The sequence below is a fragment of the Pseudarthrobacter ribosi genome, assembly GCF_055412865.1.
The window spans coordinates 1-44,840 of the sequence record NZ_JBVAYZ010000031.1 but is presented as its reverse complement, the minus strand read 5'-3'; the positions used below and the strand labels follow the sequence as shown (position 1 = coordinate 44,840).

The 44,840-nt window shown below is 69.0% G+C and carries 32 protein-coding genes, 2 tRNA genes and 1 pseudogene; 9 read left to right on the top strand and 26 right to left on the bottom strand.

The window, feature by feature from the left end:
• Window positions 1–75 precede the first annotated feature (75 nt).
• The 8 genes from ACZYZ5_RS19940 to ACZYZ5_RS19905 form a co-directional block, all read right to left on the bottom strand.
• Window positions 76–1,494 carry a GntT/GntP/DsdX family permease gene (locus ACZYZ5_RS19940; protein WP_463904057.1) on the bottom strand — a complete coding sequence of 473 codons (1,419 nt, stop codon included), beginning with the start codon at window positions 1,492–1,494 and terminating at the stop codon, window positions 76–78.
• A gap of 42 nt (window positions 1,495–1,536) precedes the next feature.
• Window positions 1,537–2,061 carry a gluconokinase gene (locus ACZYZ5_RS19935; RefSeq protein WP_463904056.1) on the bottom strand — a complete coding sequence of 175 codons (525 nt, stop codon included), beginning with the start codon at window positions 2,059–2,061 and terminating at the stop codon, window positions 1,537–1,539.
• 74 nt (window positions 2,062–2,135) lie between these two features.
• A complete protein-coding gene (locus tag ACZYZ5_RS19930) occupies window positions 2,136–2,915 on the bottom strand; it encodes a PIG-L deacetylase family protein (protein WP_463904055.1) in 780 nt (259 codons plus the stop codon).
• 4 nt (window positions 2,916–2,919) lie between these two features.
• Complete coding sequence (locus ACZYZ5_RS19925; protein WP_463904054.1) at window positions 2,920–3,873, bottom strand: electron transfer flavoprotein subunit alpha/FixB family protein; 954 nt, start codon at window positions 3,871–3,873, stop codon at window positions 2,920–2,922.
• A 14-nt stretch (window positions 3,874–3,887) separates the two neighbouring features.
• The gene (locus ACZYZ5_RS19920; protein ID WP_463904060.1) at window positions 3,888–4,688 is read right to left on the bottom strand and encodes an electron transfer flavoprotein subunit beta/FixA family protein; all 801 of its coding nucleotides are present in this window, start codon (window positions 4,686–4,688) and stop codon (window positions 3,888–3,890) included.
• 163 nt (window positions 4,689–4,851) lie between these two features.
• Complete coding sequence (locus ACZYZ5_RS19915; RefSeq protein WP_463904052.1) at window positions 4,852–5,715, bottom strand: hypothetical protein; 864 nt, start codon at window positions 5,713–5,715, stop codon at window positions 4,852–4,854.
• Window positions 5,715–6,785, bottom strand: a complete 1,071-nt coding sequence (locus tag ACZYZ5_RS19910) for a hypothetical protein (RefSeq protein ID WP_463904051.1) — start codon at window positions 6,783–6,785, stop codon at window positions 5,715–5,717. The genes ACZYZ5_RS19915 and ACZYZ5_RS19910 overlap by 1 nt, the downstream gene beginning before the upstream one ends.
• Before the next feature lie 86 nt (window positions 6,786–6,871).
• On the bottom strand, window positions 6,872–8,431 hold the full coding sequence (locus tag ACZYZ5_RS19905) for a S1C family serine protease (protein WP_463904050.1): 1,560 nt from the start codon (window positions 8,429–8,431) through the stop codon (window positions 6,872–6,874).
• Window positions 8,432–8,726: 295 nt separating this feature from the next.
• On the opposite strand from ACZYZ5_RS19905, the gene ACZYZ5_RS19900 reads away from it, so the two are divergent.
• The 3 genes from ACZYZ5_RS19900 (at window position 8,727) to ACZYZ5_RS19890 (ending at window position 13,338) form a co-directional block, all read left to right on the top strand.
• Window positions 8,727–10,772 (top strand): TPM domain-containing protein, encoded by a 2,046-nt coding sequence (locus ACZYZ5_RS19900; RefSeq protein ID WP_463904049.1) that lies wholly within the window; start codon window positions 8,727–8,729, stop codon window positions 10,770–10,772.
• 149 nt (window positions 10,773–10,921) lie between these two features.
• Entirely contained in the window at window positions 10,922–11,707 is a 786-nt protein-coding gene (locus ACZYZ5_RS19895; RefSeq protein ID WP_307460029.1) for a PspA/IM30 family protein, read from the top strand.
• Between the two features lie 191 nt (window positions 11,708–11,898).
• Window positions 11,899–13,338: a cryptochrome/photolyase family protein gene (locus tag ACZYZ5_RS19890; RefSeq protein ID WP_463904047.1), complete on the top strand. Its 1,440-nt coding sequence runs from the start codon at window positions 11,899–11,901 to the stop codon at window positions 13,336–13,338.
• 202 nt (window positions 13,339–13,540) lie between these two features.
• Here ACZYZ5_RS19890 and ACZYZ5_RS19885 read toward each other — a convergent pair.
• From ACZYZ5_RS19885 to ACZYZ5_RS19870, 4 genes are all read right to left on the bottom strand, one after another.
• A tRNA-Met gene (locus tag ACZYZ5_RS19885) sits at window positions 13,541–13,614 on the bottom strand.
• 156 nt (window positions 13,615–13,770) lie between these two features.
• Window positions 13,771–13,844: transfer RNA gene (locus ACZYZ5_RS19880), tRNA-Met, on the bottom strand.
• 195 nt (window positions 13,845–14,039) lie between these two features.
• Window positions 14,040–17,060, bottom strand: coding sequence for a UPF0182 family membrane protein (locus tag ACZYZ5_RS19875; protein ID WP_463904046.1), 3,021 nt, complete (start codon window positions 17,058–17,060; stop codon window positions 14,040–14,042).
• A gap of 173 nt (window positions 17,061–17,233) precedes the next feature.
• The gene (locus tag ACZYZ5_RS19870) at window positions 17,234–18,382 is read right to left on the bottom strand and encodes a YlbL family protein (RefSeq protein ID WP_463904045.1); all 1,149 of its coding nucleotides are present in this window, start codon (window positions 18,380–18,382) and stop codon (window positions 17,234–17,236) included.
• Window positions 18,383–18,618: 236 nt separating this feature from the next.
• Here ACZYZ5_RS19870 and ACZYZ5_RS19865 point away from each other — a divergent pair, with 236 nt between their 5' ends.
• Window positions 18,619–20,073 carry a zinc-dependent metalloprotease gene (locus ACZYZ5_RS19865; RefSeq protein WP_463904043.1) on the top strand — a complete coding sequence of 485 codons (1,455 nt, stop codon included), beginning with the start codon at window positions 18,619–18,621 and terminating at the stop codon, window positions 20,071–20,073.
• Here the strand turns inward: ACZYZ5_RS19865 and ACZYZ5_RS19860 are convergent.
• The 3 genes from ACZYZ5_RS19860 to nudC form a co-directional block, all read right to left on the bottom strand.
• Window positions 20,070–20,684, bottom strand: coding sequence for a M48 metallopeptidase family protein (locus ACZYZ5_RS19860; RefSeq protein ID WP_463904042.1), 615 nt, complete (start codon window positions 20,682–20,684; stop codon window positions 20,070–20,072). The two genes, ACZYZ5_RS19865 and ACZYZ5_RS19860, sit on opposite strands and share 4 nt — an antisense overlap.
• Window positions 20,684–22,879, bottom strand: coding sequence for an ATP-dependent DNA helicase UvrD2 (locus tag ACZYZ5_RS19855; protein ID WP_463904041.1), 2,196 nt, complete (start codon window positions 22,877–22,879; stop codon window positions 20,684–20,686). Before ACZYZ5_RS19855 ends, ACZYZ5_RS19860 begins: the two co-directional genes overlap by 1 nt.
• Before the next feature lie 93 nt (window positions 22,880–22,972).
• Complete coding sequence (nudC, locus tag ACZYZ5_RS19850) at window positions 22,973–24,040, bottom strand: NAD(+) diphosphatase (RefSeq protein ID WP_463904039.1); 1,068 nt, start codon at window positions 24,038–24,040, stop codon at window positions 22,973–22,975.
• A gap of 189 nt (window positions 24,041–24,229) precedes the next feature.
• Between nudC and ACZYZ5_RS19845 the strand changes: the two genes are divergently transcribed.
• Window positions 24,230–25,681, top strand: a complete 1,452-nt coding sequence (locus ACZYZ5_RS19845; RefSeq protein WP_463904038.1) for a macrolide 2'-phosphotransferase — start codon at window positions 24,230–24,232, stop codon at window positions 25,679–25,681.
• Here the strand turns inward: ACZYZ5_RS19845 and ACZYZ5_RS19840 are convergent.
• The 3 genes from ACZYZ5_RS19840 to ACZYZ5_RS19830 form a co-directional block, all read right to left on the bottom strand.
• The gene (locus ACZYZ5_RS19840; protein WP_463904037.1) at window positions 25,678–29,289 is read right to left on the bottom strand and encodes an ATP-dependent helicase; all 3,612 of its coding nucleotides are present in this window, start codon (window positions 29,287–29,289) and stop codon (window positions 25,678–25,680) included. The genes ACZYZ5_RS19845 and ACZYZ5_RS19840 overlap by 4 nt on opposite strands.
• Window positions 29,286–32,534 carry an ATP-dependent helicase gene (locus ACZYZ5_RS19835; RefSeq protein WP_463904059.1) on the bottom strand — a complete coding sequence of 1,083 codons (3,249 nt, stop codon included), beginning with the start codon at window positions 32,532–32,534 and terminating at the stop codon, window positions 29,286–29,288. The genes ACZYZ5_RS19840 and ACZYZ5_RS19835 overlap by 4 nt, the downstream gene beginning before the upstream one ends.
• A 134-nt stretch (window positions 32,535–32,668) precedes the next feature.
• On the bottom strand, window positions 32,669–33,085 hold the full coding sequence (locus tag ACZYZ5_RS19830; RefSeq protein WP_463904035.1) for an MGMT family protein: 417 nt from the start codon (window positions 33,083–33,085) through the stop codon (window positions 32,669–32,671).
• A 151-nt stretch (window positions 33,086–33,236) separates the two neighbouring features.
• Here ACZYZ5_RS19830 and ACZYZ5_RS19825 point away from each other — a divergent pair, with 151 nt between their 5' ends.
• The 4 genes from ACZYZ5_RS19825 (at window position 33,237) to ACZYZ5_RS19810 (ending at window position 36,760) form a co-directional block, all read left to right on the top strand.
• Window positions 33,237–33,947 carry a 3'-5' exonuclease gene (locus ACZYZ5_RS19825; RefSeq protein WP_463904034.1) on the top strand — a complete coding sequence of 237 codons (711 nt, stop codon included), beginning with the start codon at window positions 33,237–33,239 and terminating at the stop codon, window positions 33,945–33,947.
• A gap of 375 nt (window positions 33,948–34,322) precedes the next feature.
• The gene (locus tag ACZYZ5_RS19820) at window positions 34,323–35,258 is read left to right on the top strand and encodes a substrate-binding periplasmic protein (RefSeq protein WP_463904058.1); all 936 of its coding nucleotides are present in this window, start codon (window positions 34,323–34,325) and stop codon (window positions 35,256–35,258) included.
• 3 nt (window positions 35,259–35,261) lie between these two features.
• The gene (locus tag ACZYZ5_RS19815) at window positions 35,262–36,026 is read left to right on the top strand and encodes an amino acid ABC transporter permease (RefSeq protein ID WP_463904033.1); all 765 of its coding nucleotides are present in this window, start codon (window positions 35,262–35,264) and stop codon (window positions 36,024–36,026) included.
• Window positions 36,023–36,760 (top strand): amino acid ABC transporter ATP-binding protein, encoded by a 738-nt coding sequence (locus ACZYZ5_RS19810; RefSeq protein WP_463904031.1) that lies wholly within the window; start codon window positions 36,023–36,025, stop codon window positions 36,758–36,760. The genes ACZYZ5_RS19815 and ACZYZ5_RS19810 overlap by 4 nt, the downstream gene beginning before the upstream one ends.
• 105 nt (window positions 36,761–36,865) lie before the next feature.
• Here ACZYZ5_RS19810 and hemL read toward each other — a convergent pair whose 3' ends face one another.
• The 8 genes and pseudogenes from hemL to ACZYZ5_RS19770 all read right to left on the bottom strand — a co-directional run.
• Complete coding sequence (hemL, locus tag ACZYZ5_RS19805; protein WP_463904030.1) at window positions 36,866–38,197, bottom strand: glutamate-1-semialdehyde 2,1-aminomutase; 1,332 nt, start codon at window positions 38,195–38,197, stop codon at window positions 36,866–36,868.
• An 18-nt stretch (window positions 38,198–38,215) separates the two neighbouring features.
• Complete coding sequence (locus tag ACZYZ5_RS19800) at window positions 38,216–39,319, bottom strand: LLM class flavin-dependent oxidoreductase (protein WP_463904029.1); 1,104 nt, start codon at window positions 39,317–39,319, stop codon at window positions 38,216–38,218.
• Window positions 39,319–40,299, bottom strand: coding sequence for a porphobilinogen synthase (gene hemB / locus ACZYZ5_RS19795; RefSeq protein ID WP_463904027.1), 981 nt, complete (start codon window positions 40,297–40,299; stop codon window positions 39,319–39,321). Before hemB ends, ACZYZ5_RS19800 begins: the two co-directional genes overlap by 1 nt.
• Complete coding sequence (locus tag ACZYZ5_RS19790; RefSeq protein WP_463904026.1) at window positions 40,296–41,228, bottom strand: uroporphyrinogen-III synthase; 933 nt, start codon at window positions 41,226–41,228, stop codon at window positions 40,296–40,298. The genes hemB and ACZYZ5_RS19790 overlap by 4 nt, the downstream gene beginning before the upstream one ends.
• A gap of 20 nt (window positions 41,229–41,248) precedes the next feature.
• Entirely contained in the window at window positions 41,249–42,247 is a 999-nt protein-coding gene (hemC, locus tag ACZYZ5_RS19785; protein ID WP_463904024.1) for a hydroxymethylbilane synthase, read from the bottom strand.
• Window positions 42,244–43,524 (bottom strand): ferrochelatase, encoded by a 1,281-nt coding sequence (locus ACZYZ5_RS19780; protein WP_463904023.1) that lies wholly within the window; start codon window positions 43,522–43,524, stop codon window positions 42,244–42,246. The genes hemC and ACZYZ5_RS19780 overlap by 4 nt, the downstream gene beginning before the upstream one ends.
• Window positions 43,521–44,234 carry a hydrogen peroxide-dependent heme synthase gene (hemQ, locus tag ACZYZ5_RS19775; RefSeq protein ID WP_463904022.1) on the bottom strand — a complete coding sequence of 238 codons (714 nt, stop codon included), beginning with the start codon at window positions 44,232–44,234 and terminating at the stop codon, window positions 43,521–43,523. The genes ACZYZ5_RS19780 and hemQ overlap by 4 nt, the downstream gene beginning before the upstream one ends.
• Before the next feature lie 140 nt (window positions 44,235–44,374).
• Window positions 44,375–44,840, bottom strand: a pseudogene (locus ACZYZ5_RS19770) (hypothetical protein); the annotation flags it as partial.

Genomic DNA, 44,840 nt, shown 5'->3' with positions numbered 1-44,840 from the left:
CGCAGGTCGTGAACCTTCAAGAGGTTCACGACCTGCGCGGCTTGTGTTTATACTGCCGCTGCCGGCGTCGTCCTGCTAAATGACGAGCGAGAGCAGCATGATGAGGCCGAAGCTGACCACCGAGATCAGCGTCTCCATCACGGTCCAGGTTTTGAATGTCTGGCCGACGGTAAGGCCGAACAGTTCCTTGACCAGCCAGAACCCGGCGTCGTTCACATGTGAAAGGAACAGCGAACCGGCGCCAATGGCCAGGGCCAGCAGCGCGGCGTGTGTCGGCGTGAGCGAACTGGCCAGCGGCGCCACGATCCCGGCCGCCGTTACGGTCGCCACGGTGGCGGATCCCGTCGCCAGGCGCAGCGCGACGGCCACGATGAAGCCCAGCACGAGAACGGACATGTTCGTGCCCTCGGCCCATTTCTTGACTGAATCGCCGACGCCGGCGCCGATCAGGGTCTGCTTGAAGCCGCCGCCGGCCCCCACGATCAACATGATCCCGGCAATGGGACCCAGGCTGGCGCCGATCTTGGATGTGATCTTGTTTCCCGTGAACCCTACGGCGTAGCCGAAGGTGAAGATCGCGAGCAGCACGGCCAGGGTCATCGCGACGAGCGGCTGGCCGACGAAATCGAAGAAGGCCCGGATCCACGGGGCGGTCGCAGCGTCGGGCCAGATGATGTCCACGACGGCTTTGAGGAGCATCAGTACTACGGGGAAAATGATGGTCAGAAGCGTGACGAGGAACGTCGGCGGGCACTTGACGCCCTCCATGTCCGCACCGTGCTCGGTGTCGATGCCGCCCGCGACAGCAGGGGCGCCGACGGGCACCCACTTGGCGGCCAGCCGGGAAAACAGCGGCCCGCAGATGATGACGGTGGGCACGGCGACGAGTAGTCCCAGCGCCAGCGTGGTGCCAAGCTCGGCTTTGACGGCGCTGATCGCGATCAGGGGTCCGGGGTGCGGTGGCACGAGGCCGTGCAGCACGGAGAGTCCGGCCAAAGCGGGAATGGCGATGCGCATGAGCGGCATCTTGGAACGCTGGGTCACCAGGACGATGACCGGCAGGAGCAGCACCAGCCCGATCTCGAAGAACATCGGCAGGCCGATGATGACCGCAACGAGCGTGATGGACCAGACGAGCTTGTTGCCGGTGGCCTTGGCCAGCAGCGTGTCGACTACGCGGTTGGCGCCGCCGGAGTCCGCCAGCAGCTTGCCGAGCATGGCTCCGAGGGCGATCAGCAGCCCGACTTCCTTGAGGACGCCACCCACACCGTCCTCGAAGTTCCTGATGACCAGGGCCGGATCGACGCCGGAGGCTAGGCCGACGAAGGCCGAGCCAATAATGAGCGCAAGGAACGGGTGGAGCTTGAACTTGGTGATCAGCACGACGATGAGCGCGATGCCGAGGGCTGCGACCGCCATCAGGCGGGTGTCGAGGCCGGTCCAGGCTTCAACGGCAGCCGGAAGCTGCGTGACTAGATGGGAATTCAAAAACATGATCCTAGCTGGTATGACAGGGGAGAAAACGGGCAGGGCGGGCTACGGCCCGGCGACGGCGAGCCGTAGCCGGTCGATGATTTCCTGCGCCTCGTCAGACGGCGCCGAACTGACGTTCAGCGTGATGGCGTTTTCGTCCTCGGTGGGGGCCTCGAGCGCCTCGAACTGGGACTCGAGCAGGGCCGGTGGCATGAAATGCCCGTGCCGGGACGCCAGCCGGTCCGAGATCCGGTCCTGGCTGCCGTCGAGGAATACGAACACCACCCCTTCGCTGCGAAGGACGTCCCGGTAGCGCTTCTTCAGCGCCGAGCACGTGACGACGCCGGGGGTGCCGGACGCGGTGTGCTGCCGGATCCAATCCGCGATGCATTCCAGCCAGGGCCAGCGGTCCTCGTCGGTCAGCGGCCGGCCTGCCTGCATTTTCGCCACGTTGGATGCGGGGTGCAGATCATCGCCTTCGGCGAAATCCCAGCCCAGCCTGCCGGCCAGAAGCCCTGCCACGGTTGACTTTCCCGATCCCGAGACGCCCATGATGACGAGTACGGGGTGCTGCGCAGTCTTCGCCATTAAAGTCTGCCTTCCCTAATTAAATATGATTTAAACAGAGGCCAGCTTATGGGAGGGGACAACGGGGGGCAACATTAGAAGCCTGCGATCGTGCCCTGGCCGTTAACTGTTACGACATGGAAGGCCTCCGCGCTGCGGCCGGCCGGGAGACTGCCCCGTTCCGCGGTCCGGAGCATCAGCCCGCGGACGGTGCGGTCCATCGCCTCGATGTCCGGGTGCTGGCTGCCGTGGATATGGATCGCGGCGAGCTTGGCCTCGACATGTTCGGTGACGTCGACGATGTGGTTATCGCGTTCCTCGGGACCGGCGTAAAGCCACAGCCACGGCAGTTTGTACGCCTCCAGCCCCGCCTCGGCCAGCTCGGGATACGCGAACGGGTTTTCCAATGCCGGATACACGGCCCGGGTCACCGCCTCCCCCACCGCCAGATGGTCGGGGTGGCTCTTCTGGATCCGGGTCCAGTTCCGTTCCGGGTGCATCGAGAGCACGACGCCGGGGCGCAGCTGACGGATCAGCCGCACCACCTCCCGGATCACGGCGTGCGAGGGCTCGAGGTAGCCGTCGCGCTCATGCAGGTAGTGGATGTCGGTCACTCCGACCAGGGCGGCGGCACGGCGCTGTTCCTCGTTCCGCAGCCGGACTATCTCATCCCGTTGCGCCGGATCAAACCCGCCGGCGTCCCCGTCGGTCATGATGCAGTAGCTGACCTGCACCCCCGCGGCGGTCCAGGCCGCGATTGTGCCCGCGGCGCCGAAGTCGATATCGTCCGGGTGCGCGGCGAAACAAAGCACCCGCTCGATCCGGTGGTGGTCCGGATCGAACGGGCTGCGCGCCTGCGCGGCGAAGGTGGTCAAGGAATCAGCCCTTGCGCTTCTTGATTTCCGCGGTTGCCTGCGGCAGGACCTGGAAGAGGTCCCCGACGATGCCGAAGTCGGCGATCTCGAAGACGGGCGACTCGGCATCCTTGTTCACGGCCACAATCACCTTGGCGGTCTGCATGCCGGCCTTCTGCTGGATGGCGCCGGAGATTCCCGCCGAGATGTACAGCTGGGGGGACACGGTCTTGCCGGTCTGGCCGATCTGCGCGTCGTGGCCGATCCAGCCGGCGTCCGTCGCGGCGCGGGAGGCGCCGATGGCGGCACCGAGGGCATCGGCCAGGTCTTCCACCGGGCCGAAGTTCCCGTCGACGCCGCGGCCGCCGGCCACCACGATGCGCGCCTCTGTGAGGTCCGGGCGGCCGCTGGCGGCCTTCTCGTTGCGGGCGGTGATCCGGGCCGAAGCCGCTGTGGCGGTCTCCGGCACCTCCACGGTGACGGTTCCCGGCGCGGTGCCGGTGACGGCGGGTTCGGGGGTGATGCTGTTGGCTTTGACGGTCAGGACCGCGACCGGCGTCGTCGCCTTCGCCGTGGTGGTGTAGGAACCGGCCAGCACGGACTTGTGCGCGGTTCCGCCGGGGTCCACGGCGACGACGTCGGTGATGACGCCGGCACCGAGCTTGATGCCCAGTCTCGCCGCGATTTCCCTGGCCTCCGCCGAATTCTCGGTCAGCACAACGGTGGCATCGGCGGTCAGGACCGCGGCGGCCAGGTAGGAGGCCTTGGGGCCGACGAGGTAGTCGTCGAGGTCCGCCGCGGAGGGCCGGTACAGCGCCTGGACCCCGTAGGCTCCCAGGGTTGCCGCGACGTCGTCGTGCAGCTCGCCGTTGAAGGCGACCGTCGGCTCGCCCAGGGACCGGGCAATGGTGAGCAGCTCCAGGCTGGCCTTCTTCAGGGCCTGGCCGGGGTTGTCGATGAATACAAGCACTTTTGCCATGTCTGGGAATCCCCTTAGAGCAGCTTCTGGGCGGCCAGGAACTCAACCAGCTTGATGCCGGCGTCGCCCTCGTCCGTGATGATGGTGCCGGCGGTGCGCGCCGGCCGTACCTCGGCGGATTCGACGGAGGTCCAGGACCCGGACCGCCCGACCTGCGCGGGGTCGACGCCGATGTCCGCAAGGCTCAACGTGGTGATGGTCTTTTTCTTCGCCGCCATGATGCCCTTGAAGTTCGGGTAGCGGGGGTCATTGATCTGGTCCGTGACCGAGACGAGGGCGGGCAGGGTGGCCTCGACCGTGTCCGCGTGCGAGTCGCCGTCGCGGCGGGCGGTGAGCCTGCCGCCGTCGAGCTCCAGCGAGGACACGAAGGTGACCTGCGGAAGGTCGAGTCGCTCCGCGAGCTGCGCCGGGACTAGGGACGTTTCGCCGTCGGTGGAGGCCATGCCGGTGATGACGAGGTCTGCGGGGGTGTCCGCGCCGAGGTGGCGGATGGCGGCGGCCAGTGCCAGCGAGGTGGCGGCGGCGTCGGACCCGGCGAGCGCGCCGTCGCTGAGGTGGACGCCTTCGGTGGCGCCAATCTGCAGGGACTTCTTCACCGCGTTGACCGCACCGGCGGGACCCATGCTCAGGGCAATGACCTTGTTGCCGGCCGCTTCCCCGCCGCGGGCCTCGATCAGCTGGAGTGCGGCCTCGAGGGCGTACTCATCCAGTTCGGACAGGATGCTCTCGGAGCGGTCCGTCGTGTTGCCCGCACCGGTGAGGTGCCGGTCGAACTGGGCGTCGGGGACGTGCTTGACCAGCACGATGATCTTCAATGTCTCTTCCACTGTGTTTGCAGCAGCCTTCCATGCGGGTGGACAGCCAGCCGGGTGGGGTCGTGGCCACGGAGCGCCCGGGGTGCCGGGTGATCCTAGCTAACCATATCGGGGAGCACCGGCACGGCTTGGGTTAAGGCCTGTGTCAGGACCGCGGACGCAGTCAGGACTGGATCTTCGACCGCGGGTTGTGGAACCGGATCGCCGCCGCAATTTCGCTGGCCTCCCCTTCAACTTCATCTCCCGTCTCCAGGTCCTCCACCACAACTCGCGGTTTGAGCTCCGTCACGGTGAACCCAAGGCGGACGCCATAGCCGCGCCGAAGCCTCACCTTCGACATGGCCCCAAGATCGCCGAGGTTTTCGGTCCAGGCCGCGATTGCACGTTGGGCGTATTGTTGCTGCTCCCCAGGCGGACCCGGCTGGGTCTCGGATTCGTCATCCGGCCCCTCCAAGTCGACCGCGTAGCTGATCCGGGGATCCTCGGAGGTCCCGCCGATCTCAACGGAAATCCCGGAGAGGGGCCATAACTCGAGTTCCGAGGCCAGCATCCTTCCCCACCATCCGGCCAGGACCCCGGCAACGTGCACGGCACTTTCATGCGCTACACGGGTGACTGTGTAGCCGCCGTACGAGCCATCGACCATCAGCGATTGATCGGCCAGGAGCGCCAGCAGGGAGTCGTGGCCCCGGACAAGGGAATCCACGACGGGTTGATCGCGGGTGAAGCCGGAGACCAGGATCGAGGAAAAGGCGGCACTCGATTCCTCCGATTCGGCGATGCGGAGGTCAAGTTCCTCGTGGTCACCCAGGGTCCGGATCACTGGGCTCGTGCAGGTCACCAGCGCCGGGAACCCTCGGCGGCTGCCCAGCACCAGGACCGTATACGTCGTGGGCTGCGGCTCCTTGTTGATCTCCACAGTGACCTGAGCGTCGAACGGCAGAGCCATCGTCAGCTCGGCAACCTGTGCATGGGCGGCTGCGGTCGCAGCGCGGCTGGCGCCGGAGAAAACGTCAAACAAACCCATCAGAGCAGCGCCGCCAGCGGTCCGGTCAGCAGCACCCGCGCCACGACCAGCAGGGCCGCGCCGGCCAGTATCCACAGCAGGGCCGGGGTGATGCGGCGCCGGCGCAGCGTGCGCCCCGCGGGGGTGACTACCGGGGTCGCGTTCCTGCCAAACAGGTCCGCCGGTTGATGGTCGGCCAGGCCGACCATGGCCGCACCCACGCCGAAGACGATCCGTGAAATCTGTTGCCAGGTTTCCTCGCGGGTGAGGTCGAGTTCCTTGCGGATAAAGAAGACGATCTGGTCATCAGCCGTCTCCACGTCGAAAGCCGGAGCGTCGAGCCGGAGCTTTCCGAGCACGTCCGAAGGAAAGATCCGGCGCGCCTGCTGTTCGTATCCCTCCGGCGCGTACAACTTGAACTCATTTGCGTGTTCGCCGTCCAGCGGCACTAACTGGGACGCCGCCAGGCTGGTCGGCACGCTGGAGACAAACCAATGATTGTTTTCCCTCGCGTCGCAAACGATTCGCGGCAGCACGCGGTCGGCGGTGAGTGCAATGTATGTCCATGACGAGGTGGAGGGCCGCTCGTTCGGACTGAGACGCTCCGCCCCGGTCTGGTAGGAGTAGTGGGCAATCTCAAACGGGAACGGGTGGGCCGGACCGCTTCTGAACCGCATCCCCGAGCGCGCGTGGTGGCCCTGTTCAAAGATCGCACCTTTTAGCTTCGGCGGTGTCGCTTCTTCTTGATAGAACAGCCCGTTCTGTTGCACGAACCGACTCACCCGGATGGCCGCGATCTGGGGGTCCTCCCCTCGGGCCTCGAGCAGGAAACCGATGGCTGCCGCAACAACCCCGCCCAGAAAGATACCCGACCCGATGTTGAGCGCCGACGCGTCCAGGTTAAAGGATTCCACAGCAGCCTCGGCAATGCCCATCGAACAGAGCAGCCACACCGCGAGGCAGGCGGCGACAAGCGGAACAAGGACTCCCTGGGGGACGAAACCGAGCTTGCCCCAGGGTCCTGGCCGGGAGCCAGCCTCTTCCGGCGAAATCGGCTGTTGGAAAACGGATGTATCTAAACCGGATGACATTCCGCGAGCCTATCTCCATTCGATGGAGAATGGGCGGGGTGTTCCGGCGGGGTGTGCCTCCATCCCCGCCGGAACCGGCTGCGCTATTACTCGGCGGCCGCGCCGAGGGTCACATCCAGCTGCTGTTCCTTGCCGTCACGGACGACGGTGACCTTGACCGAGGCCCCGGCGGGCTGCTCGCGCACGGCGGCGGTCAACTGGTTCGGGTCGCTGATCGCGAGGTTCTGGAACTTCGTCACGACATCGCCGACCTTGACGCCGGCCTTGTCCGCGGCGGAGCCGGGCTCCACCGTGGCGACCTCGGCCCCGACGGAGAAGCCGGAGGCCGAGGAACTCGCGGTCTTCTGCTTCACACTCACGCCGAACTGGCCGTGGGTGGCCTTGCCCGTGCTGATGATCTCCTGGGCGACGCGCTTGGCGTGGTTGATCGGGATGCTGAAGCCAACGCCGATGTTGCCGCTGCTGGCGGAGTCGCCGCCGGCGGAGGCGATCGCGACGTTCACGCCGATGATCTCACCCTTGGTGTTGACCAGGGCACCGCCGGAGTTCCCCGGGTTGATGGCGGCATCTGTCTGGATGACGTTGATCGAGATGCTCCCCTGGCTGGTGGTGCTCTGGCCCTGCCCGCCGTCCGGCGGGGCGAACTGGAAGCCCTGGTCGCCGCCTTGCGAGTCGTCGGCGCCTTCCTCGGGCGCGGCCGAGGAGGCAACGCTGATGGTGCGGTTCAGGGTCGACACGATGCCGTCGGTCACGGTTCCCGTGAGGCCAAGGGGCGATCCGATCGCCACGGCGGTATCGCCGACGTTCAGCTTGCCGGAGTCGCCCAGGACTGCCGGGACCAGCCCGGAGCCGTTCTTGATCTTTACCACGGCGAGGTCGGAGAGCGGATCCGTCCCGACGATTTCGGCGCTGTAGACCCTGCCGTCACTCATCCGGACTTCGATCGCGGCGTTGGCCGCCGTGCCGTCGAGGGTGACGACGTGCGTGTTCGTGAGGACATGGCCTTCGCCGTCCAGGATGATGCCGGAGCCCGTGCCGCCCTCGCTGCCGCTCGAGGCCTTGATAGTCACGACACTGGGCGTGGCCTTCATGGCAGCCGCGGTGATGGCGTTGACGTCTTCGCGGTTGTTCACGATGACAGGGCCGGCCTGGCTGCTGCCCCCGGACCCGGTGGACATGATGGCCGGGTCCTCCAGCCACTGCGTGGCGCCTGCGACCACGCCGCCGCCGACCAGGCCCGCAGCGAGGATGCTGGCCACGAGGGTGGGGACGCCGAAGGCAGCCTTGCGCTTCGGGGCGTGAGCCGGATTGGACGTATACGGCGACCCGGGCTGGTTACCCCCGTAGCCGCCCTGCTGATGCTGGCCGTAGGGACCCTGGGCGTACTGCGGGTAGCCGTGCTGGTCACGCGCCGGCTGGGGCTGGCCGAAGGCGGACTCGCCGGCCGGGGGGCGGCCGTAGGACGGCTGGTGCTGCGGGTAGACCGGCTGCGGGGGGTTGTCCGCGGCCCGGTCCAGCCGGAGCGTCGGATTCTCGTGTGCTGAGTCCGGCGCGGGTGCAGCCTGTGGGTGCCCCGATTCGCCCTCGTTCGGCGTGGCCGGCTCCCGGTTCTCTGGTGACGCGCCCTGCGCTGGGTTCTCAGTCATAAGACTTCCTTTCATCCTCGTCTCTATTAACTATGGACGATCTCACTGATACTAGGGCGCGCGTTTACTGGGAGATTCCTGAACACCGTAAGCGCCGCGTCCGGCGTTGCCCTGAGGCGTTCAGCGCTTTTCGCTGGTGGCATATTCCCGCCGGTGGACGGCCCAATGGGTGCACCATAGAATCAAATGGAATCGCCACAGCGACCTGCGGCTTTACATCTGCGTGGGGGCGCTGCTGCATTCTGTGACGACCGGTTCGGCCCGAACTGGTCGCAGAAGTGCTGAAGGGTTGCACATGCGGTCTACCTATACACGTCTCCTCGCCGTTCTTGGCGTCGTCGGACTGCTGGCGCTTCCAGCCGCTCCGGCCCTCGCCGAAGCTCCGGTGACGCTCGACCCCGTCACGAAAGTCGTTGACTCCGCCGGAGTCCTGGGCGACCGGAGGGGCGAAGTCGAACAGGCCATCAAGCAGCTCGGCGCGGACCACGCGATGACGTACCACGTCGTCTATGTGGACAAGTTCGAGAACCCCACCGACCGGTATGCCTGGGCCAAGGAGGTCGCGGACACGGCAAGCCTCGGCGCCAACGCCATGCTGCTGACGGTTGCCACGGACACGCGCCAGTACCTGTTGAGCAAGCCCTCCAACAGCAAGATCACGGACGCGCAGCGTGAGACCATCGTGACCAGCGCGGTTGACCCGAACCTGCGCGACGGCAACTACGCCCAGGCCGCCATCGACAGCGCCGCAGCCATCGGCGATGCCGCCGGCGGAGGCAAGGGCACCGTCCCGTCCGAGGGTGGCGGCGCCGGCAGCGGCGTGCTCGTGGGCGTGGGCGTCGTTGCCGCAGGTGGAGCGGGCGCCTACCTGTATCTCCGCAACCGCCGGAAGAAAGCCGCCGCGGGAGCGCAGGCAGACTACGGCACGCAGGGCGCCGAGCTGGATCCGCTGGCCGGACTCACCGTCGAGGAACTGCGCCGCAAGAGCGGCTCGCTGCTGATCGAGGCGGACGACTCGATCAAATCCAGCGAACAGGAGCTTGGCTTCGCGCAGGCCCAATACGGCGACGCCGCCGTCGGGAACTTCACGAAGGCCCTGCAGGACGCCAAGGGCCACATGTCGGAGTCCTTCAAACTGCAGCAGCAGCTCGATGACCACATCCCCGACACCGAAGAGCAGCAGCGGACCTGGCTCGGCGAGATCATCCGCCGTTCCGAGGCCGCACTGGCCTCCCTGCAGGAGCAGAAGGCCGACTTCGATTCACTGCGGGAGCTGGAAAAGAATGCCCCGCAGGCCCTGGCCGCGGTCAGCGCCGGCGCGAGTGAGGCGGAAGCCAAAATCGCCAGCGCCGAGCGGTCCCTCGCCGAGCTGCGCGCCAAGTACGCCGAGAGCGCCCTGGTCCAGGTTGGAGACAATATCAAGCAGGCCAAGGACCGGCTCGCCTTCGTGCAGAACGCCTCCGTCACGGCCCAGGAGAAGCTCAGTGCCGGCGAGGGCAGCCTGGCCGCCGTCGCCGTCCGCGCGGCGGAGGAAAGCCTGCACCAGACGAACGTGCTGATCGGCGCCATCACGAAGGTCGCCGGCAGCCTGGACGAGGCCCGCAGCGGCCTGGAGTCCGCCGTCGTGGACACCTCCCAGGACCTGGCCCAGGCCAGGGCCCTGATCCAGTCCGGGGCGCACCCCGAACTCGCCGGACCGGTCGCCGCGGTGGAAGCCGCCCTGGCGCAGGTCAAGGCCGAAATCCAGGGCGGTAAGATCGACCCGATCGCCACCCTGGAGCGGGTCGAGACGGCGCACCAGTCGCTGGACGGGGCCCTCTCCGGCATCCGCGACCAGCAGGAGCAGACCCGCCGTGCGCAGGCCTCGCTGCAGCAGAGCATCATGTCCGCGCAGGCCCAGATCAGCGCGACCTCGGACTACATCACCGCCCGCCGCGGCGGCGTGGGCACCGAGGCCCGGACCCGCCTGGCGGAAGCCCAGCGGAACCTCGACTACGCACTGTCCATCTCGCGCACCGACCCCGTCACCGCCCTGCAGTACGCCCAGCAGGCGCACTCGCTGGCGGCGCAGGCGGCGCAGCAGGCCCAGTCCGACGTCGACCACTTCGGCGGCTACGCCAACCAGGGCTACGGCCGCGGCGGAATGTTCGGCGGCGGCGGCGGAGGCGGCGGCCTGGGCGGCGCCATCCTCGGCGGCATCCTGATCAACTCCATCCTGCACGGCGGCGGCGGCGGAGGCGGGGGCTGGGGCGGCGGCGGCGATTCCGGCGGGGGCTGGGGCGGCGGCGGTGACTCCGGCGGAGGCTGGGGCGGCGACTTCGGCGGCGGCGGCGACTTCTAGGCAGGTGCCCGGGGCCCAAACGCGGCCAACACGCCGGGCGCACACAGACTAGCGCCGGCGGGGACGTTCCCGCCGGCGGATAGAAGCGGTACATTTCACTGTTCACCGAAATTCAGTGGGAACCACTGAGCAGGACGAAAGGTAACACCATGAAGCAGTCCATTTTCGGCCGCATGGCGCAGCTGGCGAAGGCCAACATCAACTCCCTGCTGGACCAGGCCGAGGACCCGCAGAAGATGCTGGACCAGATGGTCCGGGACTACACCAACAACATCGCCGAGGCGGAGTCGGCCGTGGCCCAGACCATCGGCAACCTGCGTATGCTCCAGGACGATTACAACGAGGACATCAAGAACGCCCAGGACTGGGGCAAGAAGGCCCTCGCCGCGTCCCGCAAGGCGGACGAGTACCGGGCCAAGGGCGACACTGTTGACGCCGAGAAGTTCGACAACCTCGCCAAGGTGGCCCTGCAGCGCCAGATGTCCGCGGAAAACGAGGCGAAGTCCGCCGAGCCGAGCATCGCCTCCCAGACCGAGGTCGTGGACAAGCTCAAGCACGGACTGGGGCAGATGAAGGGCAAGCTCAACGAGCTCACCAGCAAGCGCAACGAGCTGGTGGCCCGCTCCAAGACCGCCGCGGCCCAGACCCAGGTGCACGATGCCATGAAGAGCATCGACTTCATGGATCCCACCTCCGAGGTGGGCCGCTTCGAAGAGAAGATCCGCCGCGAGGAAGCCAAGGTGCGGGGGCAGCAGGAACTCGCAGCCTCCAGCCTGGACGCACAGTTCAACTCGTTGGAGGACCTCGGCGAGCAGACCGAGATTGAGGCACGGCTCGCCGCGCTGAAATCCGGTGGCTCCCCCGCCGCCATTGGCGCCGGTGAAAACCGCGCAGCCGGTTCCACCGTCGACGAGGCGGACTTCGACAAGCTGTAGGCACACCCCGGCGCGTACCGCCGGAAAAATTCAACACCGGAGCGGCCGAGGCCGGGCCCAGCAACCGTCCACCACGGTCGCCGGGCCCGGCCTCCGCTTTGAGTCGGACGGTACGCGGTAGTGCGGCTGTGGTGCGGCTGTGGAGCGGCCGTGGTGCGGCCGCGGCGGGGCTCCGCGTGTACCGTTGACCCATGTCTTCGGGAACCCTGTCTTCGACCCTTGTCTGGCTCCGCGACGACCTCCGGCTGGACGACAACCCCGCCCTGAGCGAAGCAGCTTCGCTGGGACTGCCACTGACCGTGGTCTATGTCCTGGACGAGTCCTCCCCCGGCGTCCGGCCCCTCGGCGGTGCCACGAAATGGTGGCTGCACCATTCGCTGGCCGAACTCGCTACCGGGCTCGAGGCCACGGGATCACGCCTGCTGCTGCGGCGCGGTGCGGCTGCGGACATCATCCGGGACCTCGCCCGGGAGACCGGCGCCTCGACGCTGCTCTGGAACCGACGCTATGGCGGCCCCGAACGCGAGTTGGATGCCGGGGTCAAGGCCTGGGCCGCGGAACAGGGCCTGACGGCTGCCAGCTTCCAGGCAAACCTGATGTTCGAGCCATGGACGGTGCGGACCGGGGCGGGCGGACCGTACAAGGTCTTCACGCCCTTCTGGCGGGCCTGCCTCGACGGTCAGGAGCCCCGGCTCCCCCTCGACGCCCCGGGGCGCCTCCCTGCCCCGGCTGTGGACGCCGGGGGCAAGCTTCCCGCGGGCGACCCGCTCGACAGCTGGGGGTTGCTTCCCCGCCGGCCGGACTGGAGCGCCGGCCTGGCCAGCACCTGGGAGCCCGGGGAAGCCGGGGCCCACCAGCGGCTGGAGGACTTCCTCGACGGTCCGGCAGAGGAGTACGGCACCGGCCGGGACATCCCCGGGGTCGAGGGAACCAGCCGGCTCTCCGCGCACCTGCGGTTCGGCGAGATCAGCCCCTTCCGCATCTGGCATGCGCTGCGGGAACACTTTGGGCCCGCGGCGCCGGCCGACGTCGGGATCTTCCGCTCCGAACTCGGCTGGCGGGAGTTCTGCTGGCAGTTGCTCTACGAGAACCCGCAGCTGGCCACCCGGAACTACCGGCCCGAGTTTGACCGCTTCGCCTGGCAGACACCCTCCGACGCCGAACTCGAAGCCTGGCAGCAGGGCCGCACCGGCTACCCCCTGGTCGACGCCGGGATGCGCCAGCTGTGGCAGACCGGCTGGATGCACAACCGCGTCAGGATGGCCGCCGCGAGTTTCCTGGTCAAGAACCTGCTGGCTGACTGGAGGCTCGGCGAGGCGTGGTTCTGGGACACCCTCGTGGACGCCGACGCCGCAAGCAACCCCGCGAACTGGCAGTGGGTGGCCGGATCCGGCGCTGACGCCTCGCCGTACTTCCGGATCTTCAACCCGGTCACCCAGAGCAAGAAGTTCGACGCCGGCGCCCGCTACCTGCGCGAGTTCCTCCCGGAGCTGTCCGGCCTGGACGATAAAACGATCCACGAACCGTGGAAGGCCGATGGTTTGGCGGCGGGCTACCCGGAACCGATCGTCGGCCTGCCGGAGTCCCGTGCCCGGGCGCTGGAGACGTACCAGCGGCTCAAGGACGGCTAGCGCGGGCCCAGGGGACTGCCTGCCCGGCAGCAGGGATGCTCCGGACCGGGCAACCGGGGAATAGGGAACTGGGCCGCAGGGACCCTCCGCACCAGGCAGCAGGGGCAACAAGAAAGGCCCGGATCAACAGATCCGGGCCTNGCAGCAGGGGCAACAAGAAAGGCCCGGATCAACAGATCCGGGCCTTTCTCTTCTTCTTCAGTTGCGGGGACAGGATTTGAACCTGTGACCTCTGGGTTATGAGCCCAGCGAGCTACCGAACTGCTCCACCCCGCGTCGCAAGATCAACACTACCGTACTTTTGGGGCCGCCCGGACCACTATCAGGACGGCCGCCCGGACCGCTGCCCTGGCTGTGTTCCAGGACACCCGCTGCCGGCTTAAAGCAAAAGGTCCGGAACACTGTTTCCAGTGTTCCGGACCTTTTCTTCAGTTGCGGGGACAGGATTTGAACCTGTGACCTCTGGGTTATGAGCCCAGCGAGCTACCGAACTGCTCCACCCCGCGTCGCAAGATCAACTCTACCTGCCGGTGAACTTGGGGCCAAATCGAGGCGGCGTGATGTGCGTCTCGCAGCCCCGGGGGACGGGGCACGGGGCCGTCCGCGCAAGGGAAACGGAAAGGCCGGGTCCCCGCTCCGGTGGGAGCGGGGACCCGGCCTTCAACCGTGCCTCGGCCGGCCTTGCCTGGGCGGGCTCGGCGTCAGCTGCTCGGCGTCGGGGCCGGGGTGGCCGCCGGGGTGGTGGCATCCGGCTCCGGGCTGGACGCCGGTGCAGGAGCCGGAGTTTCCGCCGCGATCTTGGCTTCGGCGTCGATGGCCCGCTGCAGGGCCGCGGTCAGCTTCTTCTGCTCCTCGCCATAGGCTGCGAAGTCGCCCCTGGCAAGGGCCTCCTGGCCGGCCTTGATCGCGGCATTCGCCGCGTCCAGGGCCGCCTTCAGCTCTGCCTTGGCGTCCGTGCCGCCCGGAGCGGACGGTGTTTCGCCCGGCGTCGTGGGCGTGGCGGGTGTCTGCCCGTTGTTGGCCTTGTCGCCGGCACTGGCTCCCGAGGCACCGCCGAACAACTGGTTCAGTGCCTCGTCCAGGGTCGGCGCGAAGCCGATCTTGTCACCGAACGCCACGAGGACGCGCTGCAGCGTGGGGTAGGAGGTTTCGCCCGTAGACCGCAGGTAGACGGGCTGGACGTATGCCATGCCGCCACCAACCGGCAGCGTCAGCAGGTTGCCGTTGAGCACCGCCGATGCACCCTGGCGCAGCAGGTTCAGCGCCTGCGAGACGGTGGGGTCGGAGTTGAACTTGTTCTGCGCCTGGCCCGGGCCGGGGATGTTGGCCTCCGGCGGGATCTGCAGGAGCCTGAGCTGACCGTAGGTCTCGGCCTTCACACCCTTCTCCTTGCCGGCGTCGGAGTCGGCGGCCAGGAAGCCGTACAGCACGTTGCGGGCGTTTCCGTTGACCACCTGCGGGATGAACGAGGACGTGAGCTGGAAGGCCGGGCTGTCCTGGTCAGGCATTTTCAGGGACATGTAGTACGGCGGCTGCTTGACGTCGTCCTGCACGGTCGGATCGTTCGGGACGCTCCAGGCATCGTTGTTGGTGTAGAAGTTATCCGGCTGGGTGACGTGGTAACGGCCCAGGAGTTCCCGCTGGACCTTGAACAGGTCTTCCGGGTAGCGGACGTGGCTCATGAGGTCCCCGGACATTTCCGAGAACGGCTTCAGCGAGGACGGGAAGATGTTCTGCCAGGCCTTGAGCACCGGATCCTGGTCGTCCCAGGCGTAGAGCGTGACCTTGCCGTCATAAGCGTCCACAGTGGCCTTGACCGAGTTGCGGATGTAGTTGACGGAGGTATTGGGCAGGGACGCTGTCCGCCCCGCAGTGGTCTGCGAGTCGGCGGTGGCTTCGGAGAGTTGCTCCTGCTGGGAGTACGGGTAGTACGGGCTCGTCGTGTAGCCGTCCACGATCCACTTCACCCGTCCGTCGACGACGGCCGGGTAGGCGTTGCCGTCCACCGTGAGGTACGGGGCAACCTTTTCGACACGTTCCCGGGGGTTGCGGTCGTAAAGGATCTGGGAGTCGGCATTCACACCGTCAGAGAGCAGCAGGTCCGAGGACTGGAATTTGATCGCGTAGAGGACCTTGTTGAAGAAGCTGCCCACGTTCGGGCCGCCGTCGCCGGTGAAGGTGTACTGCGTTTCTCCGTCGCCTTCCTTGGCGGCCGGCCGGTCCTGCTCGCGGTTCGGTGCGCCGTCGGGGGCGCCGACGATCGAATAGTCAGCAGAGTTCTCGCCGAAGTAGATCCGCGGCTGGTAGGTCGAGTCATCGCCGAGCACTCCGGTGGACGGGATTCCGGCCTGCAGGAACTCCGGCTTGCCGTCGACGGTGAACTTGTTGCCCTTGGCGGCGACGACGCCGTAACCGTGGGTGTAGACAACGTGGCGGTTCAGCCAGGACTGCTGGTTGGCACTCAGCCCGTCCGGGTTGAGTTCGCGGACGGCGATGACGGTGTCCTGGATCTTCCCGTCAATCTCGTACCGGTCCACGTTCAGGGCGCTAGGGAACTGGTAGTAGGGCCGGTACTGCTCGAGCTGGGAGAACGCGTCCGAGATCAGGTTGGGGTCCAGCAGCCGGATATTGGCCGTGGTCTGCGCGTCGGGGGCCAGGGCGCCGGTCGTGGCGTCGGTGGTGGCGTTGTACCGGGTCTCCTGGATCTTGTCGAGGCCGTATGCCGAGCGGGTCATGTTGATGTTGCGTTCGATGTACTGCTTCTCGAGCGTCTGCTCAGAGGGCCGGACCTGGAACTGCTGGATCACCCAGGGGTAAACGCCGCCGGCCAGGATCGAGGTGATGACGAGCATGGCGGTTCCGATGACAGGCAGCCGCCACTTGCCGATCACGGCAGCGACGATGAACAGCACGGCGACAAGCACCGCCGCCACGGCAAGGATGGATTTGGTGGGGATGACGGCGTTGACATCCGTGTACAGCGCACCAGCCCAGCGGCCGCCGCTGTTCTGCACGGCGGCGTAGCGGTCCAGCCAGAAGTTGGCGCCCAGCAGGAGCAGGAAGGCTGCGCCAGAGACGGCGAGGTGGATCTGCGCCGCGCGGCTGGTGAAGATGCCGCGTTCCATGATCCGGATGCTGCCGTACAGGTAATGCGTCAGGATGCCCGCGACGCCGGCGACGATGGTGACGCTGATCAGGAAGCCGGTGACGAAGCCCAGGAACGGCAGGGTCATCAGGTAGAAGCTGATGTCGAGCCCGAACTGCGGATCGTTCTGGCCAAAGGATTCCTGGTTCAGGAACAGGAGCACCTTTTGCCACTGGCTGGCTGCGGCGCTTCCGGCGAACAGGCCGAAGAGGACCGGCAGGCCGACCATAACGACGCGGCGGATCGGTTCAAGCTGGACCTGGTAGCGGTTTAGGTTGTCCCGGATGTCCGCGTCCGGTGCGTACACGGGGCGGGCGTGGTACGCGATCCGGATGGCGAAGAACACGGCGGAGAACATCAGGGCGAAGCCGACCAGGAAGATGGCGATCCGTGCCAGGTTCTCGGTCAGAAAGACTTCGAAGAAGCCCAGCTGCTGGTACCAGAGGACGTCCGTCCAGACATTGGCGAAGAAGATGAAGCCCACAACAATCAAGGCCACAACAATCAACGTCGGCGTCAGTGCGCTTCGTCGTTGCTGGGGTCTTCCGGGCGGGACAGTGCTGGGGGGACGGGACAAACTCGGTACCTCATAGCTGGTCGTCAGTTACTGGTTTTTAGTTATCTGTGCGGCGCTTCGATGCAGTAACGCGAAAGTTGCTGAATTCTAGCGACCGCCGGCACCGCCCCAAAAGGGCGGCGAAGCCGTCATAAGTGCCACGATTGGCGGCGGATCTTAGTTCCGCCGCCAGTCTAGTCGGTGGAGCAAACCGGAAGCCCGGATGTGTCGGCACCGGACGCGGCCAGTTCTACCGCCTTCCGTGCGTCGGCCAGATTCTCGACCCGAACCACCTGCAGACCGTCCGGAATATGGCCGACGACGTCGTCGCAGTTTGCGGCCGGCGCCAGGAACATCGTGGCGCCGCCGGAGCGTGCGCCGTGCATCTTCTGGCTGATGCCGCCGATCGGCCCGACAGCGCCGTCGGGGGTGATGGTTCCGGTGCCCGCGATGTGCTTGCCGCCGGTCAGGTCGCCGGGGGTGACGGTGTCCACGATGCCCAGGGCGAACATCATCCCCGCACTGGGACCGCCGACCTTCTCCAGGGAGATCTTGACGTCGAAGGGGAACTTGAACTGGTACTGCAGCAGGACTCCGAGGATGAAGCGTCCGGCCTCGGTCCTGGAGGGTGTGATGCTGGTGGCCACACTGCTGCCGTCGCGGTCGACGACGACCTCCACCGGTGCGCCGTTGCCGGCGGCCAGCTCAGCCTGGACGACACTCAGCGCGGTCGCCGGCTTGCCGTTGACGGACACCAGCACGTCGTTTTCCTGAAGCTTGCCGGCGGAGGCGGAACCCTCCGGGACGCCCGCGATCTGCATTTTCTGGTCGAACGCGATCCCCAGTTCCCGGAGTGCCGAGGCCACGGCGTTCTCCTGCGAGGTGGTCATCGCGACGGCGCTTTCCTGCTGGGACTGTTCCTTGGTCACCCCGGTGGGAAAGACGAGTTCCTCCGGATAGACGCCTTTCGCGCCGTCAAGCCAGGCGGAAAACGCCTCGAAGACCGTCACCGGCCCGTTGGGGCCGCCGTCGACGTAGACCGTGGTCAGGTCCAGGTTGCCCTGGGCGGGAAAGCTCTCGTGGCCGGTGACGCTGATGACCGGTTGGCCGTTGTCCTTACCGAGAGTGTTGAACGTGGGACCCGGTGATTCCACGACGTACGGGACAGGCAGGCTCAGGGCGGTGATGCCCAGCGCCAGTGCCAGCAGTCCCGAGACGAGCATGGCGGATGAGCGGTTGTCCCGCTGCGGGCCGGAACGTGATCCGGACAGCAGGGCCCGGCGGCCCCGGGTCTGGCCGGCCGCCGGCTCGCTGCCGGGCTGCCCGCCCTGCGTAATCGTCAATGAAGGACCTCTCCGTGCCGCGCCCGGGGACCCCTGTGGACCCCCTGATCAGCGCACCGCGCCCGCGCCCTAAGCCGTGGCTGCTGCCTGCCAATATTCCAGTTTCTAACACTACGCGCTCGGTTGCCGGCTGGGCTCTTTGCCTACAGCGAACGTGGCGGGGTTTCAGCAGACAGCCCGCTGGCTGCGCGGTACCGTGAACGTGAGAAGCAGCCACACCGACGATCGGCGGGATCATGACCTCCAACCCACTTAATCCGTCCAATGGCGACGAGGAACCCAAGGATCCGCTGGCAGAAATGCTGAAGAACCTGATGGGTGGCCAGGGCATGGGGAACATCGACCCTGCGGAACTGGCGAAGGCAGCCGGCCTCCCGGACGACCCGAACCTCCTCGCCCAGATGTTCTCCCAGGTTCAGGCCATGATGAGCGCCCCCTCGGAAGGTCCCGTGAACTGGCAGCTCGCGCACGAGAACGCCCGGCGCGTGGCCGCCAGCGGGTCGGACCCCTCCGTCACGGCGCAGCAGTCCCGCGACGTCGATGAAGCCCTGCGGCTCGCCGAACTGTGGCTTGACCAGGTTACCGGCCTGCCGGCCACGGGCCTGATCGGCCGCGCCTGGTCACGGGCCGAGTGGGTCGAGGAAACACTCGGCACCTGGAAGCGCCTGACCGAGCCAGTTGCCAACAGCATCGCGAATGCGCTGTCCACGGCCATGACCGAGCAGATGCCGGAGGAAATGAAGTCGATGATGGGCGGCGCGTCCTCAATGCTGCAGAACATGGGCGGGGCGATCTTCGGCATGCAGCTGGGCCAGGCCATCGGCGCCCTGTCGGCCGAGGTGGTCAGCTCCACGGACATCGGCGTCCCGCTCGCGGACCTCGAAATGGCGCTGCTGCCCTCCAACGTGGCGAAGTTCGGCGAAGGCCTCAGCTTGCCGGAGAACGACATCCGGCTGTTCCTGGCCGTCCGCGAAGCAGCCCACGCCCGGCTGTTCGTGCAGGTCCCCTGGCTGCGGGGGCACCTCCTCGGCGCCATCGAGGCCTACGCCCGCGGCATCCACATCGACACCTCGAAGATCGAGGAACTGGCCCGCGAACTCGATCCGGGCAACCCGGAAGGCATCCAGGAGGCCCTGTCACAGGGTGTCTTCATGCCGCAGCGCACTCCCGCGCAGGATCAGGCGCTGGAGAAGCTGGAGACCGCCCTCGCTCTCGTGGAGGGCTGGGTGGACGAGCTGAGCTGGGCTGCCACCGAGAAGCTGCTGCCCTCGGCCGCGGCGCTGCGTGAGACGGTGCGGCGCCGCCGCGCCACCGGAGGACCGGCCGAACACGCGTTCTCCTCCCTGGTGGGACTGGAACTGCGGCCGCGCCGGCTCCGGGAGGCCGCCGCCCTCTGGGCCATGCTGAAGGACGAACGCGGCATCGACGGCCGCGACGCGATCTGGCAGCACCCGGATCTGCTGCCCACCGCCGAAGACCTGGAGGACCCGAAAGGGTTCAGCGAACGCCGGAAGCTGGCCGAGGCCAGCGACTCCGAGGTCGACGATGCCCTGCAGAAGCTGCTCAGCGGCGGCTTCGACGAGCAGGAGGAAACCCCGGCAGCCGGGGAAGACACGGGCGAAACCACGGAAGACAGCGGCGGGACCGGGACTGACGACGTCCCCGGCAACGGCGAGAACCCCAAGTCCTAACCGATCCGCTGGCCGTCATCGTCGTCGGCCGGCGTGAGGCCGCGGGAGGTGGCGAAGGAGACGCCCTCAAGGAACGCTTTGGCGCGGGCCGTGTCCGGGTAGGCCTCGAGCAGCCGCCAGAACGCGGCGTCGTGGCCGGCCACCAGCAGGTGCGCCAGTTCATGCAGCAGCACGTAGTCGATGACCCACTGCGGCATGGGCTGCAGCTTGTCCGACAGCCGGATGGTCCCCTCCGACGGCGTCGCGGACCCCCAGCGGGAGTTCTGGTTGCCCACCCAGCGCACGGAGGACGGGACGGCCCGGCCGCCGAAGTACTTCGCGGACAACTCGGCGGCGTGCGCCGCGAGGGCGGCGTCGCTGCGCGGACGCCGCCGGCCGGCACCCCGGGTCCCCCGCTCCCCCTGGAGGCGCAGCTTCTCGAGCATCCGGTGCACCCAGTCGAGTTCCTGGGCGCGGCTGAAGGAGGCGGGAATGGCGACGACGGCGGTGCCGTTCTCCCAGAACGCCGCCACGGTGCGGCGGCGCCGGGCGGATCGCCGGACTTCCACCGGGGCGCCGTCGGCAGTGGTCAGCGGCATGGCTGCCGGAACCGTGCGGCGGCTGCCGGCCATCAGAGAGTGGTGCTTTCGACCAGCACTGCCAGCACTGCTTCCCCGTACTTCTCCAGTTTGGACGGGCCCACCCCGGGAAGTTTGGCGAGCTGTTCCAGGGATTCGGGCCGGGCTTCGGCAATGGCGGTCAATGTGGCATCGGTGAAGACCACGAAGGCAGGGACGTCGGCTTCGAGCGCGATGTCCTTGCGCCACTGCCGGAGCGCGTCGAAGGTCTGCTCCTCGTAGCTGGGCGGGCACTGGTTGCAGCGGCCCACCTTGCGTTCGGCCCCGGACGAGAGCATGGTCCCGCAGACCCGGCAGGTCGCCGGCACCGCCGCTTTGCGGCGCGGCGCCGCCCCCTTGCCGCGGACCGAAGAGCTGGCCACGGAGTCGGGGCGCAGCCCGTCCAGGAAGCGCGAGGGCTTCCGGTTGGCGCGCCCGCCCGGGGTCCGTGCGGTGGACCAGGACAGGAACAGGTGTTCCCTGGCCCGCGTGATCCCCACGTAGAGCAGGCGGCGTTCCTCGTCCACGGACTCGGGGCTGTCGGCGAAGGAGATCGGCATCAGCCCCTCGCTGAGCCCGACGAGGAACACGGCGTCCCACTCCAGGCCCTTGGCGGCGTGCAGCGAGGCCAGGGTGACGCCCTGGACGGTGGGGGCGTGCTGGGCCAGGGAGCGTTCCTGGAGTTCGTTGACGAAGTCCGCGAGGGTGAACTGCGCGCCGCGGCTGATCACGAGTTCGTCGGCCAGCGCGACGAGCGCTGCGAGGGATTCCCAGCGTTCCCGGAGCGCGCCGCCGCTGTGCGGGGCGGCGTCCGTATAGCCCAGCGAGGCGACAATGTCGCGGACCAGCTGGCCCAGCGGCTCGGGGCTGGCGGTTTCGGCGACGGCCCGGGTGGCGGCGCGCAGCTGCAGGATGGCGTCCCGGACTTCCTTGCGGGCAAAGAACCGTTCCCCGCCGCGCAGCTGGTAGCCGATCCCCGCCGAGGCCAGGGCCTGCTCGTAGGCCTCGGACTGGCCGTTGGTGCGGAACAGCACGGCGACCTGGCTGGCCGGCGTGCCGGCGTCGAGGAGCTCGCGGACCTTGACCGCCACGGTGGCGGCCTCGGCCTCGTCGTCGGAGCATTCGGTGAACTGCGGCACCGGACCGGCCGGGCGCTGCGCCAGGAGCTGCAGCGGCGTCGCCCAGGCGGCGTCGGCAACGGGACCGCCGCTGCGGCGGCCGCCCAGCAGTTCGTTGGCCAGCCTCACCACCTGCGGGGTAGAGCGGTAGTCGCGGATCAGCTTGACGACGGTGGCCTCGGGGTACTGGGCCTTGAAGCCGAGCAGGTGCTTCGGCGAGGCGCCCGTAAAGGAGTAGATGGTCTGGCTGGCGTCGCCGACGACGCAGAGCTCGTCGCGCCCGCCGAGCCACAGTTCCAGCAGCCGCTGCTGCAGCGGCGAGACGTCCTGGTATTCGTCGACGACAAAGTGGCGGTACTGCTCGCGGACGGTGGCGGCGACCTTCGGGTCCTCCTGCAGGATGCCCACGGTGATCAGCAGCACGTCCTCGAAGTCGATCACGTTCCGGTCCGTCTTGACGTCCTCATAGGACTGGAAGACGCGGGCGACGGCGGTCAGGTCAAAGCCGCCCGGGGCGCCGCGGCCCTGGGCTTTTTCCAGGTAGTTGGCCGGGGTCAGCATCGACACCTTGGCCCACTCGATTTCGGAGGCCAGATCGCGGATCGAGGCCCGGTCGGTGCTGAGGCGCAGCCGCCGGGCCGCCTCGGCGATCATCTGGGCCTTGTGATCCAGCAGGTTGGGCAGGACGCCGCCGACCGCCTGGGGCCAGAAGAACTGGAGCTGGCGCAGGGCGGCGGCGTGGAAGGTGCGGGCCTGGACGTTTCCGACGCCGAGGTCGCGGAGGCGGCTGCGCATTTCGGCCGCTGCCCGCGACGTGAAGGTGACGGCCAGGAGGCGCTGCGGGTTGTACACGCCGGAGTGCACGCCGTAGGCGATCCGGTGCGTGATGGCGCGGGTCTTGCCGGTGCCGGCGCCGGCGAGCACGCACATGGGTCCCTGCAGGGTGCTGGCAACTTCGCGCTGTTCGGCGTCAAGGCCGCCGAGAATTCGCTCTTCAAGGGAGCGGTTGCCCGGCGCCACGTCGTCGGACGGGCCGGACGGGTCGGACGGGCCGGACGGGAAGGCGCTGGACTGGATCATGTCGGTGTTCACTTCTGCTGCTCAGCCGTTCGGGGGTGTGCGACGGATGCGCCGCGGTGGTCGATCCGCGGCGCGGGGTGGCCGCTGCGTGTTGTCACGACCGCCTCACGGGTTGTCCGCGCGGTCCTGGATGACCCCGCCGTACCAGTGCTCGATCAGGGCCCGGGCGATGGAAAGCCTGCTGGAGATGACGATCTCGCCGCTGGATACCGCCGCCTGCAGTTCGCTCCGGCTGAACCAGCGCGCCCGCGTGACCTCGACGCCGTCGGGCGTGGCTACGGTGTCCGCGGTCGCGGCTGTGAAGCCGAGCATCAGGGAGGCCGGGAAGGGCCACGGCTGGGAACCGAGGTACTGGCAGGCCGTGACCCGGACGCCTACTTCCTCGCCGATCTCCCGGACCACTGCCTGTTCCAGCGACTCACCCGGTTCGACGAACCCGGCGAGGGTGGAGTAGTTCCGGGCATCAAGGGGGCCGCCGCCGCCGAGCAGCAGCCTGCCGTCCGGGCCCACCACCGTGACGATGATGGCCGGATCGGTGCGCGGGTAGTGCTCGGAGCCGTCCGCGGGGCAACGGCGGACCCAGCCTCCGGCTTCCGGCGCGGTGGCGGTGCCGCAGCGCGGGCAGTGGGTGTGTGTGGCGTGCCAGTTGGCGATGGCGCTGGCCTCGATGAAAATCGCCGTGTCCATGGGGTTCAGGCTGGCCGCGACATCGCGGAACCCCGCCCACTGCGCACCCTCGGGGATGCCGGCAATGTGGGCTTCGAATTCCTCGGCCTGGACCTCGAACTGCTGCGGCAGGAGGAAGAGGACCAGCTCGGTTCCCGCCGCCAGATCCGAGCCGGGCAGGGCGGAGCCCAGGTAGATCAGCTGTTCCGGCGCGTAGGCCGTGTCCTGCAGGTGCCGGGCGAGTTCGGTCGCGTCCAGCAGCACCAGGCTGCTGCCGTTGATGAGGGCCTGCCGGCCGGACAGCACCATGGCCCGTGCGGCGCCGGAGGTCAGGAGCTTCTCAAGCATCCCGGGCTTGAGCCGCGCGGCGGAACCCCGGTCAACCAGCGCCGGGCGCACGGGAAGGACAGTGTCCAGGAGATGGTTGGCGGCCGGGCCGGTGTGCGGGGAGGCTGACGTGCCCGCCTGGGCTTGGTGATTGGACGCCGGTGACTCCGCGAGACTCATGTACCCACCGTACTGACTCCCGCCGACAAATGACATTTCTCCCGGGCGTATGTGGGCATCCGCACGTACCCTGCAGTGGCGGCGGGGCACCGCGCAGAAATGGAGCCCGGGTGTGCAATTTATTCCCGATCTTTCAGACTCGCCGTGGTGCATCGCCGTCTTGGGCGCCGCTCAATCTACCGTGGAAGCGTGAGAAGAAAACCAATCGAACTGGCAGCTGTGGCAACCGCGGCAGTCCCCGGACTGACCCCGACCGCCGTCAGCTCTGCGCCCGACGATCCGGCGGACTTCGACTCGGCACTCCTACTGGACTCCGAAGGCAAGCGCTGGCGCGTCCGCTCGCCGCGCCACGCGGAGGCCAGCGCCAGGCTGGAAACGGAATTCCTGGTGCTGCGCGCCTTCCTCCCGGGCATCCGGGCCGAACTTCCCTTCCTGATGCCCACCGTTGCCGGCACCGTGCGGCAGGGCCCGCTGACCACGTTCGTTTACTCGCACCTGGCAGGCTCGACCCGGTCGGTCGAGGAACTCGGTGCCGCATCCCCCGCAGTTGCCCGCGAAATTGGCGCAGCCCTCGCCGCCATCCACGATTTGCCCCACTCGCTGGTCAGCAACGCCGATCTGCCGACCTACACCCCCAACGAGTTCCGTCAGCGCCGCCTCAACGAACTGGACCAGGCCGCCACCACCGGCAAGATTCCGCCGTTGCTGCTTCGCCGCTGGGAACACGCCCTCGAGGACGTCTCCCTCTGGCGTTTCAACCCGTGCGTGGTCCACGGGGACCTGCACGAGGACAACCTGCTGGTCGACGGCGACCGCGTGACGGCGGTGACGGGATGGACCGATCTGAGGATCGGGGATCCGGCCGACGACATGGCCTGGCTGGTCGCGTCCAACGACCAGGACTTCGTCGACGCCGTACTGGCGCACTACACGTCATCCCGGCGCGACGTGCCGGACGCCCATCTGCTGCGGCGTGCCGCGCTCTCCGCCGAATTCGCCCTGGCGCAGTACCTCGTCAAGGGCATCGCCGCAGGGGACCAGGACATGATCGATGAGGCCGAGTCCATGCTCGCCGCACTCGCCGAGGACGTCGCGGAACACGGCGGGCAGCCGATCAGCGTGGAACCGCTCCCCCAGCCCGCCGCTGCTTCCGACCCGGCCCCGCAGACCTCAGCCGCCGGCAGCGCACCGGTGCCGGCGGTCAGCACGGTGACCCTGCTGGCGCCCGACTCGGTCTCCGGCCTCCCCGCCGTTCCCTCCAGCACCGCGATGCCTGCCGTGCACGTCACGCCCATCCCCGTCGCCGCCGGCGGAGACGACGGCGCGGCTGGGACTGACAGCGCGGCCGGGGATGCCGGCGCGGTTGGGGACAACACTCCCGACGGGGCCTCCGGGCCGGCGCCCAGCAAGGTGTCCGGTGGCGTCTCCGTCACTGCGATTCCCGACGACGGGCCGGCCGCCGCAGAGTCCTCCGCGGAAGACACCTCAACGCAGTCGATCGCCGTCGTCCAGGCCGCTGCCCCGGCCCAGGAACAGGCGCAGGCCCGGACCGACACCGTGGAGCCGCCGGAGGCCCCGGCGAACCCGGCAGAGGACACCTCGACGACCGCTCTCACGGTGGTCGAGGCTAAGTCTCGCTAGCCGGTCCCCAGGGCCGAGGCCACGATCCGTTCGAGCCGTTCCGCCGAGCCCAGATCGTGCGGCCGGACCACCTGGTTGTCCGCCACGTAGTAGAACGCCGCCCTGACCTGATCCAGCGGGACGTCCTTGAGCCTTGCCCAGGCCAGCCGGTACACGGCGAGCTGGACCGCTTTGGTCTTCAGCTGCGCGGCGGACGGCCGGCGGCCGGTCTTCCAGTCCACCAGGTCCCAGCCGCCGTCGGCATCGCGGAAGACGGCGTCGATCCGGCCGCGGACCACGACGTCACCGATCCGGGTCTCCACCGGCACCTCAACGTGGGCCGGGGCGCGGTTGGCCCACTCGGACTGGCGGAACGTCTCCACCATGCTGTCCAGGCCGTACGCTGCGTCGATGTGGTCGTCGGAGCCGGCAGCCTCGCCGAGGTCCAGCATGCCGGCGGTGCCGAAGTACTCCTCCACCCAGGCATGGAACGCGGTGCCCTTACGGGCCGACATCCCGGGTTCCCGCGGGACCGGGCGGCGGAGCCGGGCGACGACCGAGCCGGCGTCCTCCTCCAGATCCACCAGGGTGGACGCGGAGATGTGGCCCGGCAGGTGCACGTCGTGGACCGCGGTCCGGCGGGACCGGCGCTCCAGCAAGGTCGCGGCCTCGGATGCCCAGCCGCCGGCGGGTCCGCGCAACGGCCGGCGCTTGTCCGGGCCGGGCGCGCCCGGCCCGGACACGACATCCTGCAGCACGCCGGTGTCCAGGGACGCCAACACCCGGGCCGCCGCGGACTGCATGGCCGCCCGCCGGCCGGGAACCAGGCGCAGCCGGGACCCGGTGCGCGGGTCGATGGGCCCCTCGAGCGGGTCGTACGGCCAGCCGGCGACCTCCAGTTCCGAGGTCAATGGACTCTCCTCCGGCAGTGATTCCTCGCTGACGGACTGCGGGTGGATCGCGGCGGCGCCGTCGGCGACCAGCACCTCGAGTTCGGTCAGGAAGGGCGACATGTCCGCCATCCCTGACCGCGAGCCCACCCAGGCGGCGCTGGATACCCAGAGCACGTGTTTCGCCCGGGTGTAGGCCACGTAGGCCAGCCGCCGTTCCTCGGCCTCGCCGTGCACCTGCACGGCGGACTTGAACTCCTTCTCGGCGTCGAGCCAGCCTTTTTGGTCCGGGTGTTCGAGGTCCCATTGCGGCAGGTCCGCGCGGTCCCCGCGCAGCGGCCACGGCAGCGCGGCGCTGCCGCTGCTCCAGCGTGAGTCCCGGCTACTGGGGAAGGCCCCGGCGTTGAGCCCGGGCACGAACACCACATCCCATTCCAGGCCCTTGGAGGCGTGCACGGTCAGCAGCTGCACCGCTTCGTGGTTCACTTCCGGCGCGGCGGCGTCCAGGCCGTTCTCCTCCGCGGCCGCGGCCTCCAGCCAGGCCAGGAACGCCAGCACGTCGACCCGGTGCGAGGTGTGCAGGAACCCGGCGGCGGCGTCCTGGAACGCATCCAGGTTGCGGCGGGCCTGATGAATGCTGATCCCGGGTCTCGCGGACACCTCGATGTCCAGCAGCATGGCCCGCTCCACCTCGCCGAGCAGGGTGGTGAGGTCATCGCCCATGTAACCGCGCAGTTGCCGGAGTTCCGCCGAGAGCCGCTGGAGCCGCACCAGCGCCTCGGCGCTGAGCTGGCGGCCGTGCGCGGAGGTCCAGCCTTCGCGCGGCAGCCAGTCGAGGGCTTCGACCAGGCTGGCGGCGTCGGTGAGGTCGCCCTCGATCACTGCCGCGTCCGCACCGTCGTCGGCGTCGTCGTCCGTGGCACCGGGGCGGCCGCGGCGCCGGGCGAGGAAACTGGACCAGTCCCGCAGGGCCATCAGGTCCGCGGGTCCGATCCGCCAGCGGGCGCCGGCGAGCAGGCGCATCAGCGCATCGGACCGGCCGGGATCGGCCAGCACCCGGAGGGTCGCGACGAGGTCGATGATCTCGGGGGTGTCCAGGAGACCGCCGAGGCCGACGATCTCGTACGGGATCCCGCGCACCTCGAATTCCCGGCGGATGCATTCCATCTGGGCGCGCCGGCGGCACAGCACGGCCATGGCCGGAGGCTCGGGCTCCGCTGCCGACCCGTCGAAGTCGGTCACGCGGAACTTCAGCACGTCGCCCGCGATGGCCGCGGCCTCGTCCTCATCGGTGCCAAAACGGCCCATCACCACGCGGCCCTGGACCGCGGCCGGGCTGGGCTGCAGCGGCGGGACCTCGACACCCCCCGCGGTGTCCCGTTCGCCGGCCGGGCCGGTCTGGGCGGCGGCTTTGCTGAGCGGCGCCGAAATGACGTTGGCGGCGGAGAGGATGTTCCGGCCGTTGCGCCACGCCGTGGTGAGGTACGACGTCGGGGCGACGGCAAAGCGCGCAGGTCCCGCCGGGACGGCCGTGGCGGAAGTTTCGGCAGTGTTGCCGGCGCCGGCAGTGCCGGCAGTGTTACCGGCGCCGGCAGTGCCGGCAGTTTCGGCAGTGTTGCCGCCGGCGGCGCCGTCGTCGGACCGGAGCAGCACCGGGAATTCGCGGACGAAGTGGAAGAGCTGGCCGGCGGAGGCGCCACGGAAGCCGTAGATGGACTGGTTGGGGTCCCCCACCGCGGTGACTGCGTGGCCGTCGCCGAACAGCCGGGAAAAGAGCACGAGCTGGGCGTGTGAGGTGTCCTGGAACTCGTCCAGCAGCACCACCTTGTAGCGCTGGCGTTCGGTTTCCGCGGCGACCGGGATCTCGCTGGCGACGCGGGCCGCGAGGGCCACCAGGTCGCCGAAATCGAGGGCGCCGCGGGCGCGCTTGGCGTCCGTGTAGCGTCCCACCATCTCCGCGACGCTGGCCCGGGTGCGCAGCAGCCCGCTGAGCTCGCCCACGGCCTGGCTGGGGTTCTTTTTGGCGGTCGCGAGGAAGGGCAGCGCCTCGAACTCCGCCACCCGGTCCAGCAGCCAGCCGCGGACCCCGGCCGGGTCCTGGAGATGCTCAGCGCACTCCCCGGCGAGCTGGATGACCGCCTTGACCAGGGTGGATTTTGCGGAACGGAAGTGCTCGTACTCGCCGTCGAAAGCTTCCACGACCTCGCTGGCGAGCTGGAAGGACTGGGCGCCGCCGAGCAGCACCACGTCACGCTCGACGCCGAGCCGGAGTCCGTAGTCGGACACGATTCCGCTGGCATACGAGTGGTACGTGGAGACCTTGGGTTCGAGCGCGTCCGTGCTGAGCAGCCCGGCGGGGAACACCCGGTTCTGCGTGTCGGACGCGGCGATGCGCTGCAGCGCGGCCAGCTTCGCGCGGATGCGCGTGGCCAGCTCCCCGGCGGCCTTCCGGGTGAAGGTCACACCGAGCACTTCCTCCGGCCGGACCCAGCCGTTCGCGACGAGCCACACCACGCGGTCGGCCATGGTGGCGGTCTTGCCCGAGCCGGCCCCGGCGATGACGAGCCGGGGTGCGAGCGGCGAGGAAATGATGTGCGACTGCTCGGCGGTGGGGCTGTTCTTCTCGCCCAGCAGGGCCGAGAGCTCCTCGGGGGTGAACTTCGGTGTGGGAAGGGCGGTGGGGAGAGCGACGGGAAAAGCGTCGGGCGCGGCGCGGGCCACGGGTGTCTCGGGGCTCATTCGGTGACCTGCTTTCCCCGCAGGCACAGCGGGCAGACTTCGGGAAGGCGGCAGCCGTGACCGCCGTGGCCGCTCTTGGACGGATCGTGGCGGGCCTCGAAGGTGCTCCCGGACATGACCCGGGCAGCGTCGCCGACCATGCCCAGGGCCCAGTTCTCCGCCGGGTCCAGGGGAGCCTGGGCCTGGATGCCCGGGCTCTTGGTGGTGGTGCCGAGCTGGGCCAGGACGGCCCCGCCGGGCAACGGGGGCGGGCCGTCGTCGGAGCCGGCGAAGCCTCCGGCCAGCACCGCGGCCTGGTAGGCGCCCAGCTGCGGATGCCGCTCGAGGTCGGCCTTCCCCGGCTGCCGCTTGCCGGTTTTGAGGTCCACGACGACGAGCCTGCCCTCCGCGTCGATCTCCAGCCGGTCGACCTGGCCGCGCAGCACGGCCGGCCGGGCCGGCCAGGAGTCGCTATCAGTGTCAGCGCCGGCGTCCGCGCCGGTGCTTCCGGCCGGGGACAGAACGTCCGGGAGTTTGACTTCGAAGTCCAGCTCGACGCCGACCAGGGACCGGCCTTCGCTGCGCATCACCAGCACGTACTGGGCAAGCTTCCGGACCATGGTTTCGGCGCGCTGGAAGTCCAGCTTTCCCTCCCAGTTGTCCTTCATCCCCAGCGCCGGCCAGCGGCGGACAAGTTCGGCCACATATTCACTGCCGGAGGCATCCGGCAGGTCCTGCGCGATGGTGTGGACGAGGGTGCCCAGGCTGCGCGCAAAGTCGGTGGCGGCCTCCCCGCCCGCGGCCTGGACAAACCAGTCCAGCGGCGATTTCTGCACGGTCTCCACCTTCGACGGCGAAACGTAGACGGTCCCGCCGGGCGGAACGACGGGCTCGTCCGTGGACAGCGCCGCGAGGCCCCACCAGCTCGCGGGGTGCGCGCCGGGCACGGGCGGCTCGGCGGCGGCAAGGGCGCCGAGAACGGCGCTGGCCTGCCGGGCTTCCGGGGTCCCGGCGTCGAGCTGGGCGTACTGGCGCAATTCGGCCACAAGGGCGCGCAGGGTGAGCGGGCGCTCCACCGGGGTGAAGCCGCGCCGGTCCTGGTCCGGGTCCAGCGGCGCCACGTAATCCAGGAACGAGGACGGCTGTTCGTCCTCCGAGGACACGGCGGTGCAGATCAGCATCTGCTGCGCCCGCGACACCGCGGTGGAGAAGCTGCGCAGCTCGTCGTAGCGGATTTCGCGCAGCCGGCTGAGCGGATCGAGCTGCAGGGCGTATTCCACGCCGTGCTCGACGGCGTCCGCGAACAGTGTGCTGCCGAGCAGTTCGCCGCGGAGCCTGGTGTTGGGCCACACGCCCTCCTGCAGGCCGGGGACGATCACCACGGGCCATTCCCGGCCGGCCGCGCTGGCCGGGGTCATCAGTTCCACCGCGTCCTCCAGCTGTGCCCGCGCGGCAAGGGTGTCCATCGGGAGCTCCTGGCTGAGCAGGTACTCGAGGAACTGCTCCGGTCCGGACCCGGGGAGCTGGTCCACAAAGCGCTCGGCGGTGTGGAACAAGGCCATCATGGCATCGAGGTCCCGGTCCGCCCGGGCACCGGCCGATCCGCCGGCCAGCGCCGCCTCGGTCCAGCGCCCGGCGAGGCCGGTGGAGTTCCAGAGCGCCCACAGCACCGTTTCGGCGTTGCCGCCGGGAGCCTGGGCAGCGTCCCGGCCGGCCTGGATCATCCGGGCGATCCGGCGCGCGGAGTGCCCCTCGATGCCCAGGGTCGCCAGCGCGCCCGGTTCCAGCAGTGCCTCCACGAGGAGTACGTCGCTGGTGCGGCCGCCGCCGCCCAGGAGTTCTTCCCGGCGCAGGGACTGGCGCAGGCGCCGCAGCTCGATCGCCGTGGATCCGCCGATCCGTGAGGTCAGCAGCGCCACGGCCGCCTCCGGGGTCAGCACGGCCGGGTCCAGTGCCACCGCGTAGGAATCCAGCAGCGGCCGGACGGCGACCTCGTCGCGGACGGCGGATTCGGCCACCGGGATCCGGACCGGGATGCCCTGGCCTGCGAGGTAGCGTTGCAGCTGGCTGAGCTGGCCGCCGTTGCGCACGATCACGGCGATGTCACCGAGTTCGCGGCCGTCGTTGAGCTGGGCCTCCAGGATCCGTTGCGCCACGTAGCGCAGTTCGTGCACCGGCGACGGCAGCAGGTGCGCCTCGACGGTGCCGCCGGCGGCACCCGGCTCCCGCGGCGGTTCGAGCCGACGCGCAGACTGCCCGCCGGCGCGGCTGGAGATCCGTCCGGCGACGGACAGCCAGGCGTCCGCCACCGCCGGGGTATGGCGGTGCGCGGTCCAGAGCGGCCGTTCGAGGACGGTCCCGCCGGCCGGGGCGAGCAGCCGGGGAAGCTCGGCCACAAGGTCCGGGCGGGCGCCGCGGAACCCCTGGACCACGGTGTCCGGCGATGAGGTGATGAGGGCGTCCTTGCCCGCGGCGATATCCGCGAGCAGTTCGAACACGGCAGGGTTGGCTTCCTGCATGTCGTCCACCAGCACCAGCTGGAGCCGGTCGCGTTCGGCGGCGAGGAAGTCCGGTTCGTCCTGGAAGATTTGCCGGGCGGCGGTGATGATGCCGGCCGGGTCGAAAGATTCGGGCATGCGCAGGTCCAGCACGTCGCGGTATTCCGCGTACAGCGCGGCCGCGGCCACCCAGTCCGGCCGGTGGCAGCGCCGGGCGAGGACCACAAGGTCCTCGGCGGTCCGCCCGGATTCGATGATCCGGTCAAAGAGCTGGCGGACCTCCTGCCGGAACCCGCGGGTCTGCAGGGCAGCGCCCAGGTCCTCCGGCCAGGGCAGTTCGAGTCCGGGCTGCGCGTGGCCTTCGAGGAGCTCCTTGATGATCAGGTCCTGTTCCGGGCCGGACAGGAGCTTCGGCGGGCGCGGCAGCGGCAGGATCCCTTCGGCCCTGGCGCGGCGGATCAGGTCGAAGGCGTACGACGCCCAGGTGCGGGCCGGCGTCGTGCTCAAACTGCGGTCCAGTCGCGCGGTGAAGCGGTCCCGGAGCGTGTCGGCGGCAAGGCGTCCGGGGGCGAGGATGAGCATCCGTTCAGGATCGATGCCGTCCCGCAGCGCACGCCGGACGGCGGCTTCGACGAGCACGGTCGATTTGCCGGTCCCCGGCGCTCCGGGGATGAGGACGGGGCCGGAGCCGTGCGGGACGCTGACGGCGGCGTGCTGGTCCGCGGTCAGCACGGGTGCCGCGTTGTGCAGCGTGCGAGGTGGCAGCAGGCGGAGTGCGGAGCCGGAGGCGCCCGGCCTGGCGGGACGCTGCCCGCCCTTGGCGGACCCGCTGGTGGCGGGCTGCGGTGATGCGGGGTGTGTTGGTGTGGGCTGGAGGGGCTGGGGGCTCTTGCTGGGGATGCTCACACAGTCATTTCATCATCAGGGGCCGACAGTTTGCGCAAGGACCGTTCCAGCCGCTCGGCCACGGCGTCGATCCGGTCAAACTCACCGTCGCTCGGTGCCCAGCGGGCGGCCATCAGGTCCACACGCCAGCGGCCCTCACCGGTGCGGAGGTACTCCGCATAATTTCCCAGCAGCGGGGTTCCTTCCAGGATGTACAGGGTGAGGGCCTCACGTTCGTGCCCCGGGGGCGCGTCCCCGCTGGCCTTCAGAACCCGCCACCAGGGCACGGAACTGCCGTGGTGGCTCATGACGGAGCCGATCTGCCGGGCGCCCCCGGAGCCGAGGAGCTCGGCGACGTCACCGTACGCCACCGCGGCGCCCAGCGGGATCAGTGCCACCACGTCCAGCACCGCCTCCACATACTCCATCCGCATGGCACAAGCCTAGCGGCCGGGACGCTGGAACGGGCCGCCGGAGCGCTCCGCCGTCGGTCTTCGGGCCTCCCTGGGCGGGGGCGCGGTGACACCGGACCGGGGCGCGGGGTGGTGGCGCATTTCTGTCGGTGGCAGCAGGTAGCGTTGACGCATGAGCACTTGGAACACCCTCCCCCGCGCAGCCTTCGACCTTGAAACCACCGGGCGGAACTCCCGCTCCGCGCGGATCGTCACGGCGTCCATCACCGTGGTGGATGCCGACGGCGGGATCCTCAAGGAGCACGAATGGCTCGCCGATCCGGGGGTCGAGATTCCCACGGAGGCCAGTGACATCCATGGCGTGACGACGGAGCGGGCCCGCAGCGAAGGCCGTCCTGCCGCGGACGTGACGCGCGAAGTCGCCGCGGCGCTCCAGGACCTGTTCGACACCGGCGTGCCGGTCATCGCCTTCAACGCCAGCTACGACTTCACCGTGCTCGCCGCCGAGTCGGCACGTTACGGTGTGCCGCAGCTGAGCCGCTTCCCGGTGCTGGATCCGTACATCATGAACAAGCAGGTGGACCGGTACCGCAAGGGCAAGCGCACGCTCACTGCCCTCTGCGAGGAGTACGGGGTCAACCTGGACAACGCCCACACCTCGGCTGCGGACGCACTGGCCACCCTGCGCATGCTCGACGCCATGGCCGGGAAGTTCCCCAAGCTCCGGATGCCGGCCAGCCACCTGCACCAGCTGCAGATCGAGTGGGCCACGGCCCAGGCCTCCGATTTCCAGAGCTACCTGCGCAAGACGAAACCCGCCGCCGTGATTGAAGGCGACTGGCCGGTGCTGCCGCCCGAGGACGCCAGCCGCGGGGACTTCTAGGGCGCCGCGGCTTCTTAAAACGAAACCTTCGGGCACGGCGCCCTCTTAAATAGGCGCCTTGGGCCCGCAATTCCAGCGTTTGCGACGCAACTCACACAACCGGGCCCTTCCGGTGGCCAAGGCTGCCACCGGCAATCATTCCGCCGCGCCCGTTCTGCGGCGTCCAGATCGCTGGCGATCGCCCTCCCAGATGAAGTTGATTCGGCGTAGGGAACCCTCACCGCGCACTAATTCGGATTCAACCAGCCTTCGTGTCGGGTGAAACAATTATATTCCGCAGGCTTGCCTGCCCCTGCCTGCGCCGCGGGCGCCGAAGCCGGGGGCGTTGCGCGGCCCCGGATACCCAAATTATCGTCCGACGAAAGTGATTGCGTGATGAAAAACAAAGCCATGAAGTGGCTGACGACCGTTCCCGTAGCGATCGCCGTCGCCGTCTCGCTCGCCGCGTGCGGCGGCGGAGCGGCCGCCCCGAGCGGAACGCCCACCGATGCCCTCGCCGGCAGCGACCAGACCTCCCTGGACAAGTACACGACCGCGGATGTCACTCCCCTGGACCAGATCGACAAGTCCCAGCTCGGCCTGCTGAGCGAGGGAACCCTCACCGTCGGAACGCTCTCGGACGCCCCGCCGAACATTTACATCGACGAGTCCGGCAAGTTCACCGGCTACGACAACGAACTGCTGCGCGCCATCGCGGCAAAGCTGGGCCTCGAGGTCGAGTTCAAGGCGACCGGCTTCGCGTCCCTGCTCTCCCAGGTCCAGAACAAGCAGTTCGATCTCGGATCCTCCTCGATCTCCACCACGGACGCCCGGCGCAAGACCGTCGGATTCACCAACGGCTACGACTTCGGTTACATGGCCGTTGTCGCCAAGGAGGACGACAAGGTCAAGGGCTTCAAGGACCTGACCAAGGACACCCGCATCGCCGTCGTCCAGGGCACGGTTCAGGATGACTACGTCACCAACACGCTGCAGATCGAGCCGGTCCGCTTTGAGGACTACAACACGGCCTACGCCAACCTGAAGAACGGCCAGGTGGACGCCTGGGTCGCTCCGTCCCAGCAGGCCACCGGCCAGGTCAAGGAAGGCGACGGCACGGTCATCGCCGAGTCCATTGTGAACACCCAGAACTTCACCGCGTACGCCGTGAACTCGGACAACAAGGCCCTCATTGATGCCCTTAACTCGGGTCTCGACGCCGTGATTGCCGATGGCACCTGGTCCAAGCTGACCAAGGAATGGTACCCGGACCGCGAAACCCCGGCCACGTGGTCCCCGGGTTCCAAGGCTGTCATCGTCCCGAAGTCCTAGTCCATGGATGCACTCGATCAACTCCTAAAGACCTTCTTTGACTGGGAGGCGATGGCAGCTGTCGTACCGAGCATGCTCACGGTCGGCCTGGCCAACACCCTGATCCTGGCGGTTTCCTCGGGCGTGCTCGGGTGCATCCTGGGCATGATCCTGGCAATCATGGGTACGTCACGGAACACCGCGCTCCGGTTGCTGTCCAGGATCTACACGGATATTTTCCGCGGCGTACCCGCGATCGTGATCATCCTGCTCATCGGGATCGGGCTTGGACCCTTGATCCGGGAACTAACCGGTTCCACGAACCCGTTCCCGCTCGGCATCCTGGCGCTGACGCTCATGGCGTCGGCCTACATCGGTGAGATCTTCCGCTCAGGCATCCAGAGCGTGGAAAAGGGCCAGCTCGAGGCGTCCAGGGCGCTGGGGTTCAGCTACAACTCCTCGATGCAACTTGTCGTGATCCCGCAGGGCGTCCGCCGCGTGCTCCCGGCGCTGGTGAACCAGTTCATCTCGCTGATCAAGGACTCGTCCCTGATCTACCTGCTCGGACTGCTCGCCAGCCAGCGGGAAATCTTCCGCATCGGCAACGACGCTGCGGCCAACACGGGAAACCTTTCCCCGCTGATCGCTGCCGCCGCGATGTACCTCGTGCTGACAGTCCCCCTCACACACTTGGTCAATTACATCGACAAACGCCTGCGCACAGGCCGGCCGGAGAAGCCCCAGCCGGACGACGCCGCGGCCCTGATCGGGAAGGGAGCACAGCCATGAGCGACTTCGCCGCCGGCTCGCTGACCGGCAAGAACCTGCACCTGTCCTTTGGCTCGAACCATGTTCTCCGCGGCATCGACCTTCATGTCGAGACGGGCACCACCGCGTCGGTGATCGGCCCGTCCGGTTCCGGCAAATCCACACTTCTGCGGGTGATGAACCGCCTGATCGAACCCGACCAGGGCGACATCCTGCTGGACGGGCGGTCGGTGCTCAAGGACAATCCGGATGAACTGCGCCAGCGCATCGGCATGGTGTTCCAGCAGTTCAACCTGTTCCCGCACAAGACCGTCGCGGACAACGTCTCCCTGGCGCTGCGCAAGCTGCGCAAACTCCCGGCCGAGCAGGCACGGGCCGAGGCCCTCGCGCAGCTCGACCTCGTCGGGCTCAAGCACAAGGCGGACGCCCGTCCGGCCAACCTCTCCGGCGGCCAGCAGCAGCGCGTGGCAATCGCGCGGGCGCTGGCCATGAAGCCGGAAGTGATGTTCTTCGACGAGGCCACCTCGGCCCTCGACCCGGAGCTCGTCAAGGGCGTGCTGGCACTGATGGCCGACCTCGCCCAGGGCGGCATGACCATGGTTGTTGTCACGCACGAGATGGGCTTCTGCCGCAACGTCTCGGACACCGTCACCTTTATGGACGCCGGGGTCGTCGTGGAATCCGGTCCGCCGGAACAGCTCTTCACGAACCCGCAGACGGAACGACTCCAGGGCTTCCTTTCGGACGTCCTCTAGCCTGCTGAACGGCAGCTAAAACACTGAAGGCACCCGCCGCGGCGGGTGCCTTCAGTGCTTAACCACGCCCCGGAACCGGCGGCCGTGGCTGTACAGCCTTCGGGGTCAGGCCCGCGCGGCGGCCGCGGCCTTGGCGGCGGCGGGCAGGGCGTCGAAAATCCGGTTCATCGCGGCGTCGTCGTGCGCGGCGGACAGGAACCAGGCTTCGAAGACCGACGGCGGCAGGTATACCCCGGAGTCCAGCATGGAGTGGAAGAACGGCGCGTAGCGGAACACTTCCTGGCCCTGGGCGTCGTCGTAGTTGTGCACTCCCCGGGCGGACGTGCCGAAGGCCACCGAGAACAGGTTCCCGGCCCGCTGGATCGAGTGGTCCACCCCGGCCGCCTCCAGAGCCGCCGACAGTGCCCCGGAGAGCTCCAGCGAGCGGGCATCCACGAAGGAGTAGACCTCGGGGGTGGCGTGCGTCAGGGTCGCGACGCCGGCAGCCATCGCCACCGGGTTGCCGGACAGCGTGCCGGCCTGGTACACCGGGCCCAGCGGCGCGAGGTAGTCCATGACCTCGGCCCGGCCGGCGAGGGCCGCCGTCGGCAGCCCGCCGCCGATGACCTTGCCGAAGGTAAGCAGGTCCGGGGTCCACGGCTCGGTAGCGTCGGCCGCGCCGCCGGTGAGTCCCCAGTAGCCGGAGTACCCGGTGCGGAAACCGGTGAGGACCTCGTCGAGGATCAGCAGGGCACCGTGGTCGCGGGTGATGCGGGAGAGTCCCGCGTTGAAGCCCTCCCCCGGGGTGACAACGCCCATGTTGGCGGGGGCCGCCTCGGTGATGATGGCGGCGATGTTGGCGCCGTGCTTGGCGAAGGCGGCCTCGACGGCGGCGAGGTCGTTGTAGGGCAGCACTAGGGTCTCGGCAGCGGTGGCGGCCGTGACGCCGGCGGAGCCCGGCAGCGCCAGGGTGGCGAGTCCGGAGCCGGCCGCGGCGAGCAGCCCGTCGAGGTGACCGTGGTAGCAGCCGGCAAACTTGATGATGAGGTCACGGCCGGTGAAGCCGCGGGCCAGCCGGACGGCGGTCATGGTCGCCTCGGTGCCGGTGGAGACCATTCGGACGCGCTCGGCAGCAGGGACGCGTTCCTGGACGATTGCCGCGAGGTTGGCCTCGTCCGGGGTGGAAGCCCCGAAGGAGAGCCCACGGTCCACCGCGGCGTGCACGGCGGCGAGGACCGCCGGGTGGGCATGTCCCAGTAGTGCCGGGCCCCAGGAGCAGACCAGGTCGACGTATTCGGCGCCGTCGGCATCGGTCAGGTACGGGCCCTTGGCGGAGACCATAAAACGCGGCGTCCCGCCGACCGAGCCGAACGCGCGGACGGGCGAGTTGACGCCGCCCGGCATCAGTTTGCGGGCGCGGTCAAAGAGTTCCTCGTTGCGAGGATGGCTGGAAGTCATGGTTCCTATTCTTTCGGTTCATTCTTGCGGGGAGGCCGCGGCCAGCCGGGTGGCCACCCGGGGGGCCACCTCGGTGCCGAACAGCTCGATCGAGCGCATCATCGCCTTGTGCGGCAGGGTGCCGTTGCTGTACTTGAGGTCGAAGCGGTCCACGGCCAGGTTCTTCTTGAGCAGCACGATCTTCGCGGCCACGGTGTCCGGGGAGCCGACGTAGAGGGCGCCCTCCGGGGTGCACATGGCGTCGAACTCGGCCCGGCTGGCCGGGCCCCAGCCCCGCTCGGCGCCGATCAGGTTCCGCTGGCCGAGCCAGTGCGGGAAGAACTCCTCCCGCGCCTCCTCGTCGGTCTCGGCAACGTGGCCGGGTGAATGCGTGGCCATCTGCTGCATCGGGTGGCCGTATTTCGCCATCGCGTCCCGGTAGAGGTTCGCCAGCGGGGCGAAGGACCGCGGCTGTCCGCCGATGATCGCGAAGATGATCGGGTAGCCGTATTCGGCGCAGCGCAGCACCGATTCGGGCGTCCCGCCGACCCCGATCCAGGCGGGCAGCAGGTGGTGTTCCAGCGGCGGGTAGGCGCGCAGTCCGTTGATGGCCGGGCGGGTGCGGCCCTCCCAGTGGATGGGCTGCTGGGCCCGGGCCTTGTCGAAGAGTTCGAGCTTTTCCTCGAACAGGACCTCGTAGTCGGCCAGGTCGAGGCCGAAGAGCGGGAACGACTCGACGAAGGAGCCGCGGCCCAGCATGACCTCGGCCCGGCCGTTGGAGATGGCGTCCACGGTCGAGAAGCGCTGGAAGACGCGGATGGGGTCATCGGAGCTCAGCACCGTGACGGCCGAGCCGAGCCGGATCCTCTTGGTCCGGGCAGCCGCCGCGGCGAGGAACACCTCGGGGGCGGACACGGCGAAGTCGCGGCGGTGGTGCTCCCCCACGCCGAAGGCATGGAGGCCCACTTCGTCCGCGAGTTCGGCCTGTTCCAGCAGCTGGCGCAGCACCTGGGCATGCGGGACCGGGTGCCCGTCGGGGAAGACCCCGACGTCCCCGAAGGTGTTCAGGCCCAGGAGGATGCGCCCCGGGCCCACGGGTGCCGTGGGGTTGGACCCGGAGGCCGTGCCGGTCGCTGCGCTCATCAGGACTCCTTCAGCCAGCCGGCGAGTTCGCTCGCCCAGTACGTCAGGACCATGTTGGCCCCGGCACGTTTGATGCCCAGCACCGATTCAGTGATCGCGGCCCGGCGGTCGATCCAGCCGTTGGCGGCGGCGGCCTCGATCATCGAGTACTCACCGGAGATCTGGTAGGCGGCGACCGGCACGGAACTCATGGCGGCGACGTCGGCGAGGATGTCCAGGTAGCTCATGGCGGGCTTCACCATGACCATGTCGGCGCCCTCGGCGAGGTCCAGCTCCACTTCGAGGATCGCTTCGCGGCGGTTCGCGGCGTCCATCTGGTAGGTGCGGCGGTCGCCCTTGAGCTGGGAATCAACAGCCTCGCGGAACGGCCCGTAGAACGCCGAGGCGTATTTCGCGGCGTAGGCGACGACCGCGGTGTTGGTGTGGCCGGCGTCCTCCAGGGCCTGCCGGATCACACCGATCTGGCCGTCCATCATCCCGGACGGGCCGAGCACGTGGGCGCCGGCCTCCGCCTGGGCCACGGCCATCCGGCCGTAAATCTCGAGTGTGGTGTCGTTGTCCACGTAGCCGTGGGCGTCGAGCACACCGCAGTGCCCGTGGTCGGTGAATTCGTCCAGGCAGACGTCGCTCATAATGACCAGCTCGTCCCCGACCTCGGCGCGGACGTCGCGAATGGCCTTGTTCAGCACGCCGTCGGGGTCCAGTGAGGCGGTGCCGGCCGCATCGCGGACGGCGGGGATTCCGAAGAGCATGATGCCGCCGACGCCGAGGGCTACGGCCTCACTCGCGGCGCGCTTCAGGGTGTCCGTGGTGTGCTGCTGCACGCCGGGCATCGAGGCGATGGGGTTCGGCTCGGACAGGCCTTCACGGATGAACGCGGGCAGGATGAGTTCCGAGGCCGCGAGGCGGTGTTCGGCCGTCAGCCGGCGCATGGCCGGGGTCGTGCGGAGCCGGCGGGGGCGGTGGGTCGGGAAGCTCATACGGTGTCCTTTGCGGTGGGCTCTGCTGCTGGCTGAGGTGGTGGGGACGGCCGGCCGGCCAGGGACCGGACGACGGCGGCGACCAGCCCGGAGGCGGTGGGTGCCTCGGCTACGGCGGCGACGATCAGGCCAAGCGACTCAGCCTCGGCGGCGGTGGACCGTCCGATCGCGACGAAGCGGCAGTTGCCCAGCGGGGCGAGGTCCTCGTGGATGCGCCGGGCCGCGCTGGGCGAAGCGGCGACGACGGCGGCGAGCCGGCCGGCGCCGATTTCGGTTTTCGCCTGCTCCGGGGTGAGCACGGGGGCCGCATTGTGCCCGGCCGGCGCGGCGGGCTGGTATGCGGCGAGGCTCCGGCCCGGGTCGGCCGGGTAATCCACGGTGCGGTACGCGGTCACGGCCTGCACAAAGGCGCCCCGGGCCTCCAGCCCGCGGCGCAGCCGGGGGTCGGCGATGTCGGCCTGCGGCAGGAGCACGCTGCCCTGGTGCTCGGGCCAGATATCGATGAGACCGGCCCCGGACTGCTGCCCCGTGGGCGCCAGGTCGACCGCAACCCCCCGGGATTCGAGGAAACGGCGGGTCGCGGGCCCGATCGTGGCCACGAGGAGCCTGCCCGGCAGCCAGCGGCTGAGGGTCGTTCCCCGCTCGGCGGCCTTGGCCTCAAGCGCCTGGACCGTGGTCACGCTGCTGACCACGAGCCACGCGTAGGCGCCGGCGCCGAGCGCGTCGAAGGCGACGTCCAGGGAGTGCTGGTCGCGGGCGAGTTCGAAATCGATCAGCGGCAGCAGGAGCGGATCGGCGCCCACCTTCCGCAGCGCCGCGACCAGGTCCCCGGCACGGTCCGGGCTGCGCGCGACGAGAACCCGCGCGCCCTCGGGCACCCTCATCACGGCCTGCCCGTCGGTGTCGTTGCGGCCGCTGCGCCGTCCCATGAGCTGATGGTTTCCGCCGTTCAGGAGGCGGCCAGGTCCGCGATGTCAGCAGCGCCGCGGGCCAGCAGGATTTCGGCGAGCTCGATCCCGAGCAGGGTGGCCCCGACCTCGGTCAGTCCGTCGGTGGCCTTTTTGTCCCGGACCGACGCTGTTCCGTCGACGGCGCAGACCACGGCCTCAAGGTAGAGCAGGCTGCCCTTGCGGAACGCGTAGGCGCCCACCGGCGCGGCACAGCCGGCTTCGAGGCGGGCCAGGAGCGCCCGTTCGGCGGTGACGGCGAGCCGCGTGTCGGGGTCGTCGAGGGCGGCGAGGGCCTGCGCGAGCACACCCTGCGAGCCCTTGGTGGACCCGGCCTTGCGCGGCGCGTCAGCGGAACGGCATTCGATCGCGAGGGAGCCCTGTCCGGCGGCGGGCAGCATCACCTCGGTCTCGAGGTACTCGCTGACGGCGTCGAGCCGGCCGATCCGGGACAGCCCGGCGGCGGCGAGCACGACGGCGTCGAGATCGCAGCTTTTGCCCTCCACGACGGCGGCGGTGCTGTTGCCGGGCAGTCCGGGGACGCGGCCGAGCCGGGTCTCCACGTTGCCGCGGATGTCGCGGATGTCCAGGTCCGGGCGGGCGGCCCGCAGCTGGGCTGCGCGTCGCGGCGAGCCGGTGCCAACGCTGGCGCCGGTCGGCAGGTCCGCAAGCTTGAGCCCGTCACGGGCGCAGAGCACATCACGGACGTCGGCGCGTTTCGGCGTCGCCGCGAGCGTCAACCCGAGGGCTGCCCCGGTGGGGAGATCCTTGAGCGAGTGGACCGCGACGTCGCAGCGGTCCTGCAGCAGGGCATCGCGCAGGGCCGCGACGAAGACGCCGGTGCCGCCCATCTGGGACAGCGACCCGGTGAGGACGTCGCCGTCGGTGCGGATGCGTACCAGCTCCACGGGAAAACCGCCGACGGCGGCCAGCTGGTCCGCGGTCTGCTGCGTCTGGGTGAGGGCCAGTTTGCTGGCGCGGGTTCCGATCCGGACGCTCACAGTGACACCTGATCCGCCGCCGGAGCGGGTGTGCCGGCGGCCGCGGCGGCCGGGTAGGGGTCGTGTCCGGTGCCGGTGGTGGTGTCGGCTCCCGCGACGGTCGGCTTTTCCCCGCGGAAGTTGGCGCAGCAGCCCGGACGGCAGACGTCGTACCACGGGCCGAGCTTGGTCAGGTGCGGGCGGTCGGCGATGTTGTTGGCGGCGGTCCGCTCGCAGATCAGGTCCACGAGCCCGCCCACGAACTTGCGGTGCGTCCCGGGCGTGGGGACCCGCGTTGCGGCCAGGTCCAGCTTGGCGCAGGTTTCCAGGGCCTCGGTGTCGAGGTCCCAGACGACTTCCATGTGGTCGCTGACGAAGCCGAGCGGGACGATCACGATGCCCTTGACGCCCTGGCCGGCGAGTTCCTCGATGGCGTCGTTGATGTCCGGTTCCAGCCACGGCACGTGCGGGGCACCGGAGCGGGACTGGTAGACGAGGGACCAGGGGGCGGTGTCGCCGGTCGCGGCCTCCACGCGGCGGATGACCTCGGTGCCGGAGGCAAGGTGCTGCGCGACGTAGGCGGAGCCTTCCTCGAAATGGCGCGGTTCGGCGTCGGAGCGTCCCGCTGCTGCGGCGTCGCGGGTGGGGATGGAATGCGTGGCGAACAGGATGTGGACCGGCGCGTCCGGCGTGCCGGCTGCGGCCAGCTGGGCGCGGACGTCGGCGAGGCCGGCGGCGGTGCCTTCCACGAACGGCTCGACGAATCCGGGGTGGTCGAAGTACTGGCGGACCTTGTCGACTTCGAGACGTCCGTCGAGGCCGCTTTCGGTCAGCGCGATGCCGATGTCCTCGCGGTACTGGCGGCAACTGGAGTAGCAGGAGTAGGCGCTGGTGGTGACCATCAGAACCTTGCGGTGCCCGGCGTCGTAGATGTCCTGGAGGGTCTGCGGGATGTAGGGGGCCCAGTTGCGGTTGCCCCAGAAGACCGGCAGTCCGATCCCGCGGGCGGCGAGTTCAGCCTCGAGGCCGGCCTTGAGCTCGCGGTTCTGCTGGTTGATCGGGCTGATGCCGCCGTTGGCGCGGTAGTGGTGCGAGACCTCTTCGAGTCGCTCGTCCGGGATGCCGCGGCCACGGGTGACGTTGCGCAGGAAGGGCAGGACGTCGTCCTGGCCTTCAGGGCCGCCGAAGGAGGCGAGCAGCACGGCGTCGTAGGCCTTCGGTGCCATTCTGCCGGCTTCGGTCACCTCGTTGATGGTCGTGTCGGCGGCGGCATCACTCTGCGGATCCAGCGGGCTCATGACAGGACCTCGGCAATCTCGGCGGCACTGACCCGGCGGCCGGTGTAGAACGGGATCTCTTCGCGGACGTGGTGGCGGGCCTCGGTAGAGCGCAGGTGGCGCATCAGGTCCACCAGGTCCACCAGTTCGGGGGCTTCCAGGCCCAGGATCCATTCCCAGTCGCCGAGGGCGAAGGAGGACACCGTGTTGGAGATGACCTGGGGGAAGTCCCGGCCCAGCATGCCGTGGTCGCGCAGCATCGCACCGCGTTCGGCGTCGGGCAGCAGGTACCACTCGTAGGAGCGGACGAAGGGGTAGACGCAGAGCCACTCTGCCGGCTCCACTCCGCGGGAGAAGGCGGGGGTGTGGTTCTTGGCGAACTCGGCCTCCCGGTGCACTCCCATGGCGGACCAGACGATCTCGGTGCCGGTGAACAGCTTGCTGCGGCGGATGTCGCGGACCGCGCGCTGAAGGGCTTCCGGCTGGGGGCCGTGCAGCCAGACCATGATGTCGGCATCCGCGCGCATTGCTGAAACGTCGTAGCTGCCGCGATGGACGACGCCGGCTTCGGCCAGCCGTGCGGTGAGGGCCTCGTATTCCTCGGCAGCATCGCCGCTGCGGAGGACGTCGGCGGAGCGCTTGAAAACCGTCCAGAGGGTGAAGAACTGCTCGGCTGATTCTTTGCTGGCTGATTCAGTTTTAGTGACAGTTTCGGCAGAAGTGTGGCTCATGGATACCAGTCTGCCCCTTCCCCTCAGTGAAGTCGAAATAAAGCACTTCTACGGCGCGTAGAAGTGCTTTATTTCACATCGCTGGAGATTCCGCGGCCCGGTTCGGCGGCCATGGGCGGCCGTCGGTGACCGTCGGGATGTCAGACCCGGCGCAGCCGCAGGACCACGACGCCGGCGGCACAGGACAGTGCCACGAGACCGATGCCCAGGCCGAGCAGCGGCGAGGGTCCGGCGGGTTCCCGGGTCGAAGTCGCCTCCATCGAGGTGCTCCCGGAGCGGGGCTTGCCCGGCGCCGTCGCGGGGCCTGCCGTGGCTGTCGGGGAGGCCGTGGCAGCGTTCGACGCCGCTGCCGGGGTTGGCGCCGCTGCCGGGGTTGGCGCCGCTGCCGGGGTTTCGGTGGGGACCGCCGTCCCGGCGGGAATTCCGGCGGCCGGTACGGCTTCCGCAGCGGACCCGCCCGGGGCTGGAACCGCGGGCGCGGCCGGCCGGGCCGGAGCAGGAGTGGCGGGCGGCACGGCCGGGGCCGCCGGCACTACGGGCTGCGGGGTGACGGGCTGGCTGGGCGAGGGCTGCGGGGCCACGGGCTGCGGGGTGACGGGCTGCGGT

What these genes read in the sequence shown, in the direction of transcription:
- ACZYZ5_RS19940 (WP_463904057.1), bottom strand. Translation starts at nt 1,494, where the DNA reads ATGTTTTTGAATTCCCATCTAGTCACGCAGCTTCCGGCTGCCGTTGAA.
- ACZYZ5_RS19935 (WP_463904056.1), bottom strand. Translation starts at nt 2,061, where the DNA reads ATGGCGAAGACTGCGCAGCACCCCGTACTCGTCATCATGGGCGTCTCG.
- ACZYZ5_RS19925 (WP_463904054.1), bottom strand. Translation starts at nt 3,873, where the DNA reads ATGGCAAAAGTGCTTGTATTCATCGACAACCCCGGCCAGGCCCTGAAG.
- ACZYZ5_RS19915 (WP_463904052.1), bottom strand. Translation starts at nt 5,715, where the DNA reads ATGGGTTTGTTTGACGTTTTCTCCGGCGCCAGCCGCGCTGCGACCGCA.
- ACZYZ5_RS19910 (WP_463904051.1), bottom strand. Translation starts at nt 6,785, where the DNA reads ATGTCATCCGGTTTAGATACATCCGTTTTCCAACAGCCGATTTCGCCG.
- ACZYZ5_RS19905 (WP_463904050.1), bottom strand. Translation starts at nt 8,431, where the DNA reads ATGACTGAGAACCCAGCGCAGGGCGCGTCACCAGAGAACCGGGAGCCG.
- ACZYZ5_RS19900 (WP_463904049.1), top strand. Translation starts at nt 8,727, where the DNA reads ATGCGGTCTACCTATACACGTCTCCTCGCCGTTCTTGGCGTCGTCGGA.
- ACZYZ5_RS19895 (WP_307460029.1), top strand. Translation starts at nt 10,922, where the DNA reads ATGAAGCAGTCCATTTTCGGCCGCATGGCGCAGCTGGCGAAGGCCAAC.
- ACZYZ5_RS19890 (WP_463904047.1), top strand. Translation starts at nt 11,899, where the DNA reads ATGTCTTCGGGAACCCTGTCTTCGACCCTTGTCTGGCTCCGCGACGAC.
- ACZYZ5_RS19865 (WP_463904043.1), top strand. Translation starts at nt 18,619, where the DNA reads ATGACCTCCAACCCACTTAATCCGTCCAATGGCGACGAGGAACCCAAG.
- ACZYZ5_RS19860 (WP_463904042.1), bottom strand. Translation starts at nt 20,684, where the DNA reads ATGGCCGGCAGCCGCCGCACGGTTCCGGCAGCCATGCCGCTGACCACT.
- nudC (WP_463904039.1), bottom strand. Translation starts at nt 24,040, where the DNA reads ATGAGTCTCGCGGAGTCACCGGCGTCCAATCACCAAGCCCAGGCGGGC.
- ACZYZ5_RS19840 (WP_463904037.1), bottom strand. Translation starts at nt 29,289, where the DNA reads ATGAGCCCCGAGACACCCGTGGCCCGCGCCGCGCCCGACGCTTTTCCC.
- ACZYZ5_RS19830 (WP_463904035.1), bottom strand. Translation starts at nt 33,085, where the DNA reads ATGCGGATGGAGTATGTGGAGGCGGTGCTGGACGTGGTGGCACTGATC.
- ACZYZ5_RS19825 (WP_463904034.1), top strand. Translation starts at nt 33,237, where the DNA reads ATGAGCACTTGGAACACCCTCCCCCGCGCAGCCTTCGACCTTGAAACC.
- ACZYZ5_RS19820 (WP_463904058.1), top strand. Translation starts at nt 34,323, where the DNA reads ATGAAAAACAAAGCCATGAAGTGGCTGACGACCGTTCCCGTAGCGATC.
- ACZYZ5_RS19815 (WP_463904033.1), top strand. Translation starts at nt 35,262, where the DNA reads ATGGATGCACTCGATCAACTCCTAAAGACCTTCTTTGACTGGGAGGCG.
- ACZYZ5_RS19810 (WP_463904031.1), top strand. Translation starts at nt 36,023, where the DNA reads ATGAGCGACTTCGCCGCCGGCTCGCTGACCGGCAAGAACCTGCACCTG.
- hemL (WP_463904030.1), bottom strand. Translation starts at nt 38,197, where the DNA reads ATGACTTCCAGCCATCCTCGCAACGAGGAACTCTTTGACCGCGCCCGC.
- ACZYZ5_RS19800 (WP_463904029.1), bottom strand. Translation starts at nt 39,319, where the DNA reads ATGAGCGCAGCGACCGGCACGGCCTCCGGGTCCAACCCCACGGCACCC.
- hemB (WP_463904027.1), bottom strand. Translation starts at nt 40,299, where the DNA reads ATGAGCTTCCCGACCCACCGCCCCCGCCGGCTCCGCACGACCCCGGCC.
- ACZYZ5_RS19790 (WP_463904026.1), bottom strand. Translation starts at nt 41,228, where the DNA reads ATGGGACGGCGCAGCGGCCGCAACGACACCGACGGGCAGGCCGTGATG.
- ACZYZ5_RS19780 (WP_463904023.1), bottom strand. Translation starts at nt 43,524, where the DNA reads ATGAGCCCGCTGGATCCGCAGAGTGATGCCGCCGCCGACACGACCATC.
- hemQ (WP_463904022.1), bottom strand. Translation starts at nt 44,234, where the DNA reads ATGAGCCACACTTCTGCCGAAACTGTCACTAAAACTGAATCAGCCAGC.